At 37.8% G+C, this 57,671-nt stretch carries 52 protein-coding genes and 1 tRNA gene (1 of these 53 running past the window's edge); 23 read left to right on the plus strand and 30 right to left on the minus strand.

The window, feature by feature from the left end:
• Nucleotides 1-437 precede the first annotated feature (437 nt).
• From IEX65_RS07370 to hemC, 3 genes are all read left to right on the plus strand, one after another.
• On the plus strand, nt 438-1,607 hold the full coding sequence (locus IEX65_RS07370; protein ID WP_188765402.1) for a putative sugar nucleotidyl transferase: 1,170 nt from the start codon (nt 438-440) through the stop codon (nt 1,605-1,607).
• 83 nt (nt 1,608-1,690) lie between these two features.
• Nucleotides 1,691-2,791 (plus strand): DNA polymerase III subunit, encoded by a 1,101-nt coding sequence (locus IEX65_RS07375; protein WP_188765403.1) that lies wholly within the window; start codon nt 1,691-1,693, stop codon nt 2,789-2,791.
• Between the two features lie 134 nt (nt 2,792-2,925).
• Entirely contained in the window at nt 2,926-3,864 is a 939-nt protein-coding gene (hemC, locus tag IEX65_RS07380; protein WP_188765404.1) for a hydroxymethylbilane synthase, read from the plus strand.
• 45 nt (nt 3,865-3,909) lie between these two features.
• Here the strand turns inward: hemC and IEX65_RS07385 are convergent, their stop codons facing one another.
• The 5 genes from IEX65_RS07385 to IEX65_RS07405 form a co-directional block, all read right to left on the minus strand.
• Nucleotides 3,910-5,307 (minus strand): M16 family metallopeptidase, encoded by a 1,398-nt coding sequence (locus IEX65_RS07385; protein ID WP_188765405.1) that lies wholly within the window; start codon nt 5,305-5,307, stop codon nt 3,910-3,912.
• Nucleotides 5,308-5,449: 142 nt separating this feature from the next.
• Nucleotides 5,450-6,766 carry a M16 family metallopeptidase gene (locus IEX65_RS07390; protein WP_188765406.1) on the minus strand — a complete coding sequence of 439 codons (1,317 nt, stop codon included), beginning with the start codon at nt 6,764-6,766 and terminating at the stop codon, nt 5,450-5,452.
• Nucleotides 6,767-6,906: 140 nt separating this feature from the next.
• On the minus strand, nt 6,907-8,706 hold the full coding sequence (locus IEX65_RS07395; RefSeq protein WP_188765407.1) for a hypothetical protein: 1,800 nt from the start codon (nt 8,704-8,706) through the stop codon (nt 6,907-6,909).
• 33 nt (nt 8,707-8,739) lie between these two features.
• The gene (locus IEX65_RS07400; RefSeq protein ID WP_188765408.1) at nt 8,740-9,186 is read right to left on the minus strand and encodes a hypothetical protein; all 447 of its coding nucleotides are present in this window, start codon (nt 9,184-9,186) and stop codon (nt 8,740-8,742) included.
• A 69-nt stretch (nt 9,187-9,255) separates the two neighbouring features.
• Nucleotides 9,256-10,248: a sterol desaturase family protein gene (locus tag IEX65_RS07405; protein WP_188765409.1), complete on the minus strand. Its 993-nt coding sequence runs from the start codon at nt 10,246-10,248 to the stop codon at nt 9,256-9,258.
• A gap of 292 nt (nt 10,249-10,540) precedes the next feature.
• On the opposite strand from IEX65_RS07405, the gene IEX65_RS07410 reads away from it, so the two are divergent.
• Nucleotides 10,541-11,086, plus strand: coding sequence for a hypothetical protein (locus IEX65_RS07410; RefSeq protein WP_188765410.1), 546 nt, complete (start codon nt 10,541-10,543; stop codon nt 11,084-11,086).
• A gap of 44 nt (nt 11,087-11,130) precedes the next feature.
• On the opposite strand, the gene IEX65_RS07415 is transcribed toward IEX65_RS07410, so the two are convergent.
• Nucleotides 11,131-12,201, minus strand: coding sequence for a hypothetical protein (locus tag IEX65_RS07415; protein ID WP_188765411.1), 1,071 nt, complete (start codon nt 12,199-12,201; stop codon nt 11,131-11,133).
• Nucleotides 12,202-12,338: 137 nt separating this feature from the next.
• Between IEX65_RS07415 and IEX65_RS07420 the strand changes: the two genes are divergently transcribed.
• A complete protein-coding gene (locus IEX65_RS07420; protein ID WP_188765412.1) occupies nt 12,339-12,896 on the plus strand; it encodes a DJ-1/PfpI family protein in 558 nt (185 codons plus the stop codon).
• Between the two features lie 64 nt (nt 12,897-12,960).
• Here IEX65_RS07420 and IEX65_RS07425 read toward each other — a convergent pair whose 3' ends face one another.
• The 6 genes from IEX65_RS07425 to priA all read right to left on the minus strand — a co-directional run bounded on the left by IEX65_RS07425 (nt 12,961) and on the right by priA (nt 22,569).
• Nucleotides 12,961-14,973 carry a M13 family metallopeptidase gene (locus IEX65_RS07425; protein ID WP_188765413.1) on the minus strand — a complete coding sequence of 671 codons (2,013 nt, stop codon included), beginning with the start codon at nt 14,971-14,973 and terminating at the stop codon, nt 12,961-12,963.
• A 275-nt stretch (nt 14,974-15,248) separates the two neighbouring features.
• Nucleotides 15,249-15,827 (minus strand): HD domain-containing protein, encoded by a 579-nt coding sequence (locus IEX65_RS07430; protein WP_188765414.1) that lies wholly within the window; start codon nt 15,825-15,827, stop codon nt 15,249-15,251.
• A gap of 6 nt (nt 15,828-15,833) precedes the next feature.
• Entirely contained in the window at nt 15,834-18,155 is a 2,322-nt protein-coding gene (locus tag IEX65_RS07435) for an adenylate/guanylate cyclase domain-containing protein (protein WP_188765415.1), read from the minus strand.
• Nucleotides 18,156-18,494: 339 nt separating this feature from the next.
• Complete coding sequence (locus tag IEX65_RS07440) at nt 18,495-19,250, minus strand: restriction endonuclease (protein ID WP_188765416.1); 756 nt, start codon at nt 19,248-19,250, stop codon at nt 18,495-18,497.
• Between the two features lie 139 nt (nt 19,251-19,389).
• On the minus strand, nt 19,390-19,971 hold the full coding sequence (locus IEX65_RS07445; protein WP_188765417.1) for an REP-associated tyrosine transposase: 582 nt from the start codon (nt 19,969-19,971) through the stop codon (nt 19,390-19,392).
• A 108-nt stretch (nt 19,972-20,079) separates the two neighbouring features.
• Entirely contained in the window at nt 20,080-22,569 is a 2,490-nt protein-coding gene (priA, locus tag IEX65_RS07450) for a replication restart helicase PriA (RefSeq protein ID WP_188765418.1), read from the minus strand.
• Between the two features lie 280 nt (nt 22,570-22,849).
• Between priA and IEX65_RS07455 the strand changes: the two genes are divergently transcribed.
• From IEX65_RS07455 to IEX65_RS07470, 4 genes are all read left to right on the plus strand, one after another.
• Nucleotides 22,850-23,644 (plus strand): (Fe-S)-binding protein, encoded by a 795-nt coding sequence (locus IEX65_RS07455; protein ID WP_188765419.1) that lies wholly within the window; start codon nt 22,850-22,852, stop codon nt 23,642-23,644.
• Nucleotides 23,645-23,704: 60 nt separating this feature from the next.
• Complete coding sequence (locus tag IEX65_RS07460; protein ID WP_229250572.1) at nt 23,705-24,343, plus strand: hypothetical protein; 639 nt, start codon at nt 23,705-23,707, stop codon at nt 24,341-24,343.
• Between the two features lie 38 nt (nt 24,344-24,381).
• Complete coding sequence (msrC, locus tag IEX65_RS07465) at nt 24,382-24,873, plus strand: free L-methionine (R)-S-oxide reductase MsrC (protein ID WP_188765420.1); 492 nt, start codon at nt 24,382-24,384, stop codon at nt 24,871-24,873.
• Nucleotides 24,874-25,058: 185 nt separating this feature from the next.
• Nucleotides 25,059-25,625 (plus strand): precorrin-2 dehydrogenase/sirohydrochlorin ferrochelatase family protein, encoded by a 567-nt coding sequence (locus tag IEX65_RS07470; protein WP_188765421.1) that lies wholly within the window; start codon nt 25,059-25,061, stop codon nt 25,623-25,625.
• 110 nt (nt 25,626-25,735) lie between these two features.
• Here IEX65_RS07470 and IEX65_RS07475 read toward each other — a convergent pair whose 3' ends face one another.
• From IEX65_RS07475 to IEX65_RS07485, 3 genes are all read right to left on the minus strand, one after another.
• Nucleotides 25,736-27,502, minus strand: a complete 1,767-nt coding sequence (locus IEX65_RS07475; protein ID WP_188765422.1) for an ABC transporter ATP-binding protein — start codon at nt 27,500-27,502, stop codon at nt 25,736-25,738.
• 152 nt (nt 27,503-27,654) lie between these two features.
• Nucleotides 27,655-27,725: transfer RNA gene (locus IEX65_RS07480), tRNA-Gln, on the minus strand.
• A 76-nt stretch (nt 27,726-27,801) separates the two neighbouring features.
• Nucleotides 27,802-29,073 carry a DUF349 domain-containing protein gene (locus IEX65_RS07485; protein ID WP_188765423.1) on the minus strand — a complete coding sequence of 424 codons (1,272 nt, stop codon included), beginning with the start codon at nt 29,071-29,073 and terminating at the stop codon, nt 27,802-27,804.
• Nucleotides 29,074-29,287: 214 nt separating this feature from the next.
• Here IEX65_RS07485 and ettA point away from each other — a divergent pair, with 214 nt between their 5' ends.
• Nucleotides 29,288-30,952, plus strand: a complete 1,665-nt coding sequence (gene ettA / locus IEX65_RS07490) for an energy-dependent translational throttle protein EttA (RefSeq protein WP_188765424.1) — start codon at nt 29,288-29,290, stop codon at nt 30,950-30,952.
• Nucleotides 30,953-31,019: 67 nt separating this feature from the next.
• On the opposite strand, the gene IEX65_RS07495 is transcribed toward ettA, so the two are convergent.
• Complete coding sequence (locus IEX65_RS07495) at nt 31,020-31,523, minus strand: hypothetical protein (RefSeq protein ID WP_188765425.1); 504 nt, start codon at nt 31,521-31,523, stop codon at nt 31,020-31,022.
• Between the two features lie 106 nt (nt 31,524-31,629).
• Between IEX65_RS07495 and IEX65_RS07500 the strand changes: the two genes are divergently transcribed.
• Nucleotides 31,630-33,282, plus strand: a complete 1,653-nt coding sequence (locus IEX65_RS07500) for a M28 family peptidase (RefSeq protein WP_188765426.1) — start codon at nt 31,630-31,632, stop codon at nt 33,280-33,282.
• Between the two features lie 57 nt (nt 33,283-33,339).
• Complete coding sequence (locus IEX65_RS07505; RefSeq protein WP_188765427.1) at nt 33,340-34,164, plus strand: aminotransferase class IV; 825 nt, start codon at nt 33,340-33,342, stop codon at nt 34,162-34,164.
• Between the two features lie 71 nt (nt 34,165-34,235).
• Here the strand turns inward: IEX65_RS07505 and IEX65_RS07510 are convergent, their stop codons facing one another.
• The 7 genes from IEX65_RS07510 to IEX65_RS07540 all read right to left on the minus strand — a co-directional run bounded on the left by IEX65_RS07510 (nt 34,236) and on the right by IEX65_RS07540 (nt 41,506).
• Nucleotides 34,236-34,421, minus strand: a complete 186-nt coding sequence (locus tag IEX65_RS07510; protein WP_188765428.1) for a hypothetical protein — start codon at nt 34,419-34,421, stop codon at nt 34,236-34,238.
• Nucleotides 34,422-34,572: 151 nt separating this feature from the next.
• Entirely contained in the window at nt 34,573-35,109 is a 537-nt protein-coding gene (locus tag IEX65_RS07515) for a GtrA family protein (RefSeq protein WP_188765429.1), read from the minus strand.
• Between the two features lie 30 nt (nt 35,110-35,139).
• Nucleotides 35,140-36,534, minus strand: coding sequence for an NADH-quinone oxidoreductase subunit N (locus tag IEX65_RS07520; protein ID WP_188765430.1), 1,395 nt, complete (start codon nt 36,532-36,534; stop codon nt 35,140-35,142).
• 125 nt (nt 36,535-36,659) lie between these two features.
• Nucleotides 36,660-38,105 (minus strand): complex I subunit 4 family protein, encoded by a 1,446-nt coding sequence (locus IEX65_RS07525; protein ID WP_188765431.1) that lies wholly within the window; start codon nt 38,103-38,105, stop codon nt 36,660-36,662.
• A gap of 75 nt (nt 38,106-38,180) precedes the next feature.
• A complete protein-coding gene (gene nuoL, locus IEX65_RS07530) occupies nt 38,181-40,127 on the minus strand; it encodes an NADH-quinone oxidoreductase subunit L (RefSeq protein WP_188765432.1) in 1,947 nt (648 codons plus the stop codon).
• Between the two features lie 80 nt (nt 40,128-40,207).
• Nucleotides 40,208-40,537 carry an NADH-quinone oxidoreductase subunit NuoK gene (gene nuoK / locus IEX65_RS07535; protein WP_188765433.1) on the minus strand — a complete coding sequence of 110 codons (330 nt, stop codon included), beginning with the start codon at nt 40,535-40,537 and terminating at the stop codon, nt 40,208-40,210.
• A gap of 153 nt (nt 40,538-40,690) precedes the next feature.
• Nucleotides 40,691-41,506 (minus strand): 3'-5' exonuclease, encoded by an 816-nt coding sequence (locus IEX65_RS07540; protein WP_188765434.1) that lies wholly within the window; start codon nt 41,504-41,506, stop codon nt 40,691-40,693.
• Between the two features lie 257 nt (nt 41,507-41,763).
• Between IEX65_RS07540 and IEX65_RS07545 the strand changes: the two genes are divergently transcribed.
• Nucleotides 41,764-42,798, plus strand: a complete 1,035-nt coding sequence (locus IEX65_RS07545) for a patatin-like phospholipase family protein (RefSeq protein WP_188765435.1) — start codon at nt 41,764-41,766, stop codon at nt 42,796-42,798.
• A gap of 16 nt (nt 42,799-42,814) precedes the next feature.
• Here the strand turns inward: IEX65_RS07545 and IEX65_RS07550 are convergent, their stop codons facing one another.
• Nucleotides 42,815-42,997: a hypothetical protein gene (locus IEX65_RS07550; RefSeq protein WP_188765436.1), complete on the minus strand. Its 183-nt coding sequence runs from the start codon at nt 42,995-42,997 to the stop codon at nt 42,815-42,817.
• Nucleotides 42,998-43,081: 84 nt separating this feature from the next.
• Between IEX65_RS07550 and IEX65_RS07555 the strand changes: the two genes are divergently transcribed.
• Complete coding sequence (locus tag IEX65_RS07555) at nt 43,082-43,768, plus strand: hypothetical protein (RefSeq protein ID WP_188765437.1); 687 nt, start codon at nt 43,082-43,084, stop codon at nt 43,766-43,768.
• Here IEX65_RS07555 and gltX read toward each other — a convergent pair.
• From gltX to IEX65_RS07575, 4 genes are all read right to left on the minus strand, one after another.
• Complete coding sequence (gltX, locus tag IEX65_RS07560; protein ID WP_188765938.1) at nt 43,760-45,265, minus strand: glutamate--tRNA ligase; 1,506 nt, start codon at nt 45,263-45,265, stop codon at nt 43,760-43,762. The genes IEX65_RS07555 and gltX overlap by 9 nt on opposite strands.
• A gap of 117 nt (nt 45,266-45,382) precedes the next feature.
• On the minus strand, nt 45,383-45,895 hold the full coding sequence (locus tag IEX65_RS07565) for a DUF2480 family protein (protein WP_188765438.1): 513 nt from the start codon (nt 45,893-45,895) through the stop codon (nt 45,383-45,385).
• Nucleotides 45,896-46,317: 422 nt separating this feature from the next.
• Nucleotides 46,318-47,274, minus strand: coding sequence for a hypothetical protein (locus IEX65_RS07570; RefSeq protein WP_188765439.1), 957 nt, complete (start codon nt 47,272-47,274; stop codon nt 46,318-46,320).
• Nucleotides 47,274-47,609, minus strand: a complete 336-nt coding sequence (locus IEX65_RS07575; RefSeq protein WP_188765440.1) for a nucleotide pyrophosphohydrolase — start codon at nt 47,607-47,609, stop codon at nt 47,274-47,276. The genes IEX65_RS07570 and IEX65_RS07575 overlap by 1 nt, the downstream gene beginning before the upstream one ends.
• A 234-nt stretch (nt 47,610-47,843) precedes the next feature.
• Between IEX65_RS07575 and IEX65_RS07580 the strand changes: the two genes are divergently transcribed.
• The 3 genes from IEX65_RS07580 (at nt 47,844) to IEX65_RS07590 (ending at nt 50,826) form a co-directional block, all read left to right on the plus strand.
• Entirely contained in the window at nt 47,844-48,866 is a 1,023-nt protein-coding gene (locus IEX65_RS07580) for a M28 family peptidase (RefSeq protein WP_188765441.1), read from the plus strand.
• Nucleotides 48,867-49,018: 152 nt separating this feature from the next.
• The gene (locus IEX65_RS07585) at nt 49,019-50,089 is read left to right on the plus strand and encodes a branched-chain amino acid aminotransferase (protein WP_188765442.1); all 1,071 of its coding nucleotides are present in this window, start codon (nt 49,019-49,021) and stop codon (nt 50,087-50,089) included.
• Between the two features lie 128 nt (nt 50,090-50,217).
• Entirely contained in the window at nt 50,218-50,826 is a 609-nt protein-coding gene (locus tag IEX65_RS07590) for a Uma2 family endonuclease (protein WP_188765443.1), read from the plus strand.
• A gap of 6 nt (nt 50,827-50,832) precedes the next feature.
• Here the strand turns inward: IEX65_RS07590 and IEX65_RS07595 are convergent, their stop codons facing one another.
• The gene (locus tag IEX65_RS07595; protein ID WP_188765444.1) at nt 50,833-52,242 is read right to left on the minus strand and encodes a serine hydrolase; all 1,410 of its coding nucleotides are present in this window, start codon (nt 52,240-52,242) and stop codon (nt 50,833-50,835) included.
• A gap of 274 nt (nt 52,243-52,516) precedes the next feature.
• Here IEX65_RS07595 and IEX65_RS07600 point away from each other — a divergent pair, with 274 nt between their 5' ends.
• The 3 genes from IEX65_RS07600 to IEX65_RS07610 are packed head-to-tail and all read left to right on the plus strand — an operon-like array spanning nt 52,517 to nt 55,057.
• Nucleotides 52,517-53,491 carry a polyprenyl synthetase family protein gene (locus IEX65_RS07600; protein WP_188765445.1) on the plus strand — a complete coding sequence of 325 codons (975 nt, stop codon included), beginning with the start codon at nt 52,517-52,519 and terminating at the stop codon, nt 53,489-53,491.
• Nucleotides 53,492-53,536: 45 nt separating this feature from the next.
• Nucleotides 53,537-54,172 carry a rhomboid family intramembrane serine protease gene (locus IEX65_RS07605; RefSeq protein WP_308424948.1) on the plus strand — a complete coding sequence of 212 codons (636 nt, stop codon included), beginning with the start codon at nt 53,537-53,539 and terminating at the stop codon, nt 54,170-54,172.
• A gap of 6 nt (nt 54,173-54,178) precedes the next feature.
• Nucleotides 54,179-55,057 (plus strand): LytR/AlgR family response regulator transcription factor, encoded by an 879-nt coding sequence (locus IEX65_RS07610; protein WP_188765446.1) that lies wholly within the window; start codon nt 54,179-54,181, stop codon nt 55,055-55,057.
• 68 nt (nt 55,058-55,125) lie between these two features.
• On the opposite strand, the gene IEX65_RS07615 is transcribed toward IEX65_RS07610, so the two are convergent.
• Entirely contained in the window at nt 55,126-55,605 is a 480-nt protein-coding gene (locus tag IEX65_RS07615) for a GNAT family N-acetyltransferase (protein ID WP_188765447.1), read from the minus strand.
• 222 nt (nt 55,606-55,827) lie between these two features.
• Here IEX65_RS07615 and IEX65_RS07620 point away from each other — a divergent pair, with 222 nt between their 5' ends.
• The 3 genes from IEX65_RS07620 to IEX65_RS07630 all read left to right on the plus strand — a co-directional run.
• Nucleotides 55,828-56,262: a DUF2141 domain-containing protein gene (locus IEX65_RS07620; protein ID WP_188765448.1), complete on the plus strand. Its 435-nt coding sequence runs from the start codon at nt 55,828-55,830 to the stop codon at nt 56,260-56,262.
• Nucleotides 56,263-56,286: 24 nt separating this feature from the next.
• Entirely contained in the window at nt 56,287-57,042 is a 756-nt protein-coding gene (locus IEX65_RS07625; protein WP_188765449.1) for a hypothetical protein, read from the plus strand.
• 115 nt (nt 57,043-57,157) lie between these two features.
• Nucleotides 57,158-57,671, plus strand: the 5' portion of a protein-coding gene (locus IEX65_RS07630; protein WP_188765450.1) for a bifunctional helix-turn-helix domain-containing protein/methylated-DNA--[protein]-cysteine S-methyltransferase. It continues 335 nt past the right edge of the window; only the first 514 of its 849 coding nucleotides appear in the window; the start codon lies at nt 57,158-57,160; its stop codon lies off the right edge, out of view.

A 57,671-nucleotide genomic window follows, 5' to 3' on the forward strand; every position in this document is an offset into this window, starting at 1 on the left:
TCATCAGAAATGATGAGACTTTTTTTGTTATTAGCCTATACCAACCAAATTAACAAACAAAAGCGTTGTGCCTCAAACTCGGGTGAAAGACGGACTGAGAGCCCCTCCAAAATTTTATTATGCAAATCAAAGGTAGCTCATAAGGCTGCCTTTTTTGCGTTTAGGTAACTACGAAAATACTAAAATAAAGTCGCTCTGTTTTTCAGTTCTCATTGAAACACAATCTTTCATACATCTACGCCTCCATATTAGCATATTTTTTGACTAATTTTATGCCCCTAACTTGGTGATATTCTGCTCATTTTAGTCCCGAACTAATATTGAAAGCGTATGTAAAAATACTTTTCCATTGTTACTTTATTGCCCTTCCTAATTTTCTATATAAACATTCACCAGTATTTTTTTGTAATTTTGCAGACTACTAACTTTCAATTTAGATGGCGTACATACTTTTTGATGATGAGTTAATCAGAAATCAATTGAAACCTTTTACTTTTACTCGTCCAGTTGCCGATATTCGTTGTGGTATCTTGACTATTAGAGATAAATGGGCATTTAGACTAAAAACAAAAGTTACGTGTCTTTCAAAGCGTTATTTAGAAGAAATTACGGCTGAGAGTTCGATAAATACTTACATCAATGGAGCTGTTTGTCCCGACGAAATTTTAATTACTGAAATTAATAAATTGGTCGTTGGTGAGTGTTTAGTTGATAGTAGTAATAATGTATTGGCCATTCGGACTACTGAAAAACTTTCTTTCCCAATAAATTTTCAAGCATTTCGGCAAAAGAGATTTGACGGTGAGATAAGTATCATCACTCAATTGCCGCATATTTTCTTGAAAAATGGTGACCAGATTAAGGCAGATTTTAAACTAATTACAGAAGGGCGACAATCGCAGGAAATAACAGACCCTTTTACACGTGTATATGGTTCGGAGAATATCTTTGTTGAAGAAGGTGCGAGTATCAAATCTGTGATTTTGAACGCTGAACAAGGCCCGATATATATAGGTAAAAATGCTTCGATACAGGAAGGTTCGATTGTGATTGGGCCAGTTTCGATTGATGAAGGTAGTGTAGTGGTTTGGGGTAGTAAAATTCGACCTAATACTACGCTTGGGCCGTACTCTAAAGCAGGTGGTGAGGTTGGAAGTTCAGTAATCTTTGGTTATTCAAACAAAGCTCACGATGGATTTTTAGGGGCTTCGGTTATTGGAGAATGGTGTAATTTGGGTGCAAATTGCAACAATTCAAACCTTAAAAATGATTATTCGGAAGTAAAACTATATAATTATGCCACCGATAAACTCGAAAAAACGGGAGAATTATTCTGTGGTTTGTTTATGGGTGATTATACAAAGGCAGGAATTAGTACGATGTTTAATACGGGAACGGTAGTTGGTGTTTGTTCAAACATTTTTGGGGCAGGTTTTCAAGATAAGCACATTCCATCTTTTATGTGGGGGGGAGCAGATACCGAATATGTAGATTATCGTTTTGATAAAGCTTTAGAGGTTATTAGAGCTACAATGGCTCGACGAAATAAAGAACTTACAGATAAGGATATTGCTATTTTGAAGCATGTTCATGATTTTAAAAAATAAAGGCGTACTTACGAGGGAAGCGTTATAGGTAAGTCTTCGCTTCAAGCGAAGACTTACTTGGCTTCTTTGAATCTATTTTACCAATGCTTTTTCGAGAAATTATAGGTTTAGACGACGTAAAACAATCGTTGATACAGGCGGTCAATAGTAATCATGTGGCACATGCTCAGCTTTTTCATGGAGCAGAGGGTAGTGCAAACTTGGCATTGGCGTTGGCGTATGCTACCTATATTAATTGCGAAAATAAGCAAGCCGATGATGCCTGCGGACGTTGCCCAAACTGCAATAAAATGAGCAAGTTGGCTCATCCTGATGTCAATTATATTTTTCCAACTGCGGGGGGGAAATCGGTTATTTCTGAAAATTTTATGCCTCAGTGGCGTACTTTTGTAAAAGATACGCCTTACGGAACACTTTCCGACTGGCTCGAACATATTGCTATCAAACAAGGAAATATTCCTGCCGAAGAATCTCGTCAGTTGATTCAGAAACTTTCTTTGAAATCTTATGAGGGGGGCTACAAAATAGCCATTATTTGGCAATCCGAAATGCTTAATATTGCGGCGGGAAATGCTCTTTTGAAAGTTTTGGAAGAACCGCCAGAACAAACGCTGTTTTTGTTGGTTGCCAGTAGCTCGGATAAGTTATTGACGACTATCATTTCACGTACGCAACGCATCGCTGTGAGAAATTTTACGGACGATGAAATTGTCAGTTATTTGACTCAAAAACAAGACATTGGCCCCGAAAGAGCCAAACAAATTGCTTACCTTTCTGACGGAAATCTGAATCATGCTCTGGAGATAGCTCATAAAACAGACGATGACCAACACGCTTGGTTTGCCAACTGGATGCGAATGTGCTATGCGTTGAATATTCTGAAATTAGTGCCAATGGCTGATGAATTTGATGCCAAAGGAAAAGAGTATCAGAAAGCTATGCTTGAATATGGTTTGAGTATTTTTAGAGAGATTTTCTTGTATTGTCATGGAGGAGAAAACTTAATTCGACTTGAAGGTGATGAATTGGTGTTTGTTCAGAAATTTTCTAATGTGTTGAATATCAGCAATTTAGAGGCTATTACTAATTTGCTGAGCGAATCCCATTATCATATTGAGAGAAATGGACGTGCAAAGATGATTTTCTTGGATATTTCGTTGGCGATAGCTCGTTTGATGCGGTGAGGTTGGTTACTTGTTATTGGGAAATTTGTTATTTGTTTCGACTGAGTTTCTCAAAATTTCGTAAGTGTTTTTAAGTGAAAATAATTATAGGCGAACCAGAGGCAAACGTTGCCCGGTTCGCCCCACAGATAAATATGAAAATAAAGATTGGTACACGTGGTAGTAAATTGGCTCTTTGGCAGGCTTATTATATTGAAGATAAACTGAAAGCTGATGGCATTGAAACTGAAATAGTAATTATAGAAACAAAAGGCGATAAGATTCTTGACCGAGCTTTATCAAAAATTGGTAGTAAAGGAGTTTTTACCGAAGAATTGGAAGACCAATTGCGTTCGGGAGAAATTGATATTGCCGTTCACTCTGCCAAAGATTTGCAGTCGGAATTGGCTGATGATTTAGAACTAATTGCCTTTACTGAGCGTGAGAAAATTGCTGATGTTTTGGTGAGTTTCAATAAAAATTTATCGCTTGGTAGTGGCGAAAGCTTTGTGGTCGGAACTTCTTCTACTCGACGAGTGGCTATGCTTCGCCATTATTATCCACATATAAAAATTGTGGATATGCGTGGAAATTTGCAAACTCGCTTGCGTAAACTCGAAGAAGGACAATGTGATGCTCTTTTGTTGGCTTATGCGGGCGTGCATCGCATGGGATACCATGAGATGATTGCTCAAGAACTTCTTACAACCCAGTTTACGCCGCCTGTGGGGCAAGGTTGTGTGGCGATTGAAGCCGCTAAGAGTTTATCGGAAGAAAAACGTGCTGCTATTCGTAATTTAATTAATGACGATGTAACTGAGAAGTGTTTAATAGCCGAGAGAGCATATTTACGTAAGTTGCAAGGTGGTTGTTCGATTCCGTCGTTTGGGTGGTGTGTGGCAGAAGAAAAGAATGGAGAATTAGCTTTAAATATGACTTCGGGAATCATTAGCCTTGATGGTAAAATGATTGTCAAGAAAAATGAGTCAAAATCAGCTGCTGAGGCCGAACAACTCGGTGAAACTTTGGCTGAAAAAGTGCTAAGAAGCGGCGGAGCAGAGATTTTGGAGGGAATTAGAAATAATATTTCGTAAGAACTAAACGTGTGAGGTATCCAAAACCTCACACGTTTGATAATATTAATCCTTAATTTCTTCTTTAATTTGTACCTCAGTTACTGGGCCGTATTTTTCGGCAATCTTCTTAATCTCGGACGATTTTCCTACCATTACAAACTGCAATTTATCTTTCGGAAAATAAGTATCAATGATTGATTTGGCTTTTTCAAGCGTAAGTCCATCAACGTTTTTTTCGAAATTATTGATGAAAGACTCATCGAAATTATACCAAAACATTTGTGTCAATAAACCTGATAATTGTCCTGCGGTTTCGTAGCGTGGCGGAAATTGTCCTTTTACATAGTTTTTGGCCGAAGCGAGAGCGTTTTCGTCGATGCCGTTTTTGTGAAGTTTATCCAGCACTTCCAAGGCTTTATCGATGGCGGCTTCGGTAGTTTTATTTGCCGTGAATGTTGAAATGGCGAATGTTCCACCAGTTTTCAATGGACTGAAACGGCTATTGGCCCCGTAAGTAAGACCAGTATTTACACGAAGTTCGTCGTTAAGCATTGAGGTAAATCTGCCGCCAAAAAGCGTATTTATAACATCAATTGCTACGTAATCTGGGTTATTTCTACTAATTCCTGCGGCTCCGATATTGAAAGTTGTTTCACGAGCATCATCTTTATTGATAAGCAAAACACGGTTTCCGGTTGGCTTTGCGATTGGCTTCGCTGCTAAGTTTTCCTGTGTTTTTGTGCCTTTTTTCCACGAACCTAATAAAGCTGTTAAAATATTTTTCATTTCTACACTATTGAAATCACCAACTACTGAAATGGCTGAGGCTTCGGGTAAGTAATTTTCTTTGTAGAAAGTTTTTATATCTTCAACAGTCAGCGGACTAACAGTCGATTTTTTTCCTTGAATGATATTCCCATACACGTGGCTTCCGTACATAAATTTATCAAAATAAGCAGGCAAAACCGAGCGTGGACTTTCTTTTTGTTGGTCGAGATTTGAGAGTAAACGCTTCTTTTCTTTTTCAAATTCTGCATTATCGAAAGCTGGTTCGAGCAAAACTTCTTTGATAATACCCAACACTTTGTCTTTATCTTTGGTAGCAAATTTGGCCGATAAACCTGCTGACTCTTTTGAAGCATAGGTATTTACGTAAGCTCCTATGAAATCGAGTTCTTCGTCGAGTTGGGCTTTTGTGTAGCTTTTTGTGCCGTGTTTAAGAGCAGTTGCTGTCAAAGAAGCCAATCCTGCCTTTGTGCCGTCATAGATGGCTCCTGCTGGTAAAACTACCGATACGCTGATAACTGGCACTTCTTTCTGTTCCATCAAGTAAACAGTCAGGCCGTTAGCTAATTTGAATTTTTGATATTTGGGCAACTGGTAATTTTGTGCCAAAATTAGGCTGCTGCTTAGGCATATCGCCAAAGCTGCGGTGAAGAATATTTTGATGTATTTAGACATGATTTTAGACAAGAGATTTGAGAATAAGTAGTCCACCGTCAATGGTCGGTAGTCTACAGTAAAGCGTTCATTGTTAGTTTTTTACGCAAAAAAAAATAAAATATTTCAGTTATTGCCTGTGTCCTCACAGGCAATAACTACCTTATTCTTCGGTATTTGCTTTCAGGATACCTACTGTGCGAGTGGTTTTCTTGAAATATTTTTTTGCTACGTTTTTGATATCATCTACCGTTACTTTATTGAAGGCCGCTGGTGCGTCAAACATTTTTTTGTAGTCGCCAAAGAAAACTTCGTAGGTGCCGATATTATTTGATTTTCCATTAATGGTCTCGATTTGACCATAGAATTCCATCAATTTCTGATTCTTGATTTTCTGCAATTCTTTTTCGGTAATACCTTCGGTTTTAATTTTCTCAATTTCTTCATAAATCGCTTTTTCTAAATCATTTTCGTTGACCTTAGCGGCTGCGGTTGCATAAATACCAAACAAAGTTGGGTCGAAACTTTCGCCAAAATTGGTGAAAACTTGGGTAGCCAATTGTTTTTTGTCAACCAACGAGCCATACAAACGAGAAGAATTACCGCTACTAAGAATATCGCTTAAAATAGTAAGTGCATAATAATCTTCGTTTTTCGATTCTGGCACTTTGTAGGCAATCATCAAGGCTGGCGTAGAAACATCTTTTTGCACCCAAACACGGCGTTCGCCAGTTTGTGGAGGTTCAACAATCATTACTTTTGGGGGTTCGGGCTGGGCAGGAATTGACTCAATGTATTTTTCGGCCAAACGCTTTACTTCATCAAACTTTACATTTCCCGAAATTACAGTTACACAGTTATTTGGGGCATAGTAAGTCTTGAAATAACGCTCTAAATCTGACTGCTTCCAGTTTTTCATGTCATCTTCATAGCCAATAACTGGCCAATGATAAGGGTGTTCTTGAAAAGCAGTGCCTTGAACAGTTTCCGAAAGTAATCTCCACTTCGAGTTTTCGAGGCCTGTGCTACGTTCGCTCAAAACTACGCCTCTTTCACTCTCAACCATTTTAGGGTCGATACTTAGTGTTGCGATGCGGTCGCCTTCTAAATCGAAAATCACTTCGGTGGCCGATGAAGGAAACCAGTTGGTGTAAACTGTTACGTTTTCGGTGGTGTAAGCGTTGTTTGCTCCACCATTAAATTCCATAGTGCGGTCAAACATCTTTGGGCCGTACTTTTTCGCCCCGTTGAACATCATGTGTTCAAAAAAGTGCGAAAGTCCCGTAATACCTTGATATTCGTTGCGGCTACCTACTCGGTAGAATAAATACATGTTGGCATTAGGAATAGAACTGTCTTCAATCACCAAAAATTTCATGCCGTTTCTGAGTGTGAATGTTTTTACGTCTTCTGCTTTCATTTGTGCATTGGCCGAGAGTAGCCCCACACACAAAAGTGCAGACATCAGAAGCTTTTTCATTGGAATAAATTTTAATTGTTGATTAGCCTGTAAAACTATCAATTTTAAGCTTTTGTTGTGCTTTTTTATTTCTTAAAAAAACATAAAGCGTTGGATGAATACCAACGCTCGATAGGAGTAAAACCATGTTTCAAGAAACTTTAGTTGCTCCCACCAGTCTGTACACTACCAAAACTGAAAGTCGGTAATGGAATTTTTACGCTGAAAAACCAATATCTTTTATCATTCGGAACGTTGTAGCCGATGCCGCCTTGTAGCCAATCTTTAAACAGTGAAACCGTAAGTCCAACGCCAAGCTCTGGGACATCATCTTTATTAAAATCCATCGAAGCGAAGTTTAGCCCCCAACCCAGACCGAAGTATTTATTGTAGCTAACTGATTTTCGACGAAGTTTTTTGTCGAAAAGGCCTGTCATAATAAAACTATAAGAAGCTGCTGGCTGAAAAACTGTTTTGATAGGCAAAGTCTGTGAGTGTGGGTCTGCGAAAATCACACCTACGGTTGTATGTACACTCGGAAGCACTTTAAACAAGTAAATGCGGTCGGTTTCGAGCGTTTGAGTTGAATTTTGTCCAGTACTCGTGCCAATTTTAATAATCACAAAATCGCCTTCTTGGCGAAAACCAGTGTCTTTCAGCGAAAATTCGGTTTCTTGTGGCAGTGCATTAAAGGCCAGTTTTGTGTTCAAATCTGAAAATTGTAAGGTACTTTCATCAAAACTACTGCCTTTGAAAAAACCAATCAGCTCGTTTTTGGCTGTATTGAGGTTTTCTAAATCGCTATTGATGCCAGTCACAACGCCGTTGAGTTGCGTTTGTAGGGCAGTTAAATCGGTTTTTATTTCGCCTGCGGCTTGATTGGCAAGTTTCTGAACTAATGGAATGTATTTGTTTTTGAGGGTGTCAACAATCAATCGGCTGGTTGTATTATAAAGGTTACTCAAATCGCTTTGGGTTTGTAGTAAAAATTGCTGTGAACTCATGCCTTGAGCCGAGCTTGGATTCTTGTATTTTTCGCCCAAAGCTTTCAAGCTATTAGCGTAGTTTTGTAAATCAATAAAAACTGGACGAACCTGTGCGATAACTGCTGGAGCTTGAGTTTTGTATTTATCGACCAGATTTTTAGCAAAATCTCGTAAACTCGCTAAGGATTTGAAAGTAGCTGTATTCTGAAAAACATCCGTAACGAGCTGCATCACTTCCTGATTCGTAACTTTTCCATTTTGATTGGTATCAGTGATTAAATCCGAAAAAGTTTTGAGTTGTTGTTGCTGGGCATCGCTCAACTGAAAATTGAATCTTTCTACCTCATATCTATCGCCTTTTTGGAGTGAATCGAAACCCGCCAAATGAATGGGTGTTTGCCCCTGTTTGGTTACTATCCAAGCTCCGAGTTGCACCAAAATCTTTTGATTACTGATGGAGTCTTTGATGATTTTTCTTAAATCTTCGGATAAACTTTGGGCAGCATCAAACAAAGCACCATATTGTCCACTTTTTGTGGCGAGTTCGTTGAGTGGAAGTTTATTGAGTTTATCATCGAAATCGTCGGCAATTTCGGGAGCGGCATCTAAGATGGCGTTCGGGGCTTCGGCAGCATCGGCAATGGATTTGGCATAAACCGCAAACGAACCTGTATTATTCGTAAGGTTTTTGAAGTTTTTGTTCGATTCCTTGATTTTATCCAACGATTCTTTGCGTTTACTCAGAGCAATGCTGACTTTATTGACCTTATCCCAAAAACTTTTTGGAAGCTGCGTTTTTGAACGCATACGACGAGCTAACGAATCAGAATTGATTTTTATCTGAATATCGCTGTTGATATCCACCACCTTTTTTTCGGTTGCTGAGCCGCCATCATCGTCTTTTTCTGTCCAATTTAAAATTTGGGCATTGACAACGGACGAAATTAAAAATAAGAAAAGGAAAAGTTTTTTCATGGCTATCAAGACTTTGTTCGGTTTTTTGAAGAATTAATTTAAACCAGCCGAAAGCGGCGACATACGGTCGGGGCTAACGGTGCGGTCGGCTTCTGCCCGAATAAACCCGATAGCTATTTTGGCTTTGTTGAGTTCGTCTTCGGCTGTGATGCCATCGCAGATAACCCCACTCAGGGAAATGAAAACAGCTTTGAAAGTTGCTCCCTCATCAAACTTATTGATTACCAGTGGTTTGGCAGGAAACGTTTTCAGTAAATCAATAATTGGCTCGTAGGGCGGTGTATCAGCCCATAAGACTCGACGATGGTTCTCGGCGATATTTCCGCCCGCAATCACATCGGCTATTCCTGCCATTGTTTCGGAATCTGGGTCGTTTCCTGCCATCACCATCATGACAAATGGCTGCGTTGCAATGAAGTTTTTGAGGGCATCGACTCCCGCTTGTCCTGCGGGAATCCGAGTAGTTTTGAATAAGTCCATGACGATAGAATTTTGCCTCAATTAAGGCAAAATTCTTGTATTTTCTTAGCGTAAAAACACCTGATTTTATCAAGTGGTCTTGTGGCTTGCTAAATATTCGTTTCTGACAACGGTAGCCGTTTTGTGGTCGCCCGAATGATGCCAACCTGGGGGCATAAAAATATAAAGGATTTTATCTTTGAGCGTAGGAGCCGCCCAAACATCTTTAAAAAGTGCGATGAACTCACCGAAATAGACATCCCAAAGATTGCCCGAATCCATTGGTCGGGTGATGCCGTATTCGAGTTTTATTTCATCTTTTTCGAGTTGATATGTACCGAAAACTTTATCCCAAATATTTAATAGATTACAAAAATTAGTATCCATATAAAGTGGATTGCGGGCGTGATGCACTCGGTGGTGGGATGGCGTGAGAATGATATGATTCAAGAACCCCATTTTGCCGTTTTTCATGAGGTTTTCACCTACGTGAATAAACATTCCGTAAGTGCCATCAATAAACATAATAAAAAACAACAATGCAGGATGAATGCCCAAAATGATGCAAATCGACCCACGAATGACATCAGCATAAGGGCCTTCGAGGAAAAAATGAGCGTGCGAAACTGACAGGTTCATGTTTTCGGGCGTGTGGTGAGTTGAATGTAAACACCAAAACAAACGAACTTTATGCCCCAAGAAATGATAGGCAAAATGCGAAAACTCCCAAACAATATAGCCATAAATGAGCCAATACCAAGTAAAAGTGGTTTGGAAAGGGGCATAAGGTTGAAGTGTAGCAATCAGAAACGAAATAGCTCCGATTGAAATAAAACGACCAATAAAACGATTGAGGATGTAAATTAAGAAAGTCATTTTATAGACTTTGGTATGTGGATTTTTCTGAATGATACCACTGATAAGTTCGAGAACGAGCAGTAGTGGCAAAATTGGACCAATGCCCGTAAGGATACCATCGAAAGTAAGAAATTTGCTGAAATCGCCCGATTTAAGAATCTCTAAAGTACCACGAAGCCCCAAGAAACTGATTATTTCTTGGTACAAAAACTCAAGAATTTCCATCTGTTTATCTATAATATTTTGTTAAGGTTGAATATGAATTCAATTTCTAAAATATTTTTATAAGTATGATGCTTTTGATAAAATTTTTTATTGAACTATTTTTTGTGCTTACCAAAGCTCTCTTTACTAATTGAAAAAAAAAATATTCTTTGGCTTCAAATATTTTAATTTTTTCTTGGAATATTTTAAAATATTTATTACGTTTAATAACCTTTAAAGGATACTTAGTGTAAGATGTTGATTCTATGAATCTACACAGTAATGACTTTGCTCACTATAAACTCTTACCATCATGAAAGTACCTATTTTAGCTTCACTTTTACTGACAATTACAATATACTCATGTCAGAAATCTTCATCGGCGGTCAATAGCGGAATCGTTGACCAAGCTAAAGAAGAAAAAGAAATCATCGCATGTATTGAGGCAGAAACTGACTGCTTTTTTAAACGAGACTATAATTGTTGGCAAGACCAATTCACTCATTCAGAATATTCTTACCAAGCATGGAGCAATGCTGACGGCACTTTTGACGCAAGTGTTGGCTGGGAAAATATTAATAAAAATCTTGGGAAATTTATTAAGGAAAATCCTGCTGAACCCGAAAAGGAGGGAAGTAGTCACCCGATTGTTAAACGGAAAAATATGAAATTTAAGTTTTATGGAAACAATGCCTCGCACGTAACTTGGGACCAATATAACAGCGACCGAGACCAAAAGTATTTTTTGCATAGCAAAGAAGTACGTTTGATGGAAAAGGGAAGCGATGGTAAATGGCGGATTGTCAATGTTTCTGCTTTTTGGAATTACAAAAACAAGATTCCAACAAATAAAATTTAGTAAACAAAAGAGCCATTTCTGAATATTAGAAATGGCTCTTTTGTTTAATTTTCTTCGAGAGAAGATTTCGCTTTAGCTTCTAATCTTTCTTTCATTGTGATTCTTCCTTTTTCAAAATTCTTTTTATTGAGAGCGTTGTGCTGTTCTTTGGTGATTCTCAAACCTTTTCTCGATGCAAACTTAACAACGGAAGAGCGAGTTCGTTTGAGATTTTGGGCAATTTCTGAAAATGAAATCTGTCCATAATTTTTGAGGATGTATTTCTCTTCACTGGCTGTAAACTCACTTCTGTTCCAGCGGTTTCTGATAGCCTCTGTTTCTTCGAGAGTTTTTAAAAAACCATGTTTCTCGCAAAGATATTTTACCTGAGTCCAGCTTAGATTACCCAAGATATTGCTCATTTCTCGGGCGGTCATTGTGCGATAGTTGGCTTTCAAAAAGTTTATTGTTTCTTGAGGAATTGCTTCACTTAGTGGTTTTCTGAGAGGTTTAATATTGAGCCTATGGAAGGCAATTCTGATGACATCGCCACTACAATTGAGCTTTTGGGCAAACTCTTTTACGGTGTATTTTTTATGATTTTCTTGGATAAATTTTTGTCGCTCCAATAAGTGCGACGGTGTAGGCAAGGTTGGTTTAATGGATTTTATGTTCAAACATTTAAGATGATATCTAACCGAAGTGATTGAGGTATTCAACATTTTGGACATTTCAATAGCAGTGTGTTGCTTGTAGTGTTTCAGAATGAAATCAATCTTTCTTGCTGCAATCGCACTTTTCTTTCGCTCTTTAGTTTTCATTGCCGACACCGTTACATCGGATTTTGCAGGAACTTCAATAACTATCGGAACTTCTTTTATTGGTTCTACTGCCACTGGCTGAGGTTGCTCTTTAGGTACTTGTACATCGAGCGTAGAAACCAATTTCTCTTTTTTTATAAACTTTTCAATCACTTCGAGCGGTTTTCCAATTCTAAAAGCCAATTGTTGCTTAGTAAGAGTATTGATATTATTACGGATAGAATTTTTATCTGACGCACTTAATTCGTTAGGCTTGGCAGACTTAAATCTCTTGCCTGTCACACTCATTCTACCTATTGGGGCAATTTTTTTCATTTGTTAAACATTTTTCTCAATTTCAAATATAGTACTATTTGAGTGGATTTGGTAGAAAATTTGTATATTTCTGTAATTCATGGGGTCTTACGTATAATGTCTTTATATTTGTTTTTTATTCAACTTTATTTTATACAATGAAAGAAAAAATATTAATTATCACTGGTGATGCTGGTGAAGGTTACGAATGTTTATACGGAAAACATCGCTTTGAAGAAGCTGGTTATGAGGCAGTTATTGCTGCACCGAGTGTAAAAAGGCTCAATTTGGTTATCCACGACTTTGAACCTGGCTGGGATACTTATATCGAAAAACCAGGCTATATCGTAGAGGCTAATATTGCCTTCGCTGATGTAATAGTTGAAGATTACATTGCGGTTTTAATTTTGGGTGGAAGGGCCCCTGAATTTCTGCGACACAACGAAAAAGTAATCGAAATCGTAAGAGAATTTGATAAAACTGATAAGTTTGTGTTCTCAATTTGCCACGGAATTCAGATTCTGACAGCCGCAGGTTTGGTCAAAAATAAAACCATTACGTGCTACGAAAATGTAAGATTTGAAGTAGAAGCCTGTGGAGGAAATTTTGTGGGTAAAGATGAAGCCGTAAGAGATGGTAAGTATGTTTCTGGCCAAACGTGGCAATCGCACCCCGACTTTTATCGAATGGTTTTTGAATGCTTGAATGAGAAATAGATACAAAAAGGCCTCTGCTAACTGTTTAGCAGAGGCCTTTTTTGATTTATAGATAACGAAATTCTTACCAAACCATAATGCGTTCGCTTTCGGGTTTGTACATTTTATCGCCAGGTTTTACATCAAATGCTTTGTAGAATGGCGTAAAGTTCATCAATGGGCCGTTCACACGCCACATAGCTGGTGAGTGTGGGTTAGTGTTTACATACGTACGCATATAGGCATCTTTGGTTTTTACACGCCAGATTCGGGCAATGGAAATGAAAAAGCGTTGTTCGGGAGTGAAACCATCAATTTTTTCGTTGCTTTTTGCTTGTTCAGTTAGTTTAAAGGCATCGTAAGCAATGGCAATTCCTGCAATATCGGCTGTGTTTTCTCCAACGGTTAATGCTCCTTTGATGTGCATCGAATCGAGTACCGTAAATTTGTTATACTGCTCAATCACGAGTTGAGTTTTGGCCTTGAATTTCTTAAAATCATCGGCTTTCCACCAGTTTTTTACATTCCCTTGCTTATCATACAATGCTCCTTGGTCATCAAACGAGTGCGTGATTTCGTGACCAATTACCATTCCAATTCCACCATAGTTGAGGGCATCGTCGGCATTCATATCGAAATACGGTGGTTGAAGAATTCCCGCAGGAAAAACAATCTCATTTAATGGTGGATTGTTATAGGCCGTTACCGTTGGTGGAGTTGTTCCCCATTCGGTGCGGTCAACTGGCTGACCTATTTTTGAAATTCCATAAACAAAATCATTTTTGCTCGTAGCCAGTCGATTTTCAAAATAAGTACCACGATTGATAACCACTTTTGAGTAGTCTCTCCATTTGTCAGGGTAGCCAATCTTTTCAGTAAATGCGTAGAGCTTTTCTTTGGCTTTCGCTTTAGTCGAATCGCTCATCCAATCGAGGTTAGTAATTCGATTTTCAAAAGCTGTTTTCAAATTTTTCACCAATTCTTTCATGCGTCGCTTGGCTTCTTCGGGGAAGTATTTTTTCACATAAAGTTGAGCAAGCCCATGCCCAAGCGACCTATCCACGGCTTCTGTAATTTCTTCACCACGTGGTTTTTGAGTAGATTGTCCTGATAGCACCTTAGCGTATTCAAAAGAAGCTTTTGTGAAAGGTTTGCTCAGAAAATCAGCATACGAAACCAGCGTTTTGGCTCTTAGATAAGCTTTCCAGTCTTCGATTGATGCCGAAGCCAATAAAGAGTTTAAGTGGTCATAATAAGCAGGTTGTTGCATATTTAGCGAATCTATTTTCACACCCAACGCTGCAAAAAACGCTTGCCAACCAATGTTTGGTTGTTTTTGGGCAATGCCCGAAACTGCGAGTTTATTATAGTTTGCTTGCACATTTCGGCGTTCGATATTGGTCTTGTGCGATGCCGCCAATTCTTTCTCGATGGCGTATGCAGCCGAGGCCATTTTGCTTGCAGTAGCCGCATCAATCCCCGTAAGTTTAAACAAGGTACTTAGGTAATTTTGATAAGACTTTTGAATAAAAAGTGTAGAAGAATCAGTTCTGAAATAATAATCTCTTTCGGGTAAACCGATTCCTGTTTGACCTAAATTGACGATATTAATAGCACTATTTTTAATATCTGGCCCAACACGAAAGCCTATGATAGAAAAATTATTGAATTTCTGCTGGTCGGCCACGTATTTCATAATGCCAGCCACATCTTTGATGCCATCAATTTGTTTGAGCATTGGCTTTATGGGGTCGAAACCTCTTTTGTTGATAGTGGTGGTATCCATGCCCGAAGCATAGAAGTCGCCTACTTTTTGTTCGATGCTACCTTTGAGATTTTTAGTAGCCGAAACACTATCCAAAATGCCTTGGAGGCGTATGCGTTGCGGATAATTCATAAACGAATATGCCCCAATACCCGATTGGGTAGAAGGAATTTCAACTGAATTATACCACTTACTGTTGACATACATAAAGAAATCATCGCCAGGTTTTAGGGTTGGGTCAATGCCAGTGATGCTTACTTTTTGGGCGAAGCTTGTACTGATACAGCTTATGATAAACCAGAAAATTAATAAGAGAGGGTAGTTTTTTTTCATGATTGTTGATAATTTTTCTTAAAACGAAAGGTACTACTATCAGCCGGAAAAATCTACAAGCAATGAAGGTATTTTCGATGTTTATCGACCTGTTGAGGGAAATTATCGACTTTGTTGGTGAATTTTTTGTAGGCTTGCTGTGCAAAAACTGGGTGTTCTCGTTTCAAACTTTGCTCGGGTGAGTTTCGTTCTCCAGAACGCAATTTTCAAGTTGACATCAGGAGAGGTCAGAACACCTCTGCGAAGAAAGATTCTTCGCAGAGCGAGTGGAGATATTACAATAATTTAGATTTAACAATTCTTAGGTTTTCTTCTTTTTTCGGTTTTCGTTTTTGGATAGAGGTTTTTGTAAAGAAATTATGACTTTCCAAGAATTTCTCCTGCAAAAAATTCCAATCACGCTCTGAACTTATGATGCCGAGCATCGTAAGTTCATCAAAAAGTTTGTCTCCAATAGTAAAAAAGTCATCCCGACCCAGATAATCCAAATCAGCATCAGCCAGAATTTCTTCTAAGTGGTTATGCGGCGTTTGTGGTATCTTGGTGGCCATTATCATGCCTTTTATAGTGTCTATTTGAGATTGAGTATAACCATAATTGGGCAAATGCTTTTGGGCAATGACGCACGAGTTGGCTTCGTGGTCTTTAGCACCATGCAAAAACCCTGTATCATGAAACAACGCAGCTGTTTTTAGCAACTTTATATCTTCGGCGTTCTTTTGTTCGGCTTTACCTATTTCGGTAGCTGCCTTTATGACGTCTTCTACGTGATTTACACTATGGTAAGTCAAATGCTTGGGAAGGTTGTTTTTAAGCTCCGCAATAATCACTTTTTTAATTTCATTGTATCTCATAAAATATCAAATGCTTTTATTGACAAAATACATATCTAATGCCCCTTTACCTTTGGTATCTATTTTGCCTCGGTGTTCACAATCAAACTTTTCGTGAATAAGGGCATACGTAGAACCCGAAACATTCAATCTACCTTTTACCCCATTTTGTTCCATTCTGGCGGCCGTATTTACAGTATCACCCCAAATATCGTAGGCAAACTTTTTCACTCCAACTATGCCCGCAATAACAGGGCCTGAATGAATACCAATTCTTATTTCAAAAGAATTTTCGTTCAAAGACTTCTTTTTGTTGATAAACTCCAATATTTCAAGACCAGCGTTTACGGCATTCTGTGCATGATTAACGTTGGTTGATGGTAGGCCACTTACGGCCAAATAGGCGTCGCCAATGGTTTTTATTTTTTCTAAACCATACTTTTCCATTATTTTATCAAACTCAGTGAAGCATACATTTAGTTCATTTAGCATTTTTTGAACCCCCAACTCCTCTGATTTCTGAGTAAAATTAACAAAATCAGTGAATAATACGGACACTTCATCATAATGTCTGGCACTACTTTCACCATTTAGCTTTAGTTCCTCGGCTACTTCATGAGGTAAAATATTCAGAAGCAATTCATCAGATTTTCGTTTTTCGTAGGCTATTTTTTTGTTGTCTTTTTGTTTTTGATAATAGGAGAAACCCGCAAAACCCAATAAAGCCAAAGAGAGAGCCATTCCTAAAGCCCACATATTTTTCATATATCTGGAATTCTCAATTTCTGCCTTTGCGAGAGCATCCTTTTTCTCCTGATTTATTCTGGCAATTTCTTTTTCTTGGTTGAATTTCAGCGTGATAGCCTTTTGCTTTTCTTCGTATTTCAATAGTATCAATTTTCTTTTAAGCTCTTCCTCCAGAACGAGCCTCTTCTTTTCTTCTTCGGTTTTGGCCAAAGCTTGTTTTTTTTCAAATTCAAATTTTATTGCCTTTAATTCTATCTGTTTTTCCAGTTCGAGACGTTTGGTTTCTTCTTCCAATTTAATTCTACTTTTCTCAATTTTCATTTCGTACTCCGACTCAAAATCAGCGAATTCTCTGAGTTTTTCTTGACCATATACTACATTTTTCGAAGCGATGGCTTTCTTCAAGTAAGAAAGTGCCAAATCATAATTCTCTGCATACTCATAGCCCTTTGCCAGTTTTTCGTAGTTTTCATATAAGCCATATTGGGCTCCCATATTACCTTCAATATCTTTGGAAGAGTTCTCCAACTTGCCTAACCAACCCTTCAATTCATTTTGTTTCTTGGGGTCGGTTTTCAGTGTTAGACTATCTTGAAATAACTTACTCAGTTTTATTATATATAGTTGGTTTTGATAAGTAGATTTCGCTTTCTGTATATCCTCCTCTGGTGCAAGTTCAATTGCCTTTAGTATATTTTCTTCAGCTTTGTCAAAATCCTTTTCTTTTTCCTGAATCTGTGAGTTTGTATAATATACTTGTGCGAGTAAGGGGTTATTACCAGTTTTTTCAAAATATTCTTTGTTGCCCTTTAAGTAATATTTGGCCGAATCTAATTTATTGGATTCCACATAAGCCAATGCAAGGAAAGTTTTGGCCTGAGCATCAAATAAGGTGTTTTCTTTTTTATTTAAACTCAAACTTTTCTGAAATGCTGAAATACCTTTTTTAAAATCTCGACTTGTCACATAAAATATCCCCAACATGAAATTCGCATCATTAAGTTTATCAGGAAAATTGATTTTTATAAAATCGTAATATTTGTTTAGTGCTTCGAAGGTATTTTTAAGATTATTTTGAGCAAAGTTGGTTGAAAATAAACTTTGGTATGATGCCAAGACCAAATTTTTATCTATGCTCTTACCCTTAGTATATGAATCTATATTTTTTTTATAATATTCTTCCCCTTTTTGGGTTTCCTTTTTCAAGAAATAATAAGCCCCTAATAAATAGTTTAATACAGCTGCTTGATTGATATCATTTGAATTTTCTAATAATTTTTCGGCCTTGCTCAAATATGGATACGCCCCATCTGGCTTCCCTTTCATTAGGTGCTGCTGAGCCATCCATACATTCATAGATGCTAACTTATCCTTATCATCAATTGTGGCATTTGCAGTGAGCATTTTGTCGATATAGACAATGGCACTATCATACTTTTGAATTCCAAAATATTCTCGTGAAAGCTGTCCAAGAAGCGATGTTTTCGTTTTTAGTGTAGAAGCGGTATCTAATTTGCTTTTTAAACCCGTGATTGTGGCAGATTCTTGGGCTTTGAGAACAAAGCTGAAAAAGAAAAGAATTATTGTGAGGGATGTTTTCAAAGTAGTTTTTTTTCAAAAATATACAAATACTATTTGTCGTACAAATTATATTTCAAATTCTGAATAGCATAAATCAAGGCCATATTTTTCAAAATATAATTTTGTAGAATGGCGTTTATACGAAGTTTTGTATTTTTATTTCAACTTTAGGCCTTGTTGTGTGAATACTGGAACTTTGTATGGGTGAGTTTGATTTTCTCGAACGTAATTTTCAAATTGACACCTCGTGATGCCAATTTGAAAATTAATTACTTCGTTTGGCTAAATGTTTTACATTTAGTCATTGTGAAATGCGTTCTTAGAACGCAACTTCAAAGAAGCACCTTTAAGATACCGTTCTTAGTTAAATTCGATCGAATTTGGTAAAATGTATTTTAATAAAAAACTTTCACAATAGTTCTTTATGAGTCTTAATACTTCTATACCATTAATCAATTTTATCTTTTTATATAAAGTTTTGACTTTTTCTATCACATCTTTTGTAAAATCAGTATTAGTAACCATTACTCCACCATGAACTCTATTTTCTTCAACAACTTGTATAAAACTTCTAAATTGGCTAATATTAACCTTCTTTTCTTTCTGAAACGATTTACATTCTAATAATTGGTGTACAGGTATAAAGCCATTTTTTATGATTAGTGCGTCATAGCCACCATCTCTTGTTGCTTTTGTAGGTTCAACTTCATACCCTAAAAAGGTAAATAGCTTATTGACTAATTTTTCAAAATCATTATGATGAATAAACTTCAAATTGTTATTGTCTTTATAAATTGTTAATGCACAGGCATCAATAAAGTCCATTTTAATACTAAACTTTTTATTTATAAGATTAACCCAAGATTGTAGATTATAAGTGTCATATTTAGATATTTCATTAGGTTCATAAATTGTTGAATCCTTCATTATATTATTGATAATATCATCATCTGAGATAATATTTTTTAGCACTCGATATTCTGTCTGAATAGAAATGCTCGAATCTAATTTAAATAATAAATTTTCTATGATAGGTATTACAGGATTTGAAGAAATTATTCCATTTATGGTTGATAAATGCTTCAATAGAGTGTTTGAAGAAATTACAAACTTCATAGTATTTAACTTAATATTGATACATACAAATTTAATCAAAAGGACTGGTATATTATTATCGTTCGGCTAAATGTCTCACATTTAGTCGTTGTGTTAGCCACAACGGAATTGTCGTTTTAAGAACGACAATTCCGTTAGCTCAAAAAGTAATATTTCTATTTGTATCAATTACTCTTGTTCCGTAGTATTCAACCCCAATGAGCCCACCTTTATCCATAAAATTACTGGCAGAAGAATAAAGGTAGTCTTCCGCTTTAGCTACAATTCCTGCACGTACTGGATTTTGATGAATATAGTCTGCTTTCTGAAAGAAAAATTTATCACTAAATATTTCGACTGCATGATTCTCATGTGTCCAAAATTGCGAACTTGTCATATTAGATTTGCTTCTTGCAGCGAACTCAAATCGTTTTAACATCCATTCTCGGCGACTTTCTGGTTCGGTTTCAATAGCTTTCAAAATCTTAGCTGCTGTAAATTTCTTAATATCACGTATTAAATCTGAAAGTTTTGCATCTTTTGAAGCAGCTATTAAATGTATGTGGTTTGACATTATCACGTATGAATATAGCCACAAACCTTTTTCTTTTTGACAATATCGAAAACTATCCAATACAATATCTCTGTATAACTGCCTTGAAAAAACATCAACCCAATCGACTACTTGAAAAGTTAAATAATGTATAGCCGACTGATTGATAATTTGATAACCTTGGCTCATAATTTTCTTCTTATTTTGAATCTGAAACTTATTTCGCAATGCCGTTCTAAGAACGGCTGACACACCGACTGAATAAAAATTCAGCCAAACTCAAAAAACTATCATATCCTACACCGCATCAACATCCACCACCACATAAACCCCTCTAAACTCACGTTGAGTCATTACGGCGTCGATTTGTTCTTGCAAGAAAACCTTGGCCGATTTTATATTGATTTTATCTTTTTCGAGTTTTAGCAAAATATCAAACAAAAACTTGTTTCTCACTCGCTCAACCATGCCTTTTTCGGGGCCGAGTACACGAGCCTTGCCGAGTTTTTCGAGCAATTTATTGGCCAACCAATGAGCCGCTTTTTCGGCTTTGTCTTGTTCTTCGTGCTTCACGGTTATCGAAATCACACGAGTAAAAGGCGGATAAAAATACCCTTCTCGCTCCTTGATTTCATCATTATAATAACCCATGTAATCGTTCGCCACAACTTTGTGTAGCAAACTCTGCTGCGTATTATTGGTCTGAATCAGCACCAAACCTTTTTTCTCACGTCGGCCTGCACGCCCGCTCACCTGCGTAAGCATCTGAAATGCCCTTTCTGCCGCCCGAAAATCAGGGAAATGAATCATACGGTCGGCATCAAAAATTCCAACTAAACTCACTCTGTCGAAATCCAACCCTTTACTAATCATCTGCGTTCCGACCAAAATATCGGTATTTCCTTGCTCAAACTCCCCAAGAATTGTCTGATAAGCATTTTTTGTGCGAGTCGTGTCTAAATCCATGCGTTGTACTCGTGCCGCTGGATACATAATTCGGAGGTCATCTTCGAGTTTTTCAGTACCAAAACCAACCGTTCTGATTTTTCCCGAACCACAAGCTGGACAAGCCCTCGGAATCTCCTCTTTATGTCCGCAATAGTGGCAACGCAATTCTTTCGAGTCGAGGTGATAAGTCAAACTCACCGCACATTGCTCACATTCACCAATCCAATTACATTCTTGGCAATTCAAATACGGCGAATACCCCCGTCGGTTTTGGAAAATGATTGTCTGCTCACCAATCGCCAAATTTTGCTCAATATGCTGGCACAAAGTTCCCGAAAAATCATTTTTCATGGTTTTTGCCTTACGTTCAGCTTTTAAATCAATCAGTTGAATATCAGGTAATTGAGCATTTCCGTAGCGTTGGTTGAGCGTAACCAAACCATATTTGCCAGTAGAAGCCTGATAATAACTTTCGAGAGATGGCGTGGCCGAACCCAACAAGATTTTTGCACCTTGTTTTAGCCCCAACATAATGCCCACATCACGGGCGTGATAGCGTGGAGCGGGGTCATATTGTTTATACGAACTTTCGTGTTCTTCGTCAATAATCACCAAGCCCAAATTATCCATCGGCAAGAAAACCGCCGAACGCACGCCTACCACAAACTGGTAGCGTCCTTCAAGCACACCTTTCCAAACCTCAACTCGTTCATTATCTGAAAATTTAGAGTGATAAACACCCATTTTATCGCCAAAAACTCGCTTCATTCGCACCACAATTTGGGTCGTCAGGGCAATTTCGGGCAATAAAAACAATACTTGCGAGCCACCTTCCAGCACTTGCAGAATCAAATCAATATAAATCTCAGTTTTGCCACTTCCCGTAATTCCGTGCAGTAAAACAATGTCTTTTTCTTGAAAATTCGATAAAATCTCGTTGCTGGCTTGCTGTTGGGCTTCGGTCAGTTCGATTTTAACTGGCTCAGTTGGCATATCATCGCCAAAACGAGAAACCACGATTTCAAACTGCTCCAAAATTCCTTTTTCAATCAATTTATTGAGCGAAGAATCAGAAGTTTCGCCTTGCGTAAAAAACGATTTATCAACGCCAAACTGATTACGTTCACGGAGTTGGTGCATCGGAACTTGGCGTAAATACTCTAAAACCACCGTTTGTTGTTTGACATTTTTGGTCAACGAATCAATCAAATTAGCTACTTCTTCACTGCCCTCATAAACCCTTTTTAGGCGAATCTTCTTGGCAATTTTCGGCTTATATTTTTCCTTAACTTCCTCATACATAATAATTGCGTGCTTACCAATCAACGATTTTATCATGGTGTTGATATTGGTTTCGCCCACAAATTTCAAGGCATCATCATAAGTCAACGAAGCGTGGTTTTTCAGAATCTCCAAAAACTCAATTTCGTTTTCTTCCAAAAGCTCAGGATGGTCAAAGTCAGGATTGAGTTGAATCCTCGATTGGCTCGTAACTTTCAAGCCCGACGGCACTGCCACATTCATCACTTCGCCCACGCAACACATATAGTAATCGGCAATCCAATCGAATAGCCAAAGTTGTTGCTTCGTGATAAGTGGCTCTGTATCAAGTAATTCGAGAATGTATTTTGCTTGGTATTTTGCTGGAGGTGTTTCATGAATCCGTCCGACAACCGCCGTCACGACCCGATTTTTGCCGAATTCAACAATGACTCTCGCCCCGATTTTTATCTCATCAACAAAATTTCTCGGCACCCGATACGTAAACATTCGAGGAATCGGCACGGGCAAAATCACATCAGCAAAATATGTTGTTTCAACAGAAAAAAGACCTTCCATTTAGAATTTATAATGTAAAATGAAGAATGTAGAATGAACACGTCGTAAAAAACGTCCATTAAATACATCCTGAAGAATGCTTCAAAGGTACTAAATTCAATCATTGCTTGGGAAAAAGTACCTTACAAATATCATAACACTAAATGAGTGTAAATAATTTTCTACTTCTCGCTTGCAAATATTATGCACGCATACTATTTTTGTTAATGTTGAGTTACAATAAAAATCATTCTTAATTCTAACGCAGCGGCGTACCGCTTCTTAATTCTTAATTAAAAAAATGGCAGAAACTATCGAATATAAAGTGCCAACGATGGCAGAAATGGCAGCAAGCGGTCAAGAACCCGAAGTATTGTTTTGGGTAGGTTGTGCTGGTTCGTTTGATGACCGATATAAAAAAGTTACGATTTCGTTTGTGAAGATTTTGAATAAAATTGGGGTAAAATTCGCTGTTCTCGGCACGGAAGAAGCTTGTACGGGTGACCCCGCACGTAGAGCAGGTAACGAATTTACATTCCAGATGTTGGCTCAACAAAACATACAAGTTTTGAATGGCTACGGCGTAAAGAAAATCGTCACGGCTTGTCCGCATTGCTTCAATACGCTTAAAAATGAATATCCAGAATTGGGCGGAAACTATGAAGTAATTCACCATTCGACCTATTTACAGCAATTAATCAACGAAGGGCGAGTGAAAATTGAAGGAGGAGGCTCGTTTAAAGGACAAAAAATTACGTACCACGATTCTTGTTATTTGGGTCGTGCGAATGATATTTATGAAGCTCCACGTCAGTTACTCGAAAATTTGGATGCTGAACTCGTAGAAATGAAGCGTTGCAAAACCAACGGACTTTGCTGCGGTGCGGGTGGCGGACAAATGTTTAAAGAACCAGAAAAAGGCACTAAAGACGTAAACATCGAACGAATAGAAGATGCACTTGCAACTGGAGCGAAAACTATTGCGGTGGCATGTCCGTTCTGCATGGTGATGATGTCAGATGGCGTAAAAAACAAAGAGCGTGAGCATGATGTAAAAGTTTATGACTTGGCGGAATTGCTTGAGCAAGCAATGTAAAACAAGTTTCTAACTTGTCTCTGAGCGAGAATAATATTTTGAATATCAATAAGGAACAAGTTGAAAATCGGGTTACCGATGCGATTGTTCTACAAAAATTTAATTGACTTTATCGGAGACTATTTTCATAAAAATATTGTTTATAAACTAATTGTGGCACACTTCAAAAGTGTGCCACAAATTTTTAACCATATTGTTATGTACGTAGATTTCGATAAAATTCCGCAAGATGCCCGCATTTGGGTTTATCAAGCTAATCGTCAGTTGACTGATGATGAGGTAAATACGGTTGAGAGTTATCTCAAGCCAGCCGTTAATCAATGGGCTGCTCATGGAGCTGCCTTATTGGCATCGGCTAAGGTGCTGCATAATCGTTTCGTGATTATTGCCCTTGACCAAAACATGAATGCCGCCAGTGGTTGCTCGATAGATGCCTCTACTCGTTGGTTTAAAGAGCTTGGCGATGCTCTAAACATAGATTTCTTCGACCGCTCACAGGCATATCTCGATGGCGACGAAATAAAAACTTTCTCGGTTTTTCAATACAAAAAAGCCGTTGAAAGCGGTCTTGTTTCTCCTGAAACTATCATCTTCAATAATATTATTTTATCGACTTTGGATGATTTGAACAGCAAATGGCAAATGAAAGCCATTGATGCTCCGACTTTGAAAAGGTTTTTTGTTAATACATTGGCTTAAACTTACTTTGGACGATGTAGGAACATCGCCCCACAAATATGGCTGAAACATTATATATTCCAGAAAATGCCTCTCGCAAAGAGGTATATAATAGTATTATTCCACAAGTAGAGGGACTTCTGAGTGGCGAAACCGACCAAACTGCTAACTTGGCTAATTTTGCTGCTGCTCTCAGAGAAGCTTTTGGATTCTTTTGGGTTGGATTTTATCTCAAAAAAGAAAATCAATTAGTTTTGGGTCCATTTCAAGGTCCGATTGCTTGTACTCGTATCAATTTCGACAAGGGCGTTTGTGGCTATTGTTATCGTACGAAAGAAACGGTTATTGTACCAAATGTCGAAGAGTTTCCTGGGCATATTGCTTGTAGTTCGGCCTCAAAATCTGAAATTGTAGTGCCTGTTTTTGATAAAAATGGCGATGTTTCAATGGTTTTGGATGTTGATAGCGATAAATTAAATGATTTTTCGGAAGTTGACAAAGAAGGTTTAGAAGCTTTAGTAAGAATGTTAGAAAAAACTTTCAAAGATTAATGATTTAACTTTACATAGTTTAGATTAATGTGATTTTGTTCGACCCCATTCGGGGTCGTATATTGGTAGAACATAATTTAATTACTACCGATATTTGACCCCGAATGGGGTCGAACTTCATACTTTATCGAGAGTGATAAATAATTTTGTAAAATATCCCAAGTGCCTTATATTATCCATTAAAAATGAATACATTATTTCCAGTATTTCTGAAACTTGAAGAATTGAACACGCTTGTAGTAGGCGGAGGAAATGTGGGTTTGGAAAAGCTCGAAGCTATTTTTAGAAATTCTCCAAAAGCGACGGTGACGCTCGTTGCCCCCGAAATTCGTGATGAAATCAAGGCTTTAGTGCCACATCATAATCTTACTTTGATTCAAGAAAGATACAATATTTCTCATTTGGAAGGGATGAACATCGTTACGGCAGGAACTGATAGCAAAGAAGTAAACCGACAAGTACGAGACGATTGTAAAGCTAAACGAATATTGGTAAATATAGCAGATACACCGGATTTATGCGATTTTTATTTGAGTTCGGTAGTGGTAAAAGAAGATTTGAAAATTGCCATTTCAACCAACGGAAAATCACCGACTTTTGCCAAGCGTTTCCGTGAGATTTTAGAAGAAATCATTCCCGAAAACTTGCAAGAAACATTGAATAATTTGCAGACAATCAGAAATAAACTCAAAGGAGATTTCCAGAGTAAAGTGCAGAAGCTGAATGAGATTACGAAGGTTATGCAGGAGTAGTCCACGGTCGATGGCCAACAGTCCATAGCCTTAGAGTTATAAAGTAAATGTGCCACACCTTTTGTCAATGATGACAAGGTGTGGCACATTTTTTAATAGTGCTTTTACATTTAAGCAGCTACCAATTTATTCTTGCGTTCGCCAATTTGTTGACGCCACATGGCATAATAAAGCCCTTTTTCTACCAAAAGTTCTTCGTGTTTGCCTACTTCAATGATTTTTCCTTGTTCCAAAACAAAAATTCTATCGGCGTGCATCACGGTACTTAGTCGGTGAGCAATCATTACCGTTATGTAGTCGCCTTGGGCAGTTACGTCTTTTACCGTGTTTGTGATTTCTTCTTCGGTCAATGAATCTAATGCTGAAGTAGCTTCATCAAAAACAAAAATCTTTGGATTTCTCAATAAGGCTCTTGCAATCGAAAGACGTTGTTTTTCTCCGCCCGAAATTTTGATTCCACCTTCACCGATTACGGTATCAACGCCATTATCGGCTCTTGCCAAAAGATTCTGACACGAAGCTTTATACAAAGCGTCCATGATTTCTTCATCGGTCGCACGAGGTTGGGCAAAGAGTAGGTTTTCTTTGATTGTTCCCGAAAATAATTGCGTATCCTGCGTTACGAAGCCAATTTGCGAGCGTAATTCTTCGATATTGATTTCGTCAGATGGCAGTCCATTATAAAATACTTTTCCTTCCGATGGATTATAAAGCCCAACCAAGAGTTTCACCAAAGTAGTTTTTCCCGAACCCGATGGCCCAACAAATGCTACGGTTTGACCTTTTTTTACTTCAAAACTTACATCTTCTAATGCTTTTCCTGCGGCAGTTAGGTGTTTGAAACTCACATCTTCAAAACGAAGGTTTTCAACCATTCCGAGTTTAGTCGGAAACTCTGGCGTTACTTCAATTGGGTTATTGAGTAATTTCTCAAAGTTATTCAATGATGCTTCGGCCTCACGGTAAGCAATAATTACATTGCCCATTTCTTGCATTGGTCCAAAGACAAAAAATGAACAAAATTGTAGCGTAAGTAATTGACCAACAGTCATTTGGTCTTTGAAAATCAATAACAATAAAAGGAATAAAATTGCTTGACGCAAGAAGTTTACGAAAGTACCTTGAATAAAACCAATACTACGTATGCTACGAACTTTCTTCAATTCAAGTTGTAAAATCTTAAATGTGTTAAGATTCAAACGTTTGATTTCTTGGTCAGTTAGTCCTAAACTTTTTATCAATTCGATGTTTCGGAGCGATTCGGTGGTTGTTCCTGCCAGTGCCGTTGTTTCTTTCGTAATTGTCTGCTGAATCTTCTTGATTTTTCGACTCAAAACTCTTGTCAGAGCCGCCAAAGCTGCTGCTCCACCCAAATACACAAAAAACAACCACGGACTAATGCCGAAATGGAAGATATACACATTTAGCACAATAATACCAATCAAGGAAGTAAAACCAACATTCACAAAAAGTGTGATAAACTTCTCGGTGTCGGTGCGTACTTTCTGTAAAACCGAAAGGGTTTCGCCGCTTCGTTGGTCTTCAAATTGTTGGTAGGGAAGTTTGAGCGTATGTTTTAGACCATCAGTAAAGATAGATGCTCCAAATTTCTGAATCACCATGTTCATTACGTAATCTTGGAGAGTTTTGGCAATTCTACTTACCATCGCCACGCCTACAACGGCTGCAAGCATCAACAAAACACCTGTTGTATAATCGGATTGTGTAAAGGTTTTTGCTTTACCAGCATACTCATCTACGATTTTTCCGAAAATGAGCGGGTCGAGCAATGAAAATGTTTGGTTAATGGCAGCTAAAAATAAAGCCAGCACTACCTGCCAACGGTAGCGGCCTAAGTATTGTAATAGTAATTTCATAAGATAGAAGTAAAGAAAGGCAAAAAGTTCTTGTTTGTACTAAACTTTAACAAAGCATAACGGCAAATAATTCCGTTGGAGGATTTATCGCCAAATGGCAGAAATTAAAAAGGGTAACTATCTGATTAACAGATAGTTACCCTTTAAGGTTGTTGACCTACCAGGATTCGAACCTAGAAAGACGGTACCAAAAACCGTAGTGTTACCATTACACCATAGGTCAGTCCTGAATTATGATGCAAAATTAATATTTTTGAGTTAACAACGCAAGTCTCTCCTCAAAAATTTTTTATTTTTTTTTATTGAGCTTGTGCAGCACGACGTAATTCTTCCAAAATCACTTCCTTCATCAAGAGCTTACGCTTTTGAGTTTGAATATTCGATTGCGTGATTTTATCTAAATCTGGCCCTTGCGAAACGCCCTCATTGCTTTCAATCAAAATCTTCAATTCGCCTCTTGCACGAATCACGATGTTTTCCATTTCACGGAATTTCGTCAAGACTTGTTGTTTTTCGCTCAAGTAATTGTAATTAGGCAATTTTCGAGTAACCACTTTCATCAAGTAGCTCAATTCAAAAATCTTATCACAAGCTGCTCTGAAACGCTCAGCAACATTGCGTACTGCTAAATGCGATGGCACTTTGATGTTTTTCCAGTCATTGAGCATTACTTTCGCACGCTCAGTTGCTGCAAAAATATCTTTCGATTCTGCCAAGCTTTCAGCTTCTTCCATCATTTTTTGTTGAGCTTCTACACGAGGGTCAACACGTACTTTGATTTGAATGCCTTTAGCAGCACAATATTTTTCGTAATATAATGTAGTGAGTTTCTTGAATCTACGGAACTCATATTTCAATCGCTTTGGTGGTACGTCGCCCACATTACGCCATTCTGATTGTAGGCGTTTTAATTCTGCGAAAGAAAGTTCCCAGTTACCCATTCTGAATAACATCTCGGCACCACGAACAAGCTCAGCATATTTTTCCATACGCTCGCCAATGATACGATTTTGTTCTTCATAGAAAGCCTTTCTACGTTGATAGAAATCATCTAAAACCTCTTTAAAAGTTTGTTCGATTGATTCCTGATAAGGCTTATCAACTGGACCTGTTCTAATCCAGCGGGTTTTGATGTCTTGGAGTTGCTCAGCAACGATATTCCAATCAACCTCTTCTTTAGCTACCTTAGCTTCTTCAATAAGAGCTTCTTTGATAGCCAAGTTATTGGCCTGATTGCCCACAATCAATCCACGTAGAAATTCCTCTTGCTCATCGAGAGTTTTGAGCAATGGAATAAAGTCGCCGATGCCGTCGAAATTCAGCAAGCGTTTGCGGAGTTGCGTGAGTTTTGTCAAGAAAGAACCCTTATTTTGGGCCTCGGTAATCTCAGATTCCAATTGAGTAACCTTGTTTACCGCAATTTGGTAACGGTTAATGAAATACTGGAAAGCCTCTTCTTCTGTGCGTTTAACTTCTCCGATTTGTCGGTCGGGCATATCTAAATACCCTTTCAAGAATACCTTACCGTCTTTTATGTAAGCATATTCGTTTTCTAATGTTACGCCGTTCATAATAAAAAAATCACATGGCTTGTGAGTCAGGGATGGTGGTTTGTTTGGGTAAAATTCGCAGTTTTTTTGTATAATACAAACAGCTTTACCGATATTTGCGTAAAAATTTATTAAATATAGTAAAAAATTACTGATTTGATAGATTTTGATGTGAAATTATTGAAAAATTAACATTAATTTTTGTTTTCATACCTAATTACAGATTTATTCAACCATGAGCGAACAAATTATCTTTTCGATGGAGCGAGTGAGTAAAATCATTCCACCCAATCGTCAAATCTTAAAAAATATTTACCTTTCGTTCTTCTACGGAGCCAAAATTGGGGTTTTGGGTTTGAATGGCTCAGGTAAATCTACCCTTCTCCGAGTAATTGCAGGCATCGACAAAAACATCAATGGTGATGTGGTTTTCTCGCCAGGTTACACCGTTGGTATGCTTGAGCAGGAACCAAAGCTTGACCCAACAAAAACGGTTCGTCAGATTGTGGAGGAAGGCGTACAGGAAATCGTAGATTTATTGAAAGAATTCGACGAAATTAATGAAGCATTCGGCGACCCCGATGCTGATTTTGATAAACTTTTGGCTCGCCAAGGCGAAGTACAGGAGAAACTCGACAACTTTGATGCGTGGGAATTAGATACTCGCTTGGAGCGTGCAATGGACGCTTTGCGTTGTCCACCAGAAGATGCTTTGGTTGAAAACCTTTCGGGTGGAGAAAAACGCCGAGTAGCACTTTGCCGTTTGCTTTTGAAACAACCTGATGTATTATTGCTCGATGAGCCTACCAACCACTTGGATGCTGAATCGGTGCTTTGGTTGGAAGAACACCTACGTCAATATAAAGGAACGGTTATTGCCGTTACCCACGACCGTTATTTCTTGGATAATGTGGCTGGCTGGATTTTAGAATTAGACAGGGGCGAAGGTATTCCGTGGAAAGGAAATTACTCTTCGTGGTTGGAGCAAAAACAAAATCGCTTAGAAAAAGAAGAAAAAACCGAATCGAAACGTCAGAAAACTTTGCAACGAGAATTGGAGTGGGTGAAAATGGCTCCGAAGGCACGTCAGGCAAAATCTAAGGCTCGTTTGGCAGCATACGACCGCATGGTGAGCGAAGACGTGAAAGAAAGAGAAGATAAACTCGAACTTTTCATTCCACCAGGGCCACGTTTGGGTAATAAAGTAATTGAAGCATCGGGCGTGAAAATGGGCTTTGGCGATAAATTATTGTACGAAGACCTTAATTTCAGCTTACCACAAAATGGTATTGTCGGAATCATCGGGCCAAATGGTGCGGGTAAAACAACTTTATTCAAATTGATTACGGGCCAACTTCAGCCATTGGCAGGTACTTTTGAAGTTGGTGAAACCGTGAAGCTTTCATACGTTGACCAAGAGCATAATCAACTCGACCCTAATAAATCAGTTTATGAATTGATTTCGGGGGGAAATGATTGGGTAATGCTCGGAAATAAGCAAGTCAACGCCCGTGGATATGTGAGCCGTTTCAATTTCCAAGGTTCTGACCAAGAGAAAAAAGTTGGTACACTTTCGGGCGGTGAGCGTAACCGTGTGCATTTGGCTATGATGCTCAAAGAAGGCGGTAACTTATTGCTTTTAGATGAGCCTACCAATGATTTGGACGTAAACACGCTCCGTGCCTTAGAAGAAGGTCTCGAAAACTTTGCGGGTTGTGCGGTGGTTATTTCCCACGATCGTTGGTTCTTAGATAGAATTGCTACGCATATTTTGGCATTTGAAGGAGATTCGCAAGTATATTGGTTTGAAGGAAACTTCTCAGAATACGAAGAAAACCGCAAAAAACGCCTCGGAACTGATGTAACGCCGAAGCGTATCAAGTATAGAAAATTGCAGTAGAAATTAATAACATCCCGAAAATACTAACTTTCGGGATGTTTAGTTTTTAGGGTTAGGGCTTAGTGTTTTACTTCCTTGCCTCTCTAATTGCACTTTCAAAGTGCTGAGTTATTTCTTTCACCACATTTTCATCCTTTGTTGCGAGTGTAAATGATGTATGGCTATCTTTCTCATCATCTTTTACATTAAACGAGCCACCGATATTATTATCTTTCCCAAAGCCTAAATCTACTTTCACACGGTCGGCTGGTACATCTAATACCAACTCATAATTACCATTTTTTTCTTTTTTATAACTTACTTTTCGTACATCTTTCAAAGACCAGCTAATATTAAAACCCATCGAAAAATCTTTGTCTTTGGCACTGATGTCCATCAACATTTTATTTCCTGCAAACGAAAAAACAGGCTTAGATTTATTCCCGTTTACGTTCAATTGTTTGTCATCGTCATTAATAACGAGTTTGTTTAAGTGAGTTGTGAGCCAATCGGTATTAGATTTTAGGGTAGATTGGGCAAAAATAAATGTCGAACAGCCAAGCAGACTGAGTGTTAAAAGAAGCTTTTTCATAGTTTTTATAATTTTGTTTGATAGGTAGATGCAAAAAATGACAATGTGGTTGCGTAGCTTTAAACAAGAACCTTTACTTTTGATAAAAAAACAGAAATTACACTTTATGAAGAAAACATTCCTAACTATTCTCTCTTTTCTAAGTCTTTCAGCATTTGCTCAGAATAGTATTTCTGAACAAGTCTTAAAACACCTCGATAACATTGATACTAATAGAATCAAAGCTCACGTAGCTTATTTATCAGACGATAAGCTCAAAGGGCGTTTACCTGGGAAAGAAGGTTACCAAATGGCGGTTGATTATGCGATTAATCAATACAAAGAAATGGGTTTAAAACCAGCAGGCGAAAAAGGGACTTATACCCAAAGAGTAATGCTCCGCAAAGCCAAGCTGGTAAAAGAAACGGCCAAATTTACGCTCACTTTACCCAATGGCGAAAAGAAAGAATTATCACTCGGAAATGATTTGTCGATTTATCCACACCCCGAATTAAAAAGTGTTGATTTCAAGGCCTCTTTGGTTTTTGTTGGGTCAGGATTTGATGCTCCGCAGATAAATATTGAAGATTATAAAGGTCTTGATGTAAAAGGGAAAATTGTAGTTGTGTTGCGTCGAATTCCTGAAAACTTACCCGCAAATGTGAAGCTACATTTGGGCTATCCAGCCACATTGCAAGCATTTGCTGCTCAAAACGGTGCAATTGGCGTGCTAGTTTGTAATTATACGAATAGTGTTGTGCAGTTTAAAGCTGCTGCTAATAGTATGGTTTCAAATGGTATTTCGGCATCTGTAACTGCTAAGGGTAAACGTGCAAGTTCGGCAACCGTTTTAGGCGGAAAAATCAAAGTTGCTGGTGGAATTTCGGTTGCTGCTTTACAAGATTTGATGCGTGCCGAAAATAATATGCTTGATAGTACTTGGCAACAACTCGAAAAAGGAAAATATGTAAGTAAAACGCTGAAAAGTACGATTTCGGGACATTATGAAAGTTCATATCAAGATATAGAAAGCTATAATGTTGTAGCTAAACTTGAAGGAACTAATAAAAAACTAAAGAAAGAATACGTAATTCATTCGGCTCATCTTGACCATTTAGGTGTTGGCCGACCAATCAACGGTGACTCAATCTATAATGGTGCTCACGATAACGCCTCAGGCGTGGCGTGTGCTTTAGAAATTGCTCGTTCGTATGCTACTTTACCAGCGGTCGAAAAACCTAAACGTTCGTTGCTTTTCTTATTGGTTACAGCTGAAGAAATGGGACTGCTTGGTTCTGGCTATTTTGCAGCATACCCAACAGTAAAGAAAAGCCGAATCGTGGCCGATATAAATACTGATATGCCTACATTGCTTGCTCCATTAGAATCTGTTGCTCCATTGGGTGCAGAACACAGTAGCTTACAGAAAGTAGTAGAAACGGCGGCAAGTATTGTGAAGTTAGAAGTTGAGCCAGACCCAGACCCAAGCGAAGGGCGTTTTGTACGTAGTGACCAGTATAATTTTGTAAAAGCAGGTATTCCTGCTCTTCACATTAAGTATGGTTATAGATTTAGTAATCCAAGCTTAAATCTGGCCGAAAAGGTAAAGAAATGGCGTGAAGCTCACTACCATAAACCATCTGACGAAATAACAAATGGTTTTGTGTGGGCAGCAGGTAAAACGTATGCTCGGGTAAACTTTTTGGTAAGTTATTTAATTGCTCAAACTCCCGAAAAACCAACTTGGAATAAGGGCGATTTTTTTGAAGTAAAGAAGTAAGAATGGTTAAGTTGGACGAACCATTCTCAATTCTCAATTTTTAATTCTCAATTCAATATGCCACATCATTGTTATCTGAATGGGGTTATTGCTCCTGTCGAAAATACAAATATTCATATTACAGACTTAGGACTTTTACGTGGCTATGGGTTATTTGATTATTTTCGTACTTATAATGGCCGTCCGTTTCAATGGGACTGGTACTGGGAACGTTTTGAGCGTTCGGCAAGGTTGATGTATTTACCTAATCCTATCTCGAAAGATGAGGCTTACATAACCGTAATGGATTTAATCAAAAAAAGCGGTTTAGAAGACTGTGGAATTCGTTTTGTACTTACGGGTGGATATTCAGCCGATAGCATGAAAATGACCCATCCAAACCTGCTTATTATCAGCGAAGATATTCATCCAGTAAAGCCACAAGAATACGAAACTGGAATAAAGGTGATTTCACATGAGTACGTGCGTGATTACCCCGAAATTAAAAGCACCGATTATAAGCATTTGATGATTCTACAAACCAATATTAAAGCCGCTGAAGCAAGCGATGTGTTATTTCATAAAGATGGATTTATTAGCGAATTAAGCCGCAGCAATGTGTTTGTGGTGAAAGATAATGTAATTGCCACGCCTGATACCCAAATTTTGAAAGGAATAACCCGACGATACGTTTTAGAACTGGCTAAAGAAAATTTTAAGGTTGAGGAGCGAAGCGTGACTTTACAAGAACTTCTTGAAGCCGATGAAGTTTTCACAACAAGTACAACCAAGAAAGTTTTGCCTATTACAAAAATAGATGAGGTAACTATTGGGGCGGGTAAGGAACGAAATGTGTCTAAGTTTTTATTGAATTCAATGAATGAAAAACTAAAAACTTGGTAAAAGCTTGATTATTAGGCAATAAAAAAACCTTGTTCTGATGAACAAGGTTTTTTTATATAACTCAAGAAAAATTATTTCTTAGTTGTATCAGCAGCAGCAGCAGCTGAATCTACAGTTGCAGTAGCTGAATCAGCAACAGCTGTTACAGTTGAATCTACAGCAGCTACAGTTGAGTCAGCAGCAGTTTCAGATTTAGAAGTACAAGCAGCTAAAGAAGCTACACATGCTACGAATAAGATTGCGATTACTTTTTTCATTGTCTTTGTTTGCGGTGTTTTAAGGTTTTATTTTAAACGCATTGCAAATTTAAGACAATTTTAAGATACGGTGCAAGTGTTTGCTTAAAAAATATTTAAAATTTTCTTAAATTCTTTTTAAGAAAACAGGTTTTCTTGTTTTTGTACAATTTTATCGAATAGAACGAGCTTTGATTTTATCATAAACACCCGTACTTCTGAAAGTTAAGAACTTATGACCATAAAAATTAGCAAAAAAACTAAAGCCCATTCCTACAACGTGCGAACCTTTTTCTCTCAAGAAAAGCGATAAATTACTGAAGAATGGATTAGCGATATAATCGAGTGCTAATGATGAAATACCTACTTGAATTCCCAAAGCAACCGTTGCAATAATGAGGTACTTGATTGACTCACGTTTTGAATTTCCCGATTCTTTAGCTGAGAACGCAAACACTTTTGCTGGAATAAAACTAACCACTGTGGCCGTTAGATAACCAGCAAAAACACTGAGATTAAAGGCTGGTTTATCGGAATATCCTAAACTTAAAAACAAAGATTTGTATGGAATTTGAGTTACAAAGTTTGTTCCCGCTCCTAAAACAGCGGTAAGAAAGAACGTTATGAATGACCTTAACTCCTTATTTTTTATTTTGTCAAGTAATTTCACAAATAGATTTAGTCCAGTAATGTTTAAAATATGCTCCATAGTTTGACGATTTGCAGGTTAGCAAATCTTTTAGAGCAATTCACGTACCAAGTCAGGGAATAAGCCAAGTAAAATTGAGCCTGCGGTAGTAAACCCAAGGATTATTTTATAGAATGAGCTTAATTGAATATTATCTCCTTCACCATCCTTCATGTATGCTGCAATAATCGGTTTGAAATAATAATAAATACCAACCGCCGACATTGCTATTGCAATTACAAGCACCCAAATGTGTCCACGTGAGGCTGCATCTGCAAATACATAAAATTTACCCCAAAAACCTGCCGTTAGTGGAATACCAGCCAACGATAACATCGAGATTGCCAAAACTGCTGCTAAGAAAGGACTTTTCTTTGATAAACCGTTTAAGACCGCAATATTTTCGTTCGGACGACCATCAACTAAGCGGTCTTTTGATACTACCATCAACACGCCAAATGCACTAATAGTTGCCAAAGCATAAGCCAATGAATAGAATACGATAGAATCACCAGATTTATTGTTTAGACCTACAACAGCCAATAACATATATCCAGCGTGCGAGATACTCGAAAACGCCAACATACGCTTGAAACTGTTCTGAGAAACTGCCGTAATGTTACTGATAAACAAGCTTAGGATAGCCATCGTTACGACCATCACCCACCAGAAATTATACATTGGTGAGAATGATACTTCGAGAATACGGTAAATTGCAGCAAAACCAGCCGTTTTTACAACTGTTGACATAAAAGTTGTAAAAATAGTTGGGGCTCCTTCATATACGTCTGGTGTCCAGAAGTGGAAAGGTGCTGCCGAAACTTTGAATAATAAACCAATTAATAAAAATGTAACTCCAACATATAAAAATACTGGACGAACATCAGTTACTGGTTGTAATAGTAATGTACGAGCATCAGTGATATTAAAGGTATAATTTGCTCCGTATAGCATTGCAATACCAAAAAGCATAATACCCGTAGCAAAGGCACCCATTAAGAAATATTTAAGGGCTGCTTCGTTTCCTCGTAAATTACGTTTATCGCTTCCTGTAAGAATATACATCGAAACCGAAAGAATTTCTACCCCGATGAACAACATGATGAGGTTTTGGAAATTAGTCATCATGATAGCTCCTACCAACGAAAACTGCAATAATGCAAAGTATTCAGCAGGGTGAGCGTGTTCGTCATCAATGAAGCCTTTCGATAATGCCATAATCAAAAATGCAGAAAGCAAGATGATTGATGTAAACAAAATAGAAAGATTACTTGCTTCGAGCATCTCGTAGAAGTATAACCCTGGAGAGTTCCAATCAATAAGATTAGAAAGGAAAGCTACCGCTACAAAAAGTAAAGAAGCTGGTAAAAGTATTTTCTTTGATTTTAGGAAACCTAAAAACAAGGTAACAAGTCCAGTAACAGAGAGTACGAGTATTGGATACATATTTTATTTGATAAACCCCCAGCCCCTTGAGGGGAGGAATTGAGTTTTATAATATTTCTATTTTTTGATAAAATTTAATGTGAGATTTTCAAGAATCATCAACATCAAAAAACTATCGACCGAGATTATTTCATCATCTGTAAAATACTATTTACAGCAGGCTCGGTGATTTTTAAGAAAACATTAGGGAAAAGACCCATAATCAAAACTACCGCTGCAATTGGCAATAAAACTGCCACTTCGCTGCCACTTACATCTTTAAATTTTGCTGTAATGTCATTGCTTTCTCCAAACATTGAGCGTTGCATCAAGCGAAGCATATAAACTGCACCTAAAATGATTGTAAGACCAGCAAAACCACCTAACCAAGCATTTTTATCATAAACTCCTTTGAGTAATAAAAACTCTCCAACGAAACCATTTGTAAGTGGTAGAGCAACACTTCCCAACATAATAATCATGAAATAAATACTCAAAGCAGGTGTTTTTTGTGTAATTCCACCCAAAGCCGTCAAATCACGAGTTCCAGTGCGGTCGTAGATGATTTTTACGATAAAGAATAAACCAACTGCATTTACACCATGAGCAACCATTTGAAGTAATGCTCCTTGAATACCGTTAATATTACCCGATAAAACACCCGCTGCCATCAATCCCATGTGAGCAAAAGATGAGTAAGCAATAAGGCGTTTGATATTGTTTTGCTGAATAGCAATGATAGAACCGTAAATTAAACCAATGATTGAAAGAACCATTCCGAATTGTCCCCAGTTGGCCACACCCACAGGAGCGAAAGGAAGCATAATACGAATCAGACCGTAAACCCCCATCTTAGAAAGTAAACCCGAAAGTAACATCGTTGCTGGTGTTGGTGATTCTGAATAAGCATCTGGCTGCCAAGTGTGGAACGGAAGCACTGGCATTTTGATGGCAAATGCAATGAAAAATGCCCAGAATAAAAGATTTTGTGCGTTTGGTGAAAGCAGTTTCGCTGTTGTGGCTAATTGGTCAATTTCAGCACTTGCCCCTTTCATATACAAATAAACAAGAGCAACCAACATAAACAAACTTCCGAAGATGGTGTAAACAAACATCTTGAAAGTAATGCGTGGTGCGTCTTTTCCTCCCCAGATAGCTGCAATGAAATAAACAGGAATCAAAGCTGCTTCGTAGAAGAAATAGAATAAGAAAATATCACGAGCCATAAACACACCCATCAAAGCTGTTTCGGCCAAGAGAATGAGAGCGTAAAATGAAGCGTGATTTTTGTAAGTATGCTTAAATGTTGAAGCTATGATAAGTGGTACTAAGAATGCTGTAAGCAATACCAATAAAAGACTGATTCCATCAATAGACACATGGAAATTGATGTTTAGGTCTTTCATCCAACTGTATTTTACTCCGATAGTTGTTTGAGTACTGAAGGTCGTAAAAGCATAAATAGCAACAGCAAGTGTAGCCAATGATACTACAAGAGCTGTATTTTTTGATGAACCTACGCTACTTCCTTTCAATAAGAGTAGTACAAGACTACCAATGAGGGGTATAAGTATGAGTGTTAGTGCCAACATTCGAAATTAATTTTATTATTATTACTTAACCGTAATTTTATGAATATCAATAAGTCTAAAACAAAGACCTAAGTTTTATTTTTTTCCAACAAAAGCCAAGATAGTTTCCAAAACTTGGTAGCCGAGATTCATTCCCAAGATTACGGCAATACCGATAACCATCGCAAATAAATAGAATCCTGTTCCTCCTGCTTGTAGTTTTCGAGCAACGCCGCTGAATGTATTTACAAAACCACCAATGCCATTTACTGCACCATCGAATCCTTTTAGCTCAATAATGTTAGCAAATACATTTGATAAACGTTTTACTGGGTTTACGAAAACTCCCCAATAAGCCTCGTCAATGTAGTATTTGTTGTAAATAGTTTTTTGTAAGCCTGTAATTTCTGAATCTTCGGCAGGAACATTTTTGCTTCCACCAAATTTAGAATAAGCAAAAACGATAGAAATAACTGCTGCCGCAACCGAAATTCCCATCAGCATCCATTCGGTTGAGTGGTCGATTGGTGTACCGCCAAACTCAGGATTTACCGCTTTCGAACCTTCGTATAGTGGACTCATAAACTCAGCAAGTGCATGAGGGAAGTGGAAAATTTCGGGCATTCCGATAAAACCACCCACGATTGATAACACTGCAAGTACCATCAAAGGGAGTGTCATGCTGAAGGGTGACTCGTGTAAGTGATGCTCTTGCTCGTGTGTACCTCTGAAACTTCCCGTGAAAGTCAAGAAATACAAACGGAACATATAGAAAGCAGTCATCATCGAGCCAGCTACTGCCAAAACCCACATAATTTTATTGTGTTCGTAAACGTGTGCTAAGATTTCATCTTTTGAGAAGAAACCAGCAAATGGAGGAATACCAGAGATGGCAATCGTACCGATAAGGAATGTAATGGCTGTAATTTTGATTTTACCACCAAGTCCACCCATGCGACGAATATCTTGTTCGCCACTCATTGCGTGAATAACGCTACCAGCACCCAAGAATAACAATGCTTTGAAGAATGCGTGAGTTACGACATGGAAGAAGCCCGACGTATAAGCCGAAACACCCATTGCCATAAACATATAACCCAATTGACTCACGGTTGAGTAAGCCAATACTTTTTTAATATCATTTTGGAAGATACCAATTGTTGCCGCAAAAAGAGCCGTTGCTACCCCAACCCATGCCACAACTTCAAGTGTGCCAGGTGCGAGGGTGTAGAGGATATTTGAGCGAACAATCATGTAAAGACCAGATGTTACCATGGTAGCAGCGTGAATCAAGGCCGAAACTGGTGTTGGACCCGCCATCGCATCTGGTAACCAAGTATAAAGAGGAATCTGAGCTGATTTTCCCATTGCTCCGATAAACAAGAAAGCTGTAATGGCTACGATTGTAGCATCGCCAACCGAGAAACCTTTCGCTTTATCGAAAACTTGAAGGTATTCTACTGTGCCAAATTGATTGATAATCAAGAAAATACCAATCAAAAATCCCAAGTCACCAACACGGTTCATGATAAATGCTTTGCGAGCGGCATTGCCATATTCAAAATTTTTGTTCCAGAAACCAATCAATAGATAAGAACAAAGACCTACACCTTCCCAACCGATAAACATCACGATGTAGTTTGAACCCATCACGAGCAACAACATCGAGAATAAGAATAGATTTAAGAAAGCGAAGAACTTGCCAAAACCTTCATCATCGTGCATATAGCCCATCGAATATACGTGAATGAGCGTACCCACACCCGTCACGACGAAGAGCATCAAGATAGAAAGTTGGTCAATTTGGAAAGAGAAATTGATATTGAGTGTTCCGACCGTAATCCAATCAAAAATACTAACGATGATTGGTTGTTGGCCACCTGCAATAAATGCTTGATAAGCTGAGAAAGCTCCAACAAAAGAAAGAAGAGCCGCTCCTGTGCCAATCCAACCTGCCAGACCTTTAGATACTTTGCGGAAACCAAGCCCATTGATTAAAAAACCGATGAGTGGAAATAAAGGTATAAGTTTTATTAATAACATATCTTACAAATTATATTTTCAAAGAATAATGATTAATGAAGTATGAAAACGAAGAGTTGCGTTTTACATTTCATTGAATCTTACCACTTTAATTTATCTAAAAGACCAACGTCGATTGAGCGAATGTTGCGGTAAATCATTACGATAATGGCGAGTCCGACGGCTACTTCGGCAGCGGCTACGGCCATAATGAAGAATACAAAGACTTGTCCCGCTGGGTCTGAACGATACGACGAAAATGCAACCAAAAGTAGGTTTACGGCATTGAGCATTAACTCGACAGACATGAAGATAATGATGGCATTTCGGCGAATAAGTACACCCACGATGCCAATGATAAATAAGATACTGGCTAATAATACATAATTTATTAGGGGTATCTGAAAAATGTCAGGTATTTGGCTTTGCATTTCTTTATCAATTAACAGTTTAATTAATTCTTTCAAAATACGCCTTTCGGGGGCGTGCGTTTAAGAATATTTCCGCAAAAATAAACAATATTCGTTTTTGTAGTGTGCTTTTTAAGAAAATTGTTGAATGTGCCGTGATATTCAGTCTTTTATCTATTTATCAAGCATCATTTTGAGCTTAATTTCAGTGAGTTTACGCTTGGTGTCGAGCGGAAAATCTCCGTTTATCATCCAATCATAGTACTGAGGCTCGTTTTTTAATATTTGTTTTACAGGCTTTCCGCTATGTTTACCAAAATTAAACACAATTTCGCCCTTATTGTTTAAAGTCATTCTTTGAGCAAAATCAACGATATTAGCCGAAGTAAGCTGATGCAATACTTCCATATCATTTTTTACTGGTTCGTATTCTTCGCCTTTATCATTTTTGATTTTCACACCTTCATAGCGTTCTACCTGCGAGCAGAGAACTTCGAGCGTAGCGAGTGTATCAGCTTCGGCACTGTGGGCATTTTCGAGGCTTTTATTACAGAAAAACTTATAAGCGGCTGAAAGCGTACGAGGCTCCATGAGATGGAAAATACGTTGAGCATCAATCAATTTGCGATTTTTAATATCGAAATCAATATCCATTCTCAAAAACTCTTCTACCAACATTGGCACATCGAAGCGATTACTATTAAAGCCCGCCAAATCGCAACCCTCTAAAAACTGAGCAAGAGCCTTGCCAATTTGCTTGAAAGTTGGTGCGTCTTTAACGTCTTCGTCATAAATTCCGTGAATAAGACTCGTTTCGAGTGGAATCGGAATGCCAGGGTTGATGAGCTTGGTTTTTACTTCTACTGTACCATCGAGTTTTGCTTTGGCGATACAGAGTTCTACGATTTTATCTTTGGCTACATTTACACCCGTTGTTTCGAGGTCTATTACTGCTAAGGGTTTACGTAGTTTGAGCGAATGGGTGTGCATTGGGGATAATTTTAATTCAATGTGCAAAGTTATGAATTAAAAAATAATAATAGCTGAAATCAAAGGATTAGATTATGTTGTTGATTTGTCAAAGCATTGATTGTAATAGAAAATCTAAAATTTCGTTAGTTTTCAAGGTTTTATCTGCGAATGTTTTTATTCCCGCAGACTTCGCAGAAATTACGTACTTTTTCTGCGAATATTAGCGTTTTCAGCGGGCAATAAAAAGATAAACGCATTATATTTTCAATAAAGCTATGACTATTAATATGTATAAAATTATTATTTGCTTATTGGTTTCAGTGGTGGGTTTTGCTCAACAGAAGGTTTATAGAAATTTGGTGATGGAAGGTGGAGGCATCAAAGGCATTGCTTATGGCGGAGCATTGATTGAACTCGAAAATCGAGGTGTTTTGCCACAGATTCAGCGGGTAGGAGGAACTTCGGCAGGAGCAATACAGGCGTGTTTGTTGGCAGTTGGCTACTCGGCGGCCGAGATTTCGCAGATTATTGCCGATACGCCCATTGAGACTTTCAATGATGGGGGAACTGTCTTTCGAGCAGGTGAAAGGTTCTTGAAAAAATTTGGTTGGTATGAAGGGAAAAGCTTTTTGAACACAATTCAAAAGCTTATCGCCGACCGCACTAATAAACCCAATTTGACATTTGCCGAATTGCACGAATTGGCTCAGACTGTACCGTACAGAGATTTGTATGTAACTGGCGTAAATCTTTCCAAACAAAAAGTTGTTGTGTTCTCGTACGAAACATATCCAGATATGCGTATATGTGATGCCGTTAGAGTTTCGATGTCAATTCCACTGTACTATCAGTCGATTTCTGTGAATCCAAAAGGGAAAATTATTGAGAATCCTTTGCCGAGCGATGAATGTGATGTTTTTGTTGATGGTGGACTTCTAATGAATTATCCGATTGAGCTTTTTGACCAAACAAAATATTTAAGTACTGCAACTGATAGCACAGTAAACGAACCCGTTTTTAATGAAGAAACTTTGGGCTTACGCTTAGAAAGATGCGAACAAATTGACCACGAAACTCGCTTGAAAACGGGTTTTGCTCCTTTTGAAATTCAAGATTTTAAAGGCTACGTTTCAGCTTTATATAATATCATGACCGAAACCGTATGCCGACCCAAACCCGAAGATATTGTGCGGACAATTTATATCAACGACTATGATATGAACCCGAAAGTGCGAAAACTATCGGAGGAAGAGAAACAAAAAATGATGATTAGCGGTCAACAGGGCGTTGTTGAGTTTTTTTATCGTTAAGGAAACTCTGCACAAATTACTTGCGATTTCTAAGTTTCTTATCATCAACGGTTTTGTTGAGAAACTGATTGATTTTCTCGATGTCGTAACTCATCTGTATTTCGCCGAAAGAGTTTATTTTTATGTCGAAGCCATCCAAATCTTTGTGTACACGAGGCTTTTCAGTATTTGGTTTTTCGTCGTTTTTTTTCTTTGCCATGATTGTAGTATGTTTGTGTCGTGAACCTATAATATTGTACTTCTACTTTTTTGTTTGAATACAAAATCTTACCAAAAAACAACTATGCTGAAAGTTGGGATAATTACCTCACTACTCGCTCTCGAATTGGGCTTATATTATACTTTGGGCAATTTTCCGTCTTTTATTGTACAAGTAGCCATTATTGGCTATATGTTTTATTGGTATTATTCTGAAAGAAAAGCCGATTTTAATATAAGCGATAAACTCTTAATTGCTTCTACTGTAGTATCTCTTTTCTCGCCTCTTACTGTTTATCTGACTAACTTTTTCGTTAGTAGTACCATTAAATTTACATTAATAGCACTTAACTATATTTTGGTCATTATACTGTTTAGGCTCGAAGGTGCGAAGATAGATTTTTCAGGAAAATCAAAAACGTTTTTGGTCTTTGTTTCTTATATCTTCACACCTTTTGCCTTTTTATTTGCGGTAATTTTTCCACTTACGAGCCTCCAAAATGCAATTCTCTCGGGAGCGTATATTTTGCCGCTTACTTACATGGTTTTGTTATCAACCTTTTTGCCATTTCCCGAAAAAAGCAAGTTTTACATCTCAATCTCAATGTTTACGGTACTTTTGGCAAGTGGGGTAAGTGCTTATCATTTATATGTGTCCTCTTTTCCGTTTGATTATCCGATTCTCAGGTCTTTGATAACGACGAGCCGTGTATGTATGTTACTCGGGATGTTAAATCGTTTTGATTCAAGCGAAAAAACATTCTTAACCTAAAGCAACAACGGCTTTTTCGATACGTGAAATAACCTCGGCTTTGCCCAAAATCTCCAACGTTAGCATCAAATCTGGGCCTTTTCCTACACCTGTAATTGCCAAACGGAATGCTTGCATGACTTTACCTGCTTTGATTCCCGCTGCTTCAAGAGCTGGGAAAATCGTATCGTGGATATTCTGAGAAGTAAAATCAGCATCGCTAATACCTGCCACTGCTTCTTTGATTACGCCCATGGCTTTACGAGCATCATCATTCCACTTTGATTTTGCTACTTCTTCATCATAAGCACTCGGTGCGTCAAAAATGAAAGGTACTTCAGTGATAATTTCCTGCGGGAAAGTTACACGGTCTTTCATTAAGCTTACCAATTTGACAGCCAATTCATTAGATAAATCTGCTTTTGATTCTTTGATGATAGCGGCTAACTCACTTTCAGATTTTGATTTGATATAGTGCTGATTAAACCATTTGGCTTTATCAATCATAAATCTTGCACCTGCTTTATGAATTTTATCTAAGCTGAAAGAATCAATCAATTCGTCCATCGTGAAGAATTCCTGTTCAGTGCCAGGATTCCAACCCAAAAATGCTAAGAAATTGACAACCGCTTCGGGCAAATATCCATCTTGCTTGAAACCACGAGCAATTTCTTCGGTGAAAGGGTCTTTCCACTCTAATGGGAAAATTGGAAAATTACCCAACAAACCATCTCGTTTGCTAAGTTTTCCGTTACCTTCTGGTTTCAAAAGTAGCGGTAAGTGAGCAAATTCTGGAGCTTTCCAACCAAAGGCTTTATACAATAATATATGTAAAGGTGCAGAAGGCAACCATTCTTCGCCACGAATTACGTGTGTAACCTCCATGAGGTGGTCGTCAACGATATTGGCTAAGTGATAAGTTGGCATGCCATCTGACTTCAATAAAACCTTATCATCAATCGTCGAAGAATGTACCACAACCCAGTCACGGATAATATCTTTGAAGCGAATTTCTTCTTTCAAAGGCACTTTTAAACGTATTACGTAAGCATCGCCATTAGCTATTCTTGCCTCAACTTCTTCTTTTGGAAGCGTAAGCGAGTTTTTCATTTGCATTCTCGTAACGGCATTGTACGACATATTGTCAACTTTTGCTTCTTCGAGACGCTTACGCATTTCATCTAACTCTTCCGCTGTATCGAAAGCATAATAAGCTTTGCCTTCCGAAATCAGTTGCTCGGCATATTGGCGATACATTGGTTTTCTTTCCGACTGGCGATAAGGTGCGTGAGGCCCACCAACGCCTTGACCTTCGTCGATTTCGATACCTACCCATTTTAAGGCTTCCAAAATATAATCTTCCGCACCAGGCACGTAGCGAGTTTGGTCTGTATCCTCGACACGGAGGAGCATTTTTCCGCCCATTTTGCGGGCAAAAAGATAATTATACAAAGCAGTACGAACACCTCCGATATGCAGAGGGCCTGTTGGACTGGGAGCAAATCTTACACGAACCATAACTGTGGGGCGAACTTCCAGTTCGCTCAAAAAATAGAATAATAAAAAAAACAGAAAACACAACTCAGAGAATTGTGGTACAAACGGGTCGCAAAATTACAGAAAATTATGCAAGAATTATACTTTCGGCTTTTTATAAAGTGGCACAGTGCTGCAAGGTTCGCCAAACATGATGCTTTGGGCATACGGACGTAAACGACGAGTGACTTCCACATACGCACTTGTGGGTACTGAAACTTTGCTGCAACCTTTTACCACCACTCTCGTGCCTTCGTATTCTTGGAAATTGATTTTTGAAAGTGCTTCTTCGTAGAGTTTGGTTTCTAAATCGGCTAAACTTCCAAAAACTACCATGTGGGCGTAAGGTTCAAGTTGAATTGCCAAAAGCATATAGGCCCAAGTTGGCACAATGGCATCTTCGGAGCAGGTAATGGCTACGTTTTTGCCAGAATATTGGCTCCAATCATGAGCTTTGATAAATTCTCTAAAATCTTTTTCTTTCAGAATCAAGCCCATAAAAAGATTATCTTTCAAATCATAAACTACTCGTTCGCCTGGGTGGTAATAATCTTCTAAGTCGAGCGATAATAAACCGCTTTTGGCTACTCTATTTACTATTATATCTTCCATTTTAATTCTTTGGATAACTTTCCTGTTAAATTATTCAAATTCTTAGTCCGTAGGACTTCTATATTGGTAGAATTTGTGGTTGTATTAATTTTCGGAATGCCGTAGGTATTCAACAAATAGGAGGAGAATGAGTTGAATACCTACGGCATTCTTGTTATACTATTTGGGCTCTATACTACCGATATGAAAGTCCTACGGACTAAATAGCTTTTATTTAATTTATTACTCCTTATCTCAACCATTTAATCGGATATTTAATCGGAAAGGTTATAGTCTTCGTTATTGTGCGTAATATGAGTTATCAAATAAATCACCCCTTACTTTACTTTTTCTGGGTAAAGATTTGTAATCTTTATAAAATCCTTGTGCTGTATTAATCGATATACAGAGGTTCTTGGTTACTTTTTTTAATAACAAGTCTCTTATTCAGAAAGTTTAGTTTCCGAATCTTGTTCTTCGTCGGTTTGTGTTTCCTGACTTGTTTCTTCTATAACTTCGGGTTCAATAATTATTGGCTTAGGTGTAAGCGGAATTGGGCGGAGAGACACAAAATCAAATGCATTGCTAAGATTCCAAGTACGAATAAAAACCTTACAAAAGATAAAAAACTGTTGAATGATAAACATCAACCAGATTTTAAAACCCGAAGTCATACCAATATTCGATTCAAGCATTAAGTAAACCAGCATCACCGCAAAGCTAACCACCACAACAGCCCAGTAGATTTGCATGGTTTTGAAATTTCGGAAAATATACTCAGTTGCTTTCCAAAATGCTTTCCACGGATTCAATAAATCATCTCGGTGCAATAAAACTTTGGCATAGTCACCCACGTTGAGCAACAATGTAATAATGAAGAAGGCAAAAGCACTCGGAAAAATCATCCACGCCACGAAAGTTGGTTCAGTTTTTCCATCAGCTATTACTCCAAAAATGCCGTAAACAATAAATACCAGTAAAATCGCTAAAACAAGGAAAACAACTTGAAGTAAAAATAACAAGAAGAATCGGAGAAAATAATGTCCAGAATTTTTCAGAAATTCGTTCAGTTTGAAAGAATTACGAAGTGTAAACTGGCTCAAAATTCCACCTGAAAAGAAAATATTTAGTGCAATATAAAAACCACTTAAAACCAAACTAATAGGAATCATTGAGATTAGCGATTTGCCGCTTTTGTGCATGAAATCATAGAAAACCGTAAAGTCAAAATCTTTGATTAGCTTCTCGAACGCCAACGATTGTTCAGATTCAGCCTTGATGATACTAAAACTCGGAAAAGCAATGACAAGCCCCAAAATGAAGTTTACGAGAAATATAACCAAAACTATTTGCCAGTTTTGAGCAGTTCGACGGAAGGCTTGTCTCAGAATTGTAAACATTACGTAGTTGGATTCAGTTTTTCATTGTTTTTATGGCGTAATAAATCACGTTTGGTTTTCTTTTCGAGATTTTTGCGGAGAGCTTCCGTGAGGTCGATACCCGTCTGATTAGCCAAACAAATCAATACAAAAAGTACATCGGCCATTTCGTCGCCTAAATCTTTGTCTTTATCCGATTCTTTTTCTGATTGTTCGCCGTAGCGACGTGCCATGATTCGAGCCACTTCGCCTACTTCTTCCATCAGCATTGCCATATTGGTCAATTCATTAAAATATCTTACGCCAATGGTCGTAATCCATTCATCAACAATCTTTTGTGCTTCTTCTATGGTCATTTTTTATCAGATATTTAGACAATAGACATGAGACAAAAGCAGAAAATAGCTTGTGAAATTTCTTTTGTTTCTTGTCTGATGTCTTGAATTCTATTTCACAAAGCTAATCAAAAAAACGATTCTTGAAATACTTAATTCAATTCAACGTTAGTAGAAAAGAATCAAAACTTATAACTTTGCTCAACCACTGGCGACGCTTCGCTCAGGTGCATCCGCTTTTATACAAATTTTATTATGAATTTACTAAAATACACTTGTTGTCTATCTGTTTTTGCCATTTCCACGGCTTTTGTTGGTTGTAAGCAATCGGCCAGCTCGGAAGAAACCTCTACCTCAACCGAAACCGTGAAACTCGCTACTGCACCATCATTCAACGCTGACACAGCTTATAATTATATAGCAAAACAAGTAAAGTTTGGACCAAGAATCCCAAATTCGGCAGCCCATGTAAAATGTGGCGATTGGATGGTCAGTGAACTAAAAAAACTCGGTTGCGAAGTAATTGAGCAAAAATTCAAGCCAGTAACTTACGATGGAAAAGTGCTAAATGCCCGAAATATCATCGGGACGTACAATCCACAAGCTACCAAACGCATCATTTTGGCTTCGCACTGGGACACACGACCGTTTTCGGATGATGATTCAACGGCCAAAGATAAACCTTTCGACTCGGCCAACGATGGCCCAAGTGGTGTAGCTGTTATTTTCGAGATTTTACGCACAATTCAAAATTCTGCACAAAAACCAAACATTGGCATTGATGTTGTGTTATTTGATGTAGAAGATTGGGGACCGCCAAATAGTTATACAAAAGAAGTGACGATTCCAAACGGTGGTTGGTTGATGGGTTCGGAGTATTGGTCAAGAAATTTGCATAAACCAAACTACTCGGCCTATTTCGGAATTTTGTTTGATATGGTTGGAGCAAAAGGAGCAACTTTCACGAAAGACAACGCTTCGATGCAATACGCTCCTGCTGTCATGAATAGCGTTTGGAGCATTGCGAGTCAGTTAGGTTATAGCCAATATTTCTTGAATCAAGATTTTGGAAATATTACTGACGACCACGTGCCTGTAAACGTCAATGCAAAAATACCAATGATTGATATTTGTGATTTACGCCCAACAACAGGCAATACTTTTGGCGACTATCATCACACTCAAAAAGATAACATGAGCATCATTGATAAAGGTACTTTAAAGGCTGTTGGACAGACAGTTTTGCAAGTTTTATACGAAGAAAGTAAGGTGCAATAAAAAAAAGATTGTCTTGACAACTATTTTTGCATTTTTCCTTGACAGTGTGGTATATTATTTGTTACTTCGCAAGTATAAATAACTAATAAGTCGAGTGTGCCACACTTAGGCTAAAGTAAATCAAATCGCCATTCATTCAAATTTTTTTGTTTATGACAGAAACACTTAACATAGACGTTACGCTGGTTGCTGAGAGCCGAATCCAACAACTTGACCCAAACAACATTGTTTTCGGAACGGTATTTACTGACCACATGTTGGTTGCAGACTGCATTAATGGTGTGTGGCAAACACCAAAGATTATGCCTTATGGCGATATTAGCTACAACCCAGCTCTGGCTACACTGCATTATGGACAGTCGATTTTTGAAGGAATGAAAGCTTTCAAAAATGATAAAGATGAAGTTTTGATGTTTCGCCCGTTAGAGAACTTCAAACGTTTCAATATTTCGGCTGAACGTATGTGCATGGCACAAGTTCCAGAGGAAATCTTTATCGGAGGTTTAGAAGAATTACTAAGAATTGATGCTGCGTGGGTACCAAAAGGCGAAGACAACTCGCTTTATTTGCGTCCGTTCATGTTTGCGAGCGATGTGTATTTGGGCGTACGTGCCTCACAAAACTACCGCTTCATGATTATCATGAGTCCAGCAGGAAAATATTACTCGACTCCACCAAAAGTGAAAGTCGAAACTGAGTTTATCCGTGCCGCTCCGGGTGGTGTTGGTTATGCAAAATGTGCAGGAAACTATGCTGCATCGTTGTACCCAGCAAAATTAGCACAAGAGCAAGGTTATACACAATTATTATGGACAGATGCTATCGAACATAAATATTTTGAAGAGTCGGGTACTATGAACGTAATGTTTGTGAAAGATGGCAAACTTATAACGCCAAATACAAGCACAACGATTTTGAAAGGTATCACGCGTGATACTTTATTGCAAATCGCCAAATCAATGGGTGTTGAAGTAGAAGAAAGAAGAGTTTCGGTAGAAGAAATTATTTCTGGAATTGAAAACGGAAGCGTAACCGAAGTATTTGGTGCAGGAACTGCCGTAGTGGTTTCGCCATTTGCTGCTATTGGTTTTGAAGGTAAAGATTACGCATTACCAGCAATCACTGACGATTCGATGTCAACTCGCTTGAAAAACGCTTTGAACGATATTCGTACTGGTAAAGTAGAAGATACATTTGGTTGGGTTTGGAATATTCATGCTTAACTGCCCCCCCGCTCCTAAAGGGGTGTTTATACAAAACGCCACTGCGATTTTTCGTAGTGGCGTTTTTGTTATGAAATATATTTCATAATTTATTAAAACTTGATAAATTCGTACAAAAAATCAAATAAATGCTTGTATTCGACGAAATATTGCAGTCTCCTAATCTTCGTGAAATCATTGACGAACTCGAAGCCGCTTGGGCTGACGAACAGAAACGTCGCCATGAATTTTGGGCAGATATTGATGAAAATGTCAAAGCCGAGTTTATTATGGGCGAAATTATTTATCATTCGCCCATTTATGGAAGACATTGGATGGCTTCGTCTAATTTAACAAGAAGACTATTGCCTTTTGTTTATGAAAAAGATTTAGGAAAAATTGCCTACGAAAAAGTAATGGTTAGGCTCACAAGAAATGATTATGAGCCTGATATTTGTTTTTGGAAAAAAGAACGTACGCTTGATTTTGGAAAAAAGCAATCAGCATTTCCTGCTCCTGACTTTATTATTGAAATTCTATCTGATAGCACCAAAGAACGTGATTATGGTATTAAAATGACCGATTACGCACTTCATGGTGTGCAAGAATATTGGATTGTTGACACCGATGCTCAGACAGTTGAGCAATATCTACTGGAAAACCATACTTACAAATTAGCCCAAAAGTTGAAAGATGGTATTTTATACTCAGAAGCAATAGTGGGTTTCGGAATGAACGTAAAAGAAATATTTGAGTGAGATATTTTACTTTAACAACCCTATTCCAATCATGGCTACCTCTTCTGCTGAGTTTGAAAGCACTACTACGCCAATTTGGCGTTCTTTATCGAAGCCCACAAAAGTTCTGAATCCTCCCGTGCCGCCTGAGTGCTGATAAATTGTATTTCGTTTTCGTTTGGTAATATGCCAGCCTAATCCAACAGTATTTTGTCCGCTTTCAAAAGTTACTTTTTGGCTTAAATCAATGGCTTCTTGTAGTTGTTTTGGGGCTTTAGTCATATTTGCCTCTACATATTTTGCCATGTCGTTGGTTGTGGAGCGAATGCCACCAGCACCAGCCAGCATATTCAAATCCCATGCTGAGGTGGCTTTGCCTTTTTCGTTATATCCTTGAGCAAAATTATTTTTGTCAGTAGCATATAAGCTGATTTTTGTGTTTTCAAGTTTCAATGGCTTGCAGATTTTTTGCAACAATAATTCTTCGTAAGTAAGCTGATTTTGTTGGGCTAAGATAGTTCCGAGCAAACCCACCGCAAAATTTGAATATTCATAATTTACACCAACTTCACGGTAAGGCTTAAAGGTTTTCAGATAACTATACATTCGGTCAATATCATAATTTTTATATGGATTATTTAAATCATCGCCTAATTTATAAAGATTCATCGGTAAACGAGGAAATCCCGACGTGTGGTTAGATAAAGTTTTGAGTGTGATTTGCACACCTTTATACGCCATTTTTCCAATAGAGTCGGGTAGATATTTATTGATGGGGTCATCGAGCGACATTTTGCCTTTCACAACTTCATCGGCAAGCAAGATGCCCGTAAAAGTCTTACTGATTGAGCCAATCTCAAAAAAGGTTTTATCGGCATCGGGGAGTTGTTTTTCGTCTTTTTTTACTTCTCCGTAGCTGTAAGTAATCGTTTTTCCATCTTTTATGAATGCCACACAAATGCCTGCCGTGTGCTGCATCTGAATATAAGGTCTTACCAAACTGTCAATCCGTAAATCAAGCGGTGTTTTCATCGGATTATTACTCGCAACTTGATAATCCTTCTTTGGTACATCGCTTTTGTAAGGTTGAAAAAGCAGTGTCGAAATTTTATCGTTTTTATCCAGTCCAATAAAGAAATTCTGACTTCCTTTATCAAAGATAGCTTTGTAAAGTGCTACACCATCGGTTGTTTTCTGAAATTCCGACGTTTTCCACTTTCCGAACTGAGTATAAAGCATTGATGATACCTGTACGATTTGAGTTTCTGAAACTTGCTTCTGAAAACCTTCGTTCGTTAGAGCATATAAAGCTTTACTGTTTTTTTCATTGAAAGTTGTTTCAACTAATTTTCGCACAGAATCTATTTTGGCAGAAACAGCTTGCGAAAAGCTTGTAAATGAACTTGTTAGTAGTAAAATTGTGAATAAAGTTCGCATTATATACGGTTTGTTTGATAACCCAATTTGCAGAAGAATCATTAAATTCAGACCGAAATTTTGACAGGTGGTAAAATAAAATGATTTGGAGGACGAAAAATTAAAATCATAAACCAAAACCAAATTCCACTATAATAAGTTGATATTCAAAGTCTTTCGATTTTATGCCATGCTTGAGTGCATAATTTAGTTGTTAGTTTTGCCAAGTTTGGCGTTATTTGTTGTTCAATCTATATCTCTGATTTCGGCGAACAGGATGTTCGCTCCACATTTTATGTCATTAGAAGTATTCCTTAAAGCAATTCAAACCGAAATTGCCAGTACAAAATACGGCGAAAGTCCCGTTGAACTCTATGAACCCATCGAATATTTGATGTCGCTTGGTGGAAAAAAAATGCGTCCATTGCTTACCGTGATGGCTACCAATATTTTTGTTGATGACTGGCAAAAATCAGTTAAGCCAGCACTTGGCGTAGAGGTTTTTCATAATTTCACGCTTATGCACGATGATATTATGGATGCCGCTCCACTACGAAGAGGCAAGCCAACGGTGCATGAAAAATGGAATGAAAACGTAGCGATTCTTTCGGGTGATGTGATGCTCGTATGTGCATACGAGTTAATGACAGCCGTTGATGATAAAATTTTCAAGCATGTAATTAGAAGATTTAATCGTACGGCAGCCGAAGTTTGTGAAGGCCAGCAATGGGATATGAATTTTGCGACCCGAAACGATGTTACAGAAGACGAGTACATTAATATGATTCGCCTAAAAACATCAGTTTTGCTGGGCTTTGCCTTGGAATTGGGCGGTTTGATTGCCGAAGCAGGAGAAGAAGCTACACAATTATTATATGATTTTGGAACGAATATCGGAATTGGTTTTCAGCTAAAAGATGATATTTTAGATGTTTATGGAGACCCCGAGAAATTTGGCAAACAAGTAGGTGGCGATATTATCGAAAATAAAAAAACTTGGCTTTTGCTGAAAGCCCTCAAAATCGGTAAAGGCACTGCCCAAGAAGCTGAGCTACAAGCATGGATTTATGCCAAAGAATTTGATAAAGACGAAAAAGTAAAAGCTGTAAGAGCCATTTACGATGCCTTGAACATCAGGCAATTGGCCGAACAAAAAATGAATGCGTTTTTTGATAAAGGCTTGGCTGATTTAGAAAAGCTCAACGCTTCGGCAGAAAGAAAACAGCCGTTGATTGAGCTTACCAAACAATTAATAGAACGAGAATCATAGAAAGTCAACAGTCGATAGTCCACAGTCGACAGAAAAAATAAACAAATGGAACAACTGACCGCAAATTTTTTAATTATACTCGTCACAGTAGGTGTGAGTCTTTACGCACTCAGTAACCCAACGATGCTTTATAGTTGGATGATGAACCCTAAAGCAATTGACCGCAACCGTGAATACCACCGTTTCGTCACTTCGGGCTTTGTTCATGCCGATTTTATGCACTTGTTTTTCAACATGTTCACCTTATACAGTTTCGGTGATTTTATTGAGCAGGTTTTCATTCAAAAATTCGATAATGACCCTCGTCTTGGCTCGGTGGCTTATGTTATTTTCTATGTAGTAGCAATCGTGGTGTCTGATTTATCGACATTTTTCAAGCACCGTAAAGACGGAAATTATAACTCACTCGGAGCTTCAGGAGCAGTTTCTGCCGTAATTTTTGGAGCGATTTTATTCGTTCCTACTGCAAAGCTTGGGGTATTTTTTATTCCGATGCCTGCTTTTATTTTTGCCATACTTTATTTGGCTTTTACGTACTACGAAATGCAGCGTGGTAATGGCTATATCAACCATTCTGCTCACTGGTGGGGAGCTGTTTTTGGAATTGTTGTGATGATTGTAATGTACCCAGAAGTTGTGCCGAGTTTTATTAACCAAATTGCAAACTGGCGACCGTTTTAGAGAAAAATGCTTAAAATCCTTCAACAACCATATCCTTTTGGCGAAAAATCGAACACTAAGTTGCTCTTACAAAGCTTGGGGGAAGGAACTTTTATTGCTTTATTTTTAATTCTATTTCAACCTTTAGGGGTTTCGGATTGGCACGACCCTAACAAAGTTTGGTATTTGGCGTGTTACGGACTCATCACTACTTTGTGCGGTCTTGTGCTGCGTTTTGGGATTTTCAAGAGTTTTCCTAAATACCACAACGAAACAACTTGGAATGTAGGCAAAGAAATACTTTCAATCCTGCTTCTTATTTTGATGATTACGGTCGTCAATGTTTTTTTCAGTAGGATTGCTTTTAACCTCAACATCAGCCTGAAAAGTTTTTTTTGGATGCTTATTGGCGTAATGATTATCGGCATTTTTCCTGCTACTTTCGGAGTAATGCTCAACTATATCATTCAGCTAAAGAAATATAATCAACCAATCGTTGTGCATCATCATGCACCCGAAATAGGCTTAAACGAAAATAATATTGAAAATAAAGCACCGAACAATGACGTCGTTCGCTTAAAACTTATTGCCGAAAACGATAGAGATTCGATAGAGTTGAGTACCGAATCGCTCTATTTTATTGAATCGTCTGATAATTATTCAACTATATATTACGAAAAGCAAGGCAAACTCCAAAAAGAACTTCTTCGTAGCAGCCTTACTCGCCTCGAAAGCCAAATACCTTCCGAAAACATTGTGCGTTGTCATCGCTCGTTTATTGTCAATCTTGATAAAGTCGAGAAAGTAACGGGTAATGCACAAGGCTATAAACTTCACCTCGAAGCTCCCGAATTGCTTGTGCCAGTTGCTCGCAAATACTCAGAGATTGTTGAGCGATTGAAATAAATCTACAAAGAGGCGTTTGATACTAATTAAATGAGTTTTTGGGTCTGCAACAGCGATAGTTGAAAGGTTCAGTATAAATAAGCCATTAATTGCTCATCAATAAAACGCTCTTCAGCTTGAATGTAGGTATAGTTTTTCATGACTCCTTCAAAAACAAAACCATGTTTCTCGTAAAGTTTTATTGCCTTTGTATTGAAGGTTGCCGTACTAAGTTCGAGTCTTTTCAAGCCTCTTTGTTTGCCCAAATCAATAATTTCTGTCATCATTTTTGAACCAAAACCTTTTCCTGTAAAATCAGGATGAATAGCAAGACCGCCAATGTAATTAATGTGTTTGGTTCGGTGATGGAAAGGGATAAGTTTAAACATTCCTATATTTTGTCCTGCGTCAGCGTAAATAAAGATAATATTTTGCTTCAGTAAATCATTAAAAATAGGCATAAACGCCTCTCTATCCATCAATTCGTAAAGCAAATACGGATTAGTGGCCGGATTCATATAAAGCCCATAAATAAAATCAAAATCATTAGCCGTAATATTGCGAACCATATTAAAATACAGAGATATTATTGATGAAAAGCAAAGATAATATTTTGAAAACTAAAACAAACCTTTGTCATTCGTCCCACAATTTTGTTAAATCTCCCTTCGCTTTGTCAAACTCCCCAACTGTTTGATAATCAGCCCTTTGATTTGCATAGTTTTTTAAGCCATTCTACCTTTGTGTCATTCAAATAACACAAAAAATATTTCAAAAAAACACGTAATCAAATGAAAACGCTCTTCAAAACAATCATCCTAATCGCAATTTTTGCATTTACTTCAACTATCACTTTTGCTCAAAACAAATACAGTGTAACAGTTACGATAAAAGGCATTCAGCAACGAACAGGAAAAATTTTAGCTACGATTTCAAACGATGAAAATAGCTTCCCACAAGGTGGAGGTATAAAATCGGCCACGGCAGAAGTAACTAAAGAAGGTGAAGTAACTTTAAAGTTTGAAGGAATGTTGGAAGGCAAATATGCCATTGTTTTATACCAAGATTTAAACGGCGATAACAAACTCGATATGAACGGGCAAATGCCAGCCGAACCTTTTGGTTTTTCAAATGTAACGATGCTTATGGGGCCGCCAAATTTCGAGCAATGTGCCTTCGATTTGAATGAAAATAAAAATATTACCATCAGTTTATTCTCTTTCTAAGAATTTACCTTAAAAAATACAACAATGGAAACGCTCATCTATAAATCTTCAATTGCAGTTCATGTCTTGTGTGGCATTTTATCATTGATAGCTGGTTTGGTAGCTATGATAGCCAATAAGGGTGGAAAAGTACATAACCGTGCGGGTGTAATTTTTTATTGGTCAATGTTTATGATATTCGTTACGACCACTATCTTTTTTATCTTATATCCAACCAATCTAAAATATCAATTTTTCTTAGGAATCGGTATCGTAAGTTTTTATCCAAACTGGTCTGGCAAAAGAATGCTGGCCATGAAAAAAGGCTTAAAGCCAACTTTGGTAGATAAAATCGGTGCGTGGTTGATTGGCTTTTCGGGCGTGTGTATGTTGGCTTATGGCGTTTATCTGACAGTTAATCCAGCTAAGTATTTCGGAGAATTAAATGTACTGTTTTTTATTTTCGGAACAGTAAGTTTATTGAATGCCTATGGAGACCTAAAATTATACTTAGGTTATGTAAAAGCCGAAAAAATGCACTGGTTTTTTGCCCATGCTGGCAAAATGATGGGAGCATACACAGCAGCAATCACGGCTTTTTGTGTAAATATCGTACCAAGATTTATGCCTGATAATACACCAAGTTTTGTATTCATCCTTACTTGGACAGCCCCAGGTATTATACTCGGAATTCTTTCGGCTCGCATCATCAAAAAATATAAAGTCAAGTTCAAAATCGAAACAAAGCCAAGCCTTTCCGCTAAAATTAAACAACTTTTTGCTAAGAAAGAATTGATATGAGTCAGTTCTTTCTCCCCTTTAGGGGTCGGGGGCAATTCCGCAAAAATCAGATTGTCCATCAACGTAATCCAACGTAATTTTGACGAAAGATTCAAGAAAAGCTAAATCAAAAGCGATGGAAAATATTGATAACCAAGAATATATAGATTATAACAGAATAGAAAAAGCGATTCGATTCATCGAAGAAAACTTCCAAAATCAACCAAGCGTAAAAGAAATTGCCGACCACGTTGCATTATCAGAATTTCATTTTAATCGGTTATTTTCGAAGTGGGCAGGCACAAGTCCGCAGCGATTCATGCGATTCTTGACCAAAGAATTTGCCAAAGAAAAACTCGCCGAAAGTAGCAATTTACTCGAAGCAACTTTCGAGTCAGGCCTTTCAAGTTCAAGCCGTTTACACGACTTATTTGTGAGCTACGAAGCCATGACTCCCGCCGAATTTAAAGCAAAAGGGCAGGGTTTAACAGTTCATTACGGAATCCATGAAACACCATTTGGCGAATGTCTGATTGCCATTACTGAGCGAGGAATTACCGATTTTAGATTTCTTGAAGAGTCGTCTAAAGATTTGATAATAAAAGAATTACAACAAGATTTTGAAAAAGCTAAACTCATTTTTGATAATA

Source organism: Emticicia aquatilis, assembly GCF_014644295.1.
GTDB lineage: Bacteria > Bacteroidota > Bacteroidia > Cytophagales > Spirosomataceae > Emticicia > Emticicia aquatilis.

Excerpts from the sequence above, each read along its gene's own strand:
- IEX65_RS07515 (WP_188765429.1), bottom strand. The coding sequence starts at position 35,109 with ATGGAGCATATTTTAAACATTACTGGACTAAATCTATTTGTGAAATTA.
- IEX65_RS07485 (WP_188765423.1), bottom strand. The coding sequence starts at position 29,073 with ATGAACGGCGTAACATTAGAAAACGAATATGCTTACATAAAAGACGGT.
- IEX65_RS07390 (WP_188765406.1), bottom strand. The coding sequence starts at position 6,766 with ATGAAAAAGCTTCTGATGTCTGCACTTTTGTGTGTGGGGCTACTCTCG.
- IEX65_RS07600 (WP_188765445.1), top strand. The coding sequence starts at position 52,517 with ATGTCATTAGAAGTATTCCTTAAAGCAATTCAAACCGAAATTGCCAGT.
- IEX65_RS07415 (WP_188765411.1), bottom strand. The coding sequence starts at position 12,201 with ATGAAAAAAATTGCCCCAATAGGTAGAATGAGTGTGACAGGCAAGAGA.
- IEX65_RS07410 (WP_188765410.1), top strand. The coding sequence starts at position 10,541 with ATGAAAGTACCTATTTTAGCTTCACTTTTACTGACAATTACAATATAC.
- IEX65_RS07595 (WP_188765444.1), bottom strand. The coding sequence starts at position 52,242 with ATGCGAACTTTATTCACAATTTTACTACTAACAAGTTCATTTACAAGC.
- IEX65_RS07420 (WP_188765412.1), top strand. The coding sequence starts at position 12,339 with ATGAAAGAAAAAATATTAATTATCACTGGTGATGCTGGTGAAGGTTAC.
- IEX65_RS07455 (WP_188765419.1), top strand. The coding sequence starts at position 22,850 with ATGGCAGAAACTATCGAATATAAAGTGCCAACGATGGCAGAAATGGCA.
- nuoK (WP_188765433.1), bottom strand. The coding sequence starts at position 40,537 with ATGCAAAGCCAAATACCTGACATTTTTCAGATACCCCTAATAAATTAT.
- IEX65_RS07495 (WP_188765425.1), bottom strand. The coding sequence starts at position 31,523 with ATGAAAAAGCTTCTTTTAACACTCAGTCTGCTTGGCTGTTCGACATTT.
- IEX65_RS07545 (WP_188765435.1), top strand. The coding sequence starts at position 41,764 with ATGACTATTAATATGTATAAAATTATTATTTGCTTATTGGTTTCAGTG.
- IEX65_RS07445 (WP_188765417.1), bottom strand. The coding sequence starts at position 19,971 with ATGAGCCAAGGTTATCAAATTATCAATCAGTCGGCTATACATTATTTA.
- ettA (WP_188765424.1), top strand. The coding sequence starts at position 29,288 with ATGAGCGAACAAATTATCTTTTCGATGGAGCGAGTGAGTAAAATCATT.
- priA (WP_188765418.1), bottom strand. The coding sequence starts at position 22,569 with ATGGAAGGTCTTTTTTCTGTTGAAACAACATATTTTGCTGATGTGATT.
- gltX (WP_188765938.1), bottom strand. The coding sequence starts at position 45,265 with ATGGTTCGTGTAAGATTTGCTCCCAGTCCAACAGGCCCTCTGCATATC.
- IEX65_RS07475 (WP_188765422.1), bottom strand. The coding sequence starts at position 27,502 with ATGAAATTACTATTACAATACTTAGGCCGCTACCGTTGGCAGGTAGTG.
- IEX65_RS07525 (WP_188765431.1), bottom strand. The coding sequence starts at position 38,105 with ATGTTGGCACTAACACTCATACTTATACCCCTCATTGGTAGTCTTGTA.
- IEX65_RS07470 (WP_188765421.1), top strand. The coding sequence starts at position 25,059 with ATGAATACATTATTTCCAGTATTTCTGAAACTTGAAGAATTGAACACG.
- IEX65_RS07615 (WP_188765447.1), bottom strand. The coding sequence starts at position 55,605 with ATGGTTCGCAATATTACGGCTAATGATTTTGATTTTATTTATGGGCTT.
- hemC (WP_188765404.1), top strand. The coding sequence starts at position 2,926 with ATGAAAATAAAGATTGGTACACGTGGTAGTAAATTGGCTCTTTGGCAG.
- IEX65_RS07565 (WP_188765438.1), bottom strand. The coding sequence starts at position 45,895 with ATGGAAGATATAATAGTAAATAGAGTAGCCAAAAGCGGTTTATTATCG.
- IEX65_RS07385 (WP_188765405.1), bottom strand. The coding sequence starts at position 5,307 with ATGTCTAAATACATCAAAATATTCTTCACCGCAGCTTTGGCGATATGC.
- IEX65_RS07585 (WP_188765442.1), top strand. The coding sequence starts at position 49,019 with ATGACAGAAACACTTAACATAGACGTTACGCTGGTTGCTGAGAGCCGA.
- IEX65_RS07570 (WP_188765439.1), bottom strand. The coding sequence starts at position 47,274 with ATGTTTACAATTCTGAGACAAGCCTTCCGTCGAACTGCTCAAAACTGG.
- IEX65_RS07500 (WP_188765426.1), top strand. The coding sequence starts at position 31,630 with ATGAAGAAAACATTCCTAACTATTCTCTCTTTTCTAAGTCTTTCAGCA.
- IEX65_RS07370 (WP_188765402.1), top strand. The coding sequence starts at position 438 with ATGGCGTACATACTTTTTGATGATGAGTTAATCAGAAATCAATTGAAA.
- IEX65_RS07405 (WP_188765409.1), bottom strand. The coding sequence starts at position 10,248 with ATGGAAATTCTTGAGTTTTTGTACCAAGAAATAATCAGTTTCTTGGGG.
- IEX65_RS07555 (WP_188765437.1), top strand. The coding sequence starts at position 43,082 with ATGCTGAAAGTTGGGATAATTACCTCACTACTCGCTCTCGAATTGGGC.
- IEX65_RS07625 (WP_188765449.1), top strand. The coding sequence starts at position 56,287 with ATGGAAACGCTCATCTATAAATCTTCAATTGCAGTTCATGTCTTGTGT.
- nuoL (WP_188765432.1), bottom strand. The coding sequence starts at position 40,127 with ATGTTATTAATAAAACTTATACCTTTATTTCCACTCATCGGTTTTTTA.
- IEX65_RS07540 (WP_188765434.1), bottom strand. The coding sequence starts at position 41,506 with ATGCACACCCATTCGCTCAAACTACGTAAACCCTTAGCAGTAATAGAC.
- IEX65_RS07550 (WP_188765436.1), bottom strand. The coding sequence starts at position 42,997 with ATGGCAAAGAAAAAAAACGACGAAAAACCAAATACTGAAAAGCCTCGT.
- IEX65_RS07440 (WP_188765416.1), bottom strand. The coding sequence starts at position 19,250 with ATGAAGTTTGTAATTTCTTCAAACACTCTATTGAAGCATTTATCAACC.
- IEX65_RS07620 (WP_188765448.1), top strand. The coding sequence starts at position 55,828 with ATGAAAACGCTCTTCAAAACAATCATCCTAATCGCAATTTTTGCATTT.
- IEX65_RS07590 (WP_188765443.1), top strand. The coding sequence starts at position 50,218 with ATGCTTGTATTCGACGAAATATTGCAGTCTCCTAATCTTCGTGAAATC.
- IEX65_RS07395 (WP_188765407.1), bottom strand. The coding sequence starts at position 8,706 with ATGAAAAAACTTTTCCTTTTCTTATTTTTAATTTCGTCCGTTGTCAAT.
- IEX65_RS07580 (WP_188765441.1), top strand. The coding sequence starts at position 47,844 with ATGAATTTACTAAAATACACTTGTTGTCTATCTGTTTTTGCCATTTCC.
- IEX65_RS07505 (WP_188765427.1), top strand. The coding sequence starts at position 33,340 with ATGCCACATCATTGTTATCTGAATGGGGTTATTGCTCCTGTCGAAAAT.
- IEX65_RS07375 (WP_188765403.1), top strand. The coding sequence starts at position 1,691 with ATGCTTTTTCGAGAAATTATAGGTTTAGACGACGTAAAACAATCGTTG.
- IEX65_RS07610 (WP_188765446.1), top strand. The coding sequence starts at position 54,179 with ATGCTTAAAATCCTTCAACAACCATATCCTTTTGGCGAAAAATCGAAC.
- IEX65_RS07400 (WP_188765408.1), bottom strand. The coding sequence starts at position 9,186 with ATGGACTTATTCAAAACTACTCGGATTCCCGCAGGACAAGCGGGAGTC.
- msrC (WP_188765420.1), top strand. The coding sequence starts at position 24,382 with ATGGCTGAAACATTATATATTCCAGAAAATGCCTCTCGCAAAGAGGTA.
- IEX65_RS07520 (WP_188765430.1), bottom strand. The coding sequence starts at position 36,534 with ATGTATCCAATACTCGTACTCTCTGTTACTGGACTTGTTACCTTGTTT.
- IEX65_RS07575 (WP_188765440.1), bottom strand. The coding sequence starts at position 47,609 with ATGACCATAGAAGAAGCACAAAAGATTGTTGATGAATGGATTACGACC.
- IEX65_RS07430 (WP_188765414.1), bottom strand. The coding sequence starts at position 15,827 with ATGAGATACAATGAAATTAAAAAAGTGATTATTGCGGAGCTTAAAAAC.
- IEX65_RS07425 (WP_188765413.1), bottom strand. The coding sequence starts at position 14,973 with ATGAAAAAAAACTACCCTCTCTTATTAATTTTCTGGTTTATCATAAGC.
- IEX65_RS07510 (WP_188765428.1), bottom strand. The coding sequence starts at position 34,421 with ATGAAAAAAGTAATCGCAATCTTATTCGTAGCATGTGTAGCTTCTTTA.
- IEX65_RS07605 (WP_308424948.1), top strand. The coding sequence starts at position 53,537 with ATGGAACAACTGACCGCAAATTTTTTAATTATACTCGTCACAGTAGGT.